47 protein-coding genes (2 of these 47 cut by a window edge) are annotated in these 57,671 nt (G+C 66.8%); 9 read left to right on the forward strand and 38 right to left on the reverse strand.

The window, feature by feature from the left end; translation table 11 throughout:
- The 8 genes from PG878_RS20230 to rsmG form a co-directional block, all read right to left on the reverse strand.
- A protein-coding gene (locus PG878_RS20230) for an REP-associated tyrosine transposase (protein ID WP_244672491.1) crosses the window boundary here: on the reverse strand, positions 1 to 113 show its beginning. It extends 214 nt beyond the left edge of the window; the window shows 113 of its 327 coding nt (coding positions 1–113); it begins with the start codon at positions 111 to 113; its stop codon lies beyond the left edge, outside the window.
- Between the two features lie 625 nt (positions 114 to 738).
- Positions 739 to 1,080: a lipid-A-disaccharide synthase N-terminal domain-containing protein gene (locus PG878_RS20235; RefSeq protein WP_152181456.1), complete on the reverse strand. Its 342-nt coding sequence runs from the start codon at positions 1,078 to 1,080 to the stop codon at positions 739 to 741.
- Between the two features lies 1 nt (position 1,081).
- Positions 1,082 to 1,804, reverse strand: a complete 723-nt coding sequence (locus tag PG878_RS20240; RefSeq protein ID WP_209030092.1) for a glycosyltransferase family 2 protein — start codon at positions 1,802 to 1,804, stop codon at positions 1,082 to 1,084.
- Between the two features lie 82 nt (positions 1,805 to 1,886).
- Positions 1,887 to 2,852, reverse strand: a complete 966-nt coding sequence (locus PG878_RS20245; RefSeq protein WP_209030091.1) for an NAD-dependent epimerase/dehydratase family protein — start codon at positions 2,850 to 2,852, stop codon at positions 1,887 to 1,889.
- A gap of 203 nt (positions 2,853 to 3,055) precedes the next feature.
- A complete protein-coding gene (locus PG878_RS20250) occupies positions 3,056 to 3,364 on the reverse strand; it encodes a helix-hairpin-helix domain-containing protein (protein ID WP_017908743.1) in 309 nt (102 codons plus the stop codon).
- A gap of 36 nt (positions 3,365 to 3,400) precedes the next feature.
- Positions 3,401 to 4,321 carry a ParB/RepB/Spo0J family partition protein gene (locus PG878_RS20255; RefSeq protein ID WP_160946928.1) on the reverse strand — a complete coding sequence of 307 codons (921 nt, stop codon included), beginning with the start codon at positions 4,319 to 4,321 and terminating at the stop codon, positions 3,401 to 3,403.
- Positions 4,321 to 5,118 carry a ParA family protein gene (locus PG878_RS20260; protein ID WP_017908741.1) on the reverse strand — a complete coding sequence of 266 codons (798 nt, stop codon included), beginning with the start codon at positions 5,116 to 5,118 and terminating at the stop codon, positions 4,321 to 4,323. Before PG878_RS20260 ends, PG878_RS20255 begins: the two co-directional genes overlap by 1 nt.
- Positions 5,119 to 5,207: 89 nt before the next feature.
- Positions 5,208 to 5,846, reverse strand: a complete 639-nt coding sequence (gene rsmG / locus PG878_RS20265) for a 16S rRNA (guanine(527)-N(7))-methyltransferase RsmG (RefSeq protein ID WP_209030090.1) — start codon at positions 5,844 to 5,846, stop codon at positions 5,208 to 5,210.
- Positions 5,847 to 5,941: 95 nt separating this feature from the next.
- Here rsmG and PG878_RS20270 point away from each other — a divergent pair, with 95 nt between their 5' ends.
- Entirely contained in the window at positions 5,942 to 7,552 is a 1,611-nt protein-coding gene (locus tag PG878_RS20270) for an alkaline phosphatase D family protein (RefSeq protein WP_209030089.1), read from the forward strand.
- A gap of 78 nt (positions 7,553 to 7,630) precedes the next feature.
- On the opposite strand, the gene PG878_RS20275 is transcribed toward PG878_RS20270, so the two are convergent.
- Positions 7,631 to 8,248, reverse strand: a complete 618-nt coding sequence (locus PG878_RS20275) for a 4'-phosphopantetheinyl transferase family protein (RefSeq protein WP_209030088.1) — start codon at positions 8,246 to 8,248, stop codon at positions 7,631 to 7,633.
- 141 nt (positions 8,249 to 8,389) lie between these two features.
- On the opposite strand from PG878_RS20275, the gene PG878_RS20280 reads away from it, so the two are divergent.
- Positions 8,390 to 8,641 carry a GlsB/YeaQ/YmgE family stress response membrane protein gene (locus tag PG878_RS20280; RefSeq protein ID WP_010342751.1) on the forward strand — a complete coding sequence of 84 codons (252 nt, stop codon included), beginning with the start codon at positions 8,390 to 8,392 and terminating at the stop codon, positions 8,639 to 8,641.
- Positions 8,642 to 8,705: 64 nt separating this feature from the next.
- Here PG878_RS20280 and PG878_RS20285 read toward each other — a convergent pair whose 3' ends face one another.
- The 10 genes from PG878_RS20285 to PG878_RS20330 form a co-directional block, all read right to left on the reverse strand.
- Entirely contained in the window at positions 8,706 to 9,137 is a 432-nt protein-coding gene (locus PG878_RS20285) for a GFA family protein (RefSeq protein WP_209030087.1), read from the reverse strand.
- Positions 9,134 to 9,910, reverse strand: a complete 777-nt coding sequence (gene xth, locus PG878_RS20290; protein ID WP_209030086.1) for an exodeoxyribonuclease III — start codon at positions 9,908 to 9,910, stop codon at positions 9,134 to 9,136. Before xth ends, PG878_RS20285 begins: the two co-directional genes overlap by 4 nt.
- A 79-nt stretch (positions 9,911 to 9,989) precedes the next feature.
- Positions 9,990 to 10,637: a hypothetical protein gene (locus tag PG878_RS20295; protein WP_209030085.1), complete on the reverse strand. Its 648-nt coding sequence runs from the start codon at positions 10,635 to 10,637 to the stop codon at positions 9,990 to 9,992.
- A gap of 203 nt (positions 10,638 to 10,840) precedes the next feature.
- Positions 10,841 to 11,713 (reverse strand): peptidylprolyl isomerase, encoded by an 873-nt coding sequence (locus PG878_RS20300; RefSeq protein WP_209030084.1) that lies wholly within the window; start codon positions 11,711 to 11,713, stop codon positions 10,841 to 10,843.
- Between the two features lie 95 nt (positions 11,714 to 11,808).
- On the reverse strand, positions 11,809 to 12,822 hold the full coding sequence (locus PG878_RS20305; RefSeq protein ID WP_209030288.1) for a glycerophosphodiester phosphodiesterase family protein: 1,014 nt from the start codon (positions 12,820 to 12,822) through the stop codon (positions 11,809 to 11,811).
- Between the two features lie 806 nt (positions 12,823 to 13,628).
- Entirely contained in the window at positions 13,629 to 15,059 is a 1,431-nt protein-coding gene (locus PG878_RS20310; protein WP_209030083.1) for a coniferyl aldehyde dehydrogenase, read from the reverse strand.
- Positions 15,060 to 15,345: 286 nt separating this feature from the next.
- Entirely contained in the window at positions 15,346 to 16,029 is a 684-nt protein-coding gene (gene yjjG / locus PG878_RS20315) for a pyrimidine 5'-nucleotidase (RefSeq protein WP_209030082.1), read from the reverse strand.
- A 118-nt stretch (positions 16,030 to 16,147) separates the two neighbouring features.
- Complete coding sequence (locus PG878_RS20320; protein ID WP_209030081.1) at positions 16,148 to 17,878, reverse strand: cation acetate symporter; 1,731 nt, start codon at positions 17,876 to 17,878, stop codon at positions 16,148 to 16,150.
- Positions 17,875 to 18,192, reverse strand: coding sequence for a DUF485 domain-containing protein (locus tag PG878_RS20325; RefSeq protein ID WP_017908353.1), 318 nt, complete (start codon positions 18,190 to 18,192; stop codon positions 17,875 to 17,877). Before PG878_RS20325 ends, PG878_RS20320 begins: the two co-directional genes overlap by 4 nt.
- Positions 18,193 to 18,224: 32 nt before the next feature.
- Positions 18,225 to 19,637 carry a DcaP family trimeric outer membrane transporter gene (locus PG878_RS20330; RefSeq protein WP_209030080.1) on the reverse strand — a complete coding sequence of 471 codons (1,413 nt, stop codon included), beginning with the start codon at positions 19,635 to 19,637 and terminating at the stop codon, positions 18,225 to 18,227.
- Positions 19,638 to 19,852: 215 nt separating this feature from the next.
- On the opposite strand from PG878_RS20330, the gene acs reads away from it, so the two are divergent.
- The 3 genes from acs (at position 19,853) to mntP (ending at position 23,806) form a co-directional block, all read left to right on the forward strand.
- Positions 19,853 to 21,796, forward strand: a complete 1,944-nt coding sequence (gene acs, locus PG878_RS20335; RefSeq protein WP_209030079.1) for an acetate--CoA ligase — start codon at positions 19,853 to 19,855, stop codon at positions 21,794 to 21,796.
- A gap of 147 nt (positions 21,797 to 21,943) precedes the next feature.
- Positions 21,944 to 22,609 (forward strand): response regulator transcription factor, encoded by a 666-nt coding sequence (locus PG878_RS20340; protein WP_010342764.1) that lies wholly within the window; start codon positions 21,944 to 21,946, stop codon positions 22,607 to 22,609.
- A 621-nt stretch (positions 22,610 to 23,230) separates the two neighbouring features.
- A complete protein-coding gene (mntP, locus tag PG878_RS20345) occupies positions 23,231 to 23,806 on the forward strand; it encodes a manganese efflux pump MntP (RefSeq protein WP_209030078.1) in 576 nt (191 codons plus the stop codon).
- An 86-nt stretch (positions 23,807 to 23,892) separates the two neighbouring features.
- Here mntP and PG878_RS20350 read toward each other — a convergent pair whose 3' ends face one another.
- From PG878_RS20350 to PG878_RS20365, 4 genes are all read right to left on the reverse strand, one after another.
- Positions 23,893 to 24,480 (reverse strand): 2OG-Fe(II) oxygenase family protein, encoded by a 588-nt coding sequence (locus PG878_RS20350; RefSeq protein ID WP_209030287.1) that lies wholly within the window; start codon positions 24,478 to 24,480, stop codon positions 23,893 to 23,895.
- Positions 24,481 to 24,579: 99 nt separating this feature from the next.
- Positions 24,580 to 27,294 carry a TonB-dependent receptor domain-containing protein gene (locus tag PG878_RS20355; RefSeq protein ID WP_209030077.1) on the reverse strand — a complete coding sequence of 905 codons (2,715 nt, stop codon included), beginning with the start codon at positions 27,292 to 27,294 and terminating at the stop codon, positions 24,580 to 24,582.
- 322 nt (positions 27,295 to 27,616) lie between these two features.
- Positions 27,617 to 29,473: a tetratricopeptide repeat-containing sulfotransferase family protein gene (locus PG878_RS20360; protein WP_209030076.1), complete on the reverse strand. Its 1,857-nt coding sequence runs from the start codon at positions 29,471 to 29,473 to the stop codon at positions 27,617 to 27,619.
- A gap of 122 nt (positions 29,474 to 29,595) precedes the next feature.
- A complete protein-coding gene (locus PG878_RS20365) occupies positions 29,596 to 33,027 on the reverse strand; it encodes a hybrid sensor histidine kinase/response regulator (RefSeq protein WP_209030075.1) in 3,432 nt (1,143 codons plus the stop codon).
- A gap of 434 nt (positions 33,028 to 33,461) precedes the next feature.
- Between PG878_RS20365 and PG878_RS20370 the strand changes: the two genes are divergently transcribed.
- Positions 33,462 to 35,888 (forward strand): AAA family ATPase, encoded by a 2,427-nt coding sequence (locus PG878_RS20370; protein ID WP_209030074.1) that lies wholly within the window; start codon positions 33,462 to 33,464, stop codon positions 35,886 to 35,888.
- A gap of 293 nt (positions 35,889 to 36,181) precedes the next feature.
- Positions 36,182 to 36,676 (forward strand): gluconokinase, encoded by a 495-nt coding sequence (locus PG878_RS20375; protein ID WP_244672520.1) that lies wholly within the window; start codon positions 36,182 to 36,184, stop codon positions 36,674 to 36,676.
- Between the two features lie 240 nt (positions 36,677 to 36,916).
- Here PG878_RS20375 and PG878_RS20380 read toward each other — a convergent pair whose 3' ends face one another.
- The 9 genes from PG878_RS20380 to PG878_RS20420 all read right to left on the reverse strand — a co-directional run bounded on the left by PG878_RS20380 (position 36,917) and on the right by PG878_RS20420 (position 52,998).
- Positions 36,917 to 37,531, reverse strand: a complete 615-nt coding sequence (locus tag PG878_RS20380; protein ID WP_209030072.1) for a DNA-3-methyladenine glycosylase — start codon at positions 37,529 to 37,531, stop codon at positions 36,917 to 36,919.
- A 342-nt stretch (positions 37,532 to 37,873) separates the two neighbouring features.
- Entirely contained in the window at positions 37,874 to 40,021 is a 2,148-nt protein-coding gene (locus PG878_RS20385) for a S46 family peptidase (protein WP_209030071.1), read from the reverse strand.
- A 261-nt stretch (positions 40,022 to 40,282) separates the two neighbouring features.
- Entirely contained in the window at positions 40,283 to 40,732 is a 450-nt protein-coding gene (locus PG878_RS20390) for a hypothetical protein (RefSeq protein WP_209030070.1), read from the reverse strand.
- A gap of 2 nt (positions 40,733 to 40,734) precedes the next feature.
- Complete coding sequence (locus PG878_RS20395; RefSeq protein ID WP_209030069.1) at positions 40,735 to 41,637, reverse strand: RHS repeat-associated core domain-containing protein; 903 nt, start codon at positions 41,635 to 41,637, stop codon at positions 40,735 to 40,737.
- Positions 41,638 to 41,780: 143 nt separating this feature from the next.
- On the reverse strand, positions 41,781 to 42,020 hold the full coding sequence (locus PG878_RS20400) for a hypothetical protein (RefSeq protein ID WP_209030068.1): 240 nt from the start codon (positions 42,018 to 42,020) through the stop codon (positions 41,781 to 41,783).
- Between the two features lie 153 nt (positions 42,021 to 42,173).
- Complete coding sequence (locus tag PG878_RS20405; RefSeq protein ID WP_209030067.1) at positions 42,174 to 42,578, reverse strand: hypothetical protein; 405 nt, start codon at positions 42,576 to 42,578, stop codon at positions 42,174 to 42,176.
- 3 nt (positions 42,579 to 42,581) lie between these two features.
- Positions 42,582 to 46,751: an RHS repeat domain-containing protein gene (locus PG878_RS20410; RefSeq protein WP_311185996.1), complete on the reverse strand. Its 4,170-nt coding sequence runs from the start codon at positions 46,749 to 46,751 to the stop codon at positions 42,582 to 42,584.
- Positions 46,752 to 47,377: 626 nt separating this feature from the next.
- The gene (locus tag PG878_RS20415; RefSeq protein WP_209030066.1) at positions 47,378 to 51,220 is read right to left on the reverse strand and encodes a translocation/assembly module TamB domain-containing protein; all 3,843 of its coding nucleotides are present in this window, start codon (positions 51,218 to 51,220) and stop codon (positions 47,378 to 47,380) included.
- Entirely contained in the window at positions 51,217 to 52,998 is a 1,782-nt protein-coding gene (locus PG878_RS20420; RefSeq protein ID WP_209030065.1) for an autotransporter assembly complex protein TamA, read from the reverse strand. Before PG878_RS20420 ends, PG878_RS20415 begins: the two co-directional genes overlap by 4 nt.
- Before the next feature lie 215 nt (positions 52,999 to 53,213).
- Here PG878_RS20420 and PG878_RS20425 point away from each other — a divergent pair, with 215 nt between their 5' ends.
- Entirely contained in the window at positions 53,214 to 53,750 is a 537-nt protein-coding gene (locus tag PG878_RS20425) for a GNAT family N-acetyltransferase (protein ID WP_209030064.1), read from the forward strand.
- Between the two features lie 2 nt (positions 53,751 to 53,752).
- Positions 53,753 to 54,295: a DinB family protein gene (locus PG878_RS20430; RefSeq protein WP_209030063.1), complete on the forward strand. Its 543-nt coding sequence runs from the start codon at positions 53,753 to 53,755 to the stop codon at positions 54,293 to 54,295.
- Between the two features lie 223 nt (positions 54,296 to 54,518).
- Here the strand turns inward: PG878_RS20430 and PG878_RS20435 are convergent, their stop codons facing one another.
- The 6 genes from PG878_RS20435 to PG878_RS20450 form a co-directional block, all read right to left on the reverse strand.
- Entirely contained in the window at positions 54,519 to 55,169 is a 651-nt protein-coding gene (locus PG878_RS20435; RefSeq protein WP_209030062.1) for a YceH family protein, read from the reverse strand.
- Between the two features lie 20 nt (positions 55,170 to 55,189).
- Entirely contained in the window at positions 55,190 to 55,528 is a 339-nt protein-coding gene (locus tag PG878_RS20870; protein WP_209030285.1) for a hemagglutinin repeat-containing protein, read from the reverse strand.
- The gene (locus PG878_RS20875; protein ID WP_425611792.1) at positions 55,504 to 55,590 is read right to left on the reverse strand and encodes a hypothetical protein; all 87 of its coding nucleotides are present in this window, start codon (positions 55,588 to 55,590) and stop codon (positions 55,504 to 55,506) included. Before PG878_RS20875 ends, PG878_RS20870 begins: the two co-directional genes overlap by 25 nt.
- Positions 55,591 to 55,632: 42 nt before the next feature.
- A complete protein-coding gene (locus PG878_RS20440; RefSeq protein ID WP_209030061.1) occupies positions 55,633 to 56,109 on the reverse strand; it encodes a hypothetical protein in 477 nt (158 codons plus the stop codon).
- Entirely contained in the window at positions 56,106 to 56,858 is a 753-nt protein-coding gene (locus tag PG878_RS20445; protein WP_311185997.1) for a cysteine peptidase family C39 domain-containing protein, read from the reverse strand. Before PG878_RS20445 ends, PG878_RS20440 begins: the two co-directional genes overlap by 4 nt.
- A 147-nt stretch (positions 56,859 to 57,005) precedes the next feature.
- Positions 57,006 to 57,671 carry the 3' portion of a hemagglutinin repeat-containing protein gene (locus PG878_RS20450; RefSeq protein ID WP_311185998.1) on the reverse strand. The gene runs 837 nt beyond the window's last position, so only the last 666 of its 1,503 coding nucleotides appear in the window; the start codon falls outside the window, past its right edge; the stop codon is at positions 57,006 to 57,008.

Genomic DNA, 57,671 nt, shown 5'->3' on the forward strand with positions numbered 1-57,671 from the left:
CGGCCCCGCGCGTGATTGGCCGCCCTCGCGGCGCGGCCCTTGGCTTCGCGCATCACGGTCGACAGCGTGGCATCGTGCTCGAGCACGACCAGTCCATGCCAGTGGTCGGGCATCAGCACCCAGCACAGCAACTGCGCGCCGCCCCAGGTGTCGGCATGCCCCAGGTGTCGGCATGCCCCAGGCAGGAGGCGGCCGCCCAGGCACATCGCCAGTCATCGAACAGGCGTTGGCGCTGCCAGGTCACCGTGGTGACCAAGTAGATGCGTCCGGTCTCGCTCCAGCGCCCTACACGCAGCGCACGGTAGCCTCTGGGAAGTCTGGTGTGCATGACGCCAGGGTTGCAAGGCCGATTACGCGACGCCATCGGCGATGGACCGGTGCGGCCGTAGGGAAACCAGCGCGCGTAGCGTCAGAAATCCGGTACTCGCTGCTGTGTGCAGCGTATGGCTGCACCACCGGGACCTGGAAGATTCACGCGTCGGGACTGAAGTCCCTCCCACATGTGGGGCCTTGGCGTCGTCGGCGGCAATGACGATAGAGGCTGATGCGTCGGCACCGAAGTCCCTCCATCTGTGCGGGTCTGGTGCCATCGGCGGCAATGACGGCAGACCCATTGGCGTGTGGAGGATGCGCGCGTCGGGACTGAAGTCCCTCCCACTGTGGCGGGCCGAGATCGAAGGGTGTTACGCGCCGCCTGCGATCATGCGCCACCTGCAATCGCGCGCAGCGGCACCGCGCTCAATGCGAGGCGCGGTCGCGGTGCCAGCCGCGGTGCTTGATGTCCAGGTACAGGCTGTAGAAGGCGGTGAAGGCGGGGAACAGGTTCTGCAGCACGCCCACCGAGTCCTGCTTGGCCGAGAACATGAAGTAGCTCAGCGTCATCAGGCTGCCGACCACGCTCATGTACCAGAACAGGCGCGGGATCACCGGCTTGCCGGCGCGCTTGGAGGCGACGAACTGCACCAGCCAGCGGCCGCCGAACATCAGTGCGCCGACGTAGCCGATCAGCTTCCAGCCGGTGACGTGCAGCCCGGTCCAGTACAGCGCCTGGATCGGTTCGTTGAGGAAATGCGCATCCATCTCAGCGCTCCTGCACCGCGGTGCGGCGGCTGCGCGCGATCAGCCAGGCCACGCCGCGCAGATCGCGGATGCCGACCAGGGCGCGGTTGAGGTTGTTGTACTTGGAGACGCCGGCGGTGCGGTGGCGATGGTTCACCGGCACGCTCAGGGTCTGCCAGCCGGCGCGCTGCATCAGCGCCGGCAGGTAGCGGTGCATGTGGTCGAAGTACGGCAGGTCCAGGAACGCCTCGCGCTCGAACAGCTTGATGCCGCAGCCGGTGTCCGGGGTGTCGTCGCGCAGCATGCGCGCGCGAATCGCGTTGGCCCACTTCGAGGCCCAGCGCTTGCTGCCCGAATCCTGCCGCGACACTCGCCAGCCGGCGAACAATTTGACCAGCGGCGCCGCTGCGGCGCGCGCGGCCAGCAGCTTGGGAATGTCGGCCGGGTCGTTCTGGCCGTCGCCGTCGAGCGTGGCGATCCACAGCCCGCGCGCGGCCTTGACGCCGTTGCGCACCGCGGTGCTCTGCCCGCTCTGGCTGACATGGTGCAGCACGCGCAACTCCGGCGTGGACGCCTTCAGCCCTTCGAGCACCGCCAGGGTGTCGTCGCGCGAATGGTCGTCGACGTAGACGATCTCGAAATCGATCGTGCCGCGCAGCGCGGCGACGATCTCGGCGACCAGCGGCGGCACGTTGTCGCGCTCGTTGAACACCGGGACGACGACGGAAAGGGAAAGCTGGCTCATGGATTCGGCAGGGCTGGGCGCGGGGGCGCGTGGGGGAAAAGCGGGGCATTGTGCCGCGGACCGAGGATCCGCGCATGAAGCGTCAGGCGGCGGCGCCGAAGTATGCCCGGCACCAGGCCACCACCTGCGGCAGGCCGACCTCGATCGGGGTGCTCGGATCGAAGCCGAACGCGGCGTGGGCCCGTGCAGTATCGGCCATCGTCTCGATCATGTCGCCCGGCTGCATCGGCCGGTACAGCTTTTCGGCACTGCGTCCGGCGGCGGCCTCGATCACCGCGATGAAATGCTCCAACTCCACCGGGGTGTGGTTGCCGAGGTTGAACACGCGGTGCGGCACCGGCTCGCTGGAGGGGTGATCGAGCGCACCGAGCACGCCGGCGACGATGTCGGCGACGAAGGTGAAATCGCGGCGCATGCGGCCGTGGTTGAACACCTCGATCGGGCGCCCGGCCAGCACCGCGCGGCTGAACAGCAGCGGCGCCATGTCCGGGCGGCCCCAGGGACCGTACACGGTGAAGAAACGCAGGCCGGTGGCGCGCAGCCCATACAACTGCGCATAGGTGTGGGCCATCAGCTCGTTGGCAGCTTTGGTCGCCGCGTACAGCGAGCGCGGTTGGTCGATGCGCTGGTCTTCGGAGAACGGCGGGGTCGCCGAATCGCCGTACACCGAGCTGCTGGAGGCGTAGACCAGGTGCTCGACGCCGCGGTGCCGGCACAGCTCCAGCATGTTGACGAAGCCGACCAGGTTGCTGTCGACGTAGGCGTAGGGATTCTGCAGTGAATAGCGCACCCCGGCCTGCGCGGCCAGGTGCACCACGCGGGTCGGCTGCACCTCGTCGAACAGCGCGGCCAGGCCCTCGCGGTCGGTGAGGTCGAGCGTGCGGATGTCCGCGTCCGCGCACAGCGCGGCGACGCGGTCGCGCTTGAGCTGCGGGTCGTAGTAGTCGTTGTAGTTGTCCAGGCCCACCACCAGTTGCCCGGCGGCGCGCAGCGCGCGGACGGTGTGGGCACCGATGAAGCCGGCGGCGCCGGTGACGAGAGTGGGCATGGCGGAATCCTGGAAAGCGAAAGACGAAGAAATGGCGGGCGTCGCGGCACGGCAACGCTCAGGGCAAGCCGGCGTTGACGCCGCCCGGATCGACGGCGCCCGCTGCGCGATGCGGCAGGATCTGGCTGCCGCCCGGGCTGATCTGCGTGTCCTGGTTGCTCATGCGATGCTCCGGTGGCTGCCCCGCGCCGTGGCGCGCGGCCTCAGCGCAGGGTCAGCGGCGCGTCCTTGGCCAGCGCCGCCTTGCGCTCCTTGCTGAATTCCCACCACGGGCGCGGCGTCTCGCCCTGCATGAAGCGCACGATCGACAGGAACACGTCGATCACGCAGTGGTCGTGCACCACGCCGGTGCGCAGGCACAGCTGCGCGTACATGTCGTACGGATCGCGGCCCTGCAGGTGGGCGGGTACGCGGATGCCGATCAGGCGCAGGTCCTTCTCGCAGGCCGGCCCGACGTTGGGCAGGTCGGTCAGGCGCAACAGGTGGTGACGGTCGACCTTGCTGGGATGCATGGCGGAAGCGGTCCTGGCGGACGCGGGCGGCGGCGCTCAGGCCTGCCGCGGACGCAGTTTCTCGAGCACGCCGTCCAGCGTGTCCAGGTCGGTGTAGTGGATCACCAGCTTGCCCTTGCCGCCGCGGCCGTGGGCGATGGACACCTTGGTGCCCAGCGACTCGGACAGTTCGGTCTCCAGCGAGGCGATGTCGGCCTGCGGCGCGGTGCGCGCCGGCTTGGCCTTGCGGTTGCTCGGCACCTTGCCGGCGGCGAACTGCTGCGCGCGGTGCTCGACCTCGCGCACCGACCAGCCCTGGTCGGCGGCATCGGAGGCCAGGCGGCTGGCCAGCTCCGGCGACAGCGTCAGCAGCGCGCGCGCATGGCCCATCTCCAGGCGCCGCGCTTCCAGCAGCGCGCGGATCGCCGGCGGCAGTTCCAGCAGGCGCAGCAGGTTGGACACCGACGCGCGCGAGCGACCCACTGCCTCGGCGGCCTCGGCGTGGGTCAGCGAGAATTCGTCGATCAGCCGCTGCAGCGCCTGCGCCTCTTCCAGCGGATTGAGGTCCTCGCGCTGGATGTTCTCGATCAGCGCCATGGCGATGACGGTGCGGTCGTCCAGCTCGCGCACCACCACCGGCACCTCGCTGAGGCCGGCCAACTGCGAGGCGCGCCAGCGGCGTTCGCCGGCGACGATCTCGAAGCTGCCCGGCGCCAGTTCGCGGGCGACGATCGGCTGGATCACGCCCTGCGCCTTGATCGACTCGGCCAGCTCCTGCAGCTTGGCCTCGTCCATCTCCTGGCGCGGCTGGTATTTGCCCGGCTGCAGCTGCCCCACCGGCAGGCGGCGCAGGCTTTCGCCCGGCTGCAGCTCGGCGGTGGGCACCGGCGCGGCCGCGCCCTTCGGCCCCAGCAGCGCTTCCAGGCCACGGCCGAGGCCGCGCTTCTTCGCTCCGAGGGCGGGGGGCTTGGCACTCATCAGACGGTCTCCATGGCCGGCATCGGCCGATTGCGTTCGTTGCGGCGGCGCACGATCTCGCCGGCCAGGCCCAGGTAGGCGACGCCGCCGCGCGAGGTGCGGTCGTAGCCGACGATGCTCTGGCCATGGCTGGGCGCTTCGGCCAGGCGCACGTTGCGCGGCACGATGGTGCGGAACACCTTGTCGCCGAAGTGGTTGGTCAACTCCGCCGACACCGCGTTGGCCAGGTTGTTGCGCACGTCGAACATGGTGCGCAGCACGCCTTCGATCTCCAGCGCCGGGTTCAGCTCGGCGCGCAGCGCCTCGATGGTCTCCAGCAGCGCGGTCAGCCCTTCCAGCGCGTAGTACTCGCACTGCATCGGCACGATCACCGAATCGGCGGCGGTCAGCGCGTTCAGGGTCAGCAGCGACAGCGCCGGCGGGCAGTCGATCAGGATGAAATCGTAGGCCTCGCGCAGCGGCGCCAGCGCGGTCTTCAGCCGCTGCTCGCGCGCCGGCTGGTCCATCAGCTGGATCTCGGCGGCGGTGAGATCGATGTTGCCCGGCAGCAGGTCGAAGCCTTCCGGTGCGGTCACCCGGATCTGTTCGGCGCTGCTCTCGCCGAGCAGCACGTCGCAGGTGGAGGCGGCCAGCTCGCGCTTGTCGATGCCGCTGCCCATCGTCGCATTGCCCTGCGAGTCCAGGTCCACCAGCAGCACGCGCTGCGACTGCCGCGCCAGCGACGCGGCCAGGTTGACCGCGGTGGTGGTCTTGCCGACGCCGCCCTTCTGGTTGGCGATGGCGATGATGCGGGCCATGCGGGAGCCTCGTCGGCGATGGGGTGGGACCGGGCATTATGCGGTCACTGCCCCCCGTGGCGGAAATCGGGGCCGGCCGCGGCGGCCGCTCAACCGCGCTCGACCACCACCAGGTGGCGGTCGGCGCCCAGGCCGGGGACCTGCAGCGGGTGCACCGTCGGCGCCACCCAGCCCGGCGGCAGCGCGGCAATCTCCTCGTCCGGGCGCACGCCCTTCATCGCCAGCAGGCGCCCGCCCGGGCGCAGCAGGTGGCCGCCGACGGCGACGATGCCGGCCAGGGTGTCCAGCGCGCGTGCGGTCAGCAGGTCGTAGGCGCCGGCCTCGTCCAGCGCCTCGGCGCGCGACTCGGCCACCCGCGCGTTGTCCAGGCGCAGCTGGCGCACCGCCTCGCGCAGGAACCGCGCCTTCTTGCCGTTGCTCTCCACCAGGGTCACCCGCAGCTGCGGCCGCGCGATCGCCAGCGGGATCCCGGGCAGTCCGGGACCGGTACCCAGGTCGGCCAGCGCGCCCTCCTGGGCGAACGGCTGCATCGCCAGCGAATCCAGCAGATGGCGGGTCACCATCTCGTGCGGGTCGCGGATCGCGGTCAGGTTGTAGGTGCGGTTCCAGCGCGTCAGCAGCGCCAGGTAGGCCAACAGCGGCGGCGCCAGCGCGGCGTCCAGGCCTTGCGCGTGCAGGCCCTGTTCGAGCGCGGCGCGTACGGAATCGGGAAGGGAAGCATCGGTCATCGGTGGATTATCGCAGGTGGCGCCGCGCGTGCTGCCATGTTGCGGACATGGGCGCGCGCGAGCATTGTCGGTCGTCTTCAAGCACGCTTCTGCCCATGTCCGACCTTGCAGACACCCTGACCGCGCCCGTCGACGCCCCGCACGATCCCGGCCGCCGCCGGGTGCTGGCCGGGCTGGGCCTGCTGGCGGCGACGCCGCTGCTCAGTCCGTTCGCCCGTGCCAGCGGCAGCGCCGATCCGTTCACCCTGGGCGTGGCGGCGGGCGACCCGCTGCACGACGGACTGGTGCTGTGGACCCGGCTGGCGCCCGAGCCGCTGGCGCCGGACGGCAGCGGCGGCCTGCGCGCGCCGGTTCCGGTGCGCTGGCGCGTGGCCACCGACGAGGCCATGACCCAGGTGGTCCAGCGCGGTGTGGCAACCGCGCATCCGCGCTGGGGCCATGCCGTGCACGTGGAGGTCAGCGGCCTGCAACCGGGACGGCCGTACTGGTACCGCTTCGAGGCGCTGGGCGCGCAGAGTCCGCTCGGGTGCGCGCGCACTGCGCCGGCGCCGGGCTCCCTGGACAGCGCGCGCTTCGGCTTCGTCTCCTGCGCGCACTGGGAAGAAGGCTATTTCAGCGCCTACCGGCACCTGGCCGCGGAGCGCCCGGACCTGGTGTTCTTCCTGGGCGACTACATCTACGAGTACAGCCACCGCGGCGAGGAAGCGGCCGGCCTGGTGCGCACCCACGGCAGCGGCGACTGCGTCGATCTGGCGGGTTACCGCAACCGCTATGCGCTGTACCGCACCGATCCCGACCTGCAGGCGCTGCATGCGGGCTCCGCCTGCGTGGCGACCTGGGACGACCACGAAGTGCAGAACGACTACGCCAACCGCTGGTCGCAGGACCCGGCCGTGCCCACCGCCGCCTTCCTGCGCCGCCGCGCCGCCGCCTACCAGGCGATGTACGAGCACTTCCCGCTGCGCGCCCGGCATCGTCCGCACGGCCCGGACATGCGTCTCTACCGGGCCCTGGACTACGGCGCGCTGGCGCGCTTCTTCGTCCTCGACGGGCGCCAGTACCGCAGCGAGCAGCCCTGTCCCCTGCCGAACGGCTGGCGCGGCGGCCATGTGGCGCCGCTCGACTGCAAGGACCTGAACGACCCGGCGCGCAGCATGCTCGGCGCGGCGCAGGAGCGCTGGCTGTACCGCGGCTTCGGCCGCTCGCAGGCGCGCTGGAACATCATCGCGCAGGACCTGCTGGTCGCGCCGATCGTGCAGCACGACCGCAACGACGGCCATGTCGGTGCCTGGACCGACGGCTGGGACGGCTATCCGGCCACGCGCACGCGCATGCTGGACGCGATCGTGCGCAGCGGCCTGCGCAATCCGGTGTTCTGGGGCGGCGACATCCATTCCTACTGGGTCACCGACCTCAAGGCCGATGCGGCCGATCCGCAGGCGCGCACCGTGGCGACCGAATTCGTCGGCACCTCGATCACCTCCGACGGCCCGCCGCATGCGGAGATCGTGAAGCGGCTGCCGGACAATCCGCACGTGCGTTACGCGGAGAGCCGCCAGCGCGGCTATGTGTCGGTCGCGCTGAGCCCGGCGCGGATGGAGACCCGGCTGCAGGCGATCTCCGAACGCCGCGATCCGCACGCCACGGTGTCCACGCTCAAGCGCTTCGTGGTGGAGGATGGCCGCGCCGGTGCGGTCGAAGCCTGAGGCACGGCGCCCGCGGCGCCTGCCGCGGGTCGGCCGCCGCGTGCGCACCGGTGCGCACGCGACGACGCACGGCGATCGCTACGGCAGCGCCGCAGGGGTCCAGGCCAGCGCCGCGCGGTAGCCCGCGACCGGCGCCCATTCGTGCAGATGCCAGGCCTCGGCCACACCCAGGCCCGGGTCGCACCAGACCAGGCGCAGCGCGCCGCCGGCGTCCTCGGCGAAGCGCAGCCGGTGCAGGCCGAAGGCGATGCCGTGGCCATGCGCCTTGAGCAGCGCTTCCTTGGCGCACCACAGGCGGAAGAACAGCGCCTCGCGCGCCGGCATCGCCAGCGCCGCCAGCAGCGCGACCTCGTCGGGGTGGAAGAAGCGCTGCGCCAGTTCCAGCAGGCGCGGCCGCGGCCGCGGCCGCTCGATGTCCACGCCCAGCCGTGCGTGCGCAGCCACCGCCACCAGCAGGTAGTCGCCGCTGTGGCTCCAGCCGGTGTCCAGGTGCGCCAGCGGTGCATGCAGCCCCGGCCGGCCGCGCGCATCGCGACGTAGCGGCAACTGCGCCGCCGGCAGCGCCAGTTCGCCGGCCAGCAGGCGCCGCGCCTGCGCTTCGCCGGAGGTCCGCGGCGGATGCGGGCGCAGCCACAGCGCCACCGGGCCGAGGCGCCAGTCGGGTGCCTCGGCGCCGTTGGCGGCAAGCGGGAACATCGGCGCACTCACGCCACACCCACAAAGCGCAATGGCCGCTGCGCCAAGGTGACGCCGCTATACGATCGCTTCACGGCAGCGCTCCTTAAATGGCGCGCACCCCACCGCTCCTGGTGCGGGCCGAACCGAGGAGTCTGACGCATGGGCATCATCATCTGGTTGATCGTCGGCGGCATCGTGGGCTGGCTGGCCAGCATCATCATGCGCCGTGACGCACAGCAGGGCATCATCCTGAACATCGTGGTCGGCATCGTCGGTGCGCTGATCGCCGGCTGGCTGTTCGGCGGCGGCATCAACCAGGCGATCACCCTGTGGACGTTCCTGTATTCGCTGATCGGCGCGATCATCCTGCTGGCGATCGTCAACCTGGTCACCCGCGGCCGCGCGCGCTGACGCGTCGCCTTCACCGTTTGCGCAAACGCCCGGTTCGCCGGGCGTTTTGCGTTTGCGGCCGCGCTCACGGCGCGGCGCGGTCGGCGGCATGATGCACGCCGTCCTCGACCGGCACCGCGATGGCCAGCGCATACGGGTCCACGCCCTCCAGGCAGCCGACGTTGTAGCCGTAGAGGCTGGGATCGGAGCGGCGCCGATGATGCGTGTAGATCCCGCAGGTGCCGCAGAAATAGTGCTGCGCGGTGTGGGTGTGGAACTGGTACAGGCGCAGCGCCTGCTCGCCCTGGCGGACATGCAGGGCGGCCAGCGGGACCGAGGCCACGATGGCGCCGCGGCGCCGGCACAGCGAGCAGTTGCAGCGGCGCGGGTCGACGATGCCGTGCGGCAGTTCCAGGTCGATCTGCACCGCACCGCAGTGGCAACTGAGCCGGTGCAGCGGCGCGATCGCGGTCTCGCCGACCTTGTCGATGCAGCGACGCACATGGCGCTCGCTCATGCGCCCGGCTCCAGTTCGATCCAGGCCGGCGCGTGGTCGCTGGGGCGCTCCCAGGTGCGCGGTTCGCGATCGATGCCGGCGCCGCGGGTGCGCGCCTTCAGCGCATCGGACACCAGGGTCAGGTCGATGCGCAGTCCCAGGTCGCGGCGGAAGCCGGCCTGGCGGTAGTCCCACCAACTGAACAGGCCGCCATCGGCGTGGTGCAGGCGGAAGCCGTCGTGCAGGCCGAGGGCGAGCAGCTTGTGCAGGGCGCCGCGCTCGGCGGTGGAGGTGAGGATGTGGTTGTCGCTCCACACCAGCGGATCGTGCACGTCGCGCGCGTCCGGGGCGATGTTGAAGTCGCCCAGCACCACCAGCCGCGGATGCCGCTGCAGCTCGTCGGCCAGCCAGGCGTGCACCGCCTCCAGCCAGCGCAGCTTGTAGGCGTACTTGTCGGTGCCCACGTCCTGGCCGTTGACCACGTACAGATTGACGATGCGCAGGTCGCCGACGGTGGCGGCGATGGCGCGCTTCTGCTCGTCCTCCAGGCCCGGCACGCCGATCTGCACGTCGCCGATCGGCAGGCGCGAGAGGATCGCCACGCCGTTGTAGGTCTTCTGCCCGGCGAACACGCTGCGGTAGCCGGCCTCGGCCAGTGCCGTGTCGGGAAACTTGTGGTCCTCCAGCTTGGTCTCCTGGATCCCGACCACGTCCGGCGCGAACGCGGCCAGCCACTGTTGCAGGTGCGGCAGGCGCACGTTGAGCGAGTTGACGTTCCAGCTGGCGATCTTCAAGGGAAATCCGGGACGGGGAAGCCGGCCGCTATTCTGACCGCAGCCGCGGCAGCGGCCAAACCCGCTGGCGCCGGGCCATTCAGCGCCGCGCGCAGCACTGCGCGAACAGCGCCGGCGCCAGACCCAGCGCCTGTTGCCGCTGCGCCTCGTTCAGGCCATCGAGCAGTTCGTCGGCGCCGATCGCCTGCTCCGGCGGCGGGAACGGCCGCTCCGGCGCCTGCCGCGCGGCCAGCTGCCAGGCCGCGGCATACGGCGGATCGGCCACCGCCAGCCACGGCGCGCGCAGCAGTTGCGCCAACGCGTCGATCGATCCGCGATCGCCGTGCAGGGCGCGGTCTTCCAATTGCGTCACCACGTCCTCGGCGTCGCGTTCGTCGGCGGCCGACAGCGGCACGGGTTGCCCGTCCGCATCGACGCCGCCGGCGCGCGCGAGCAGGTGCGCCACGCGCTGCGCCAGCAGTTGGCGCTGCGCATCGGCATCGCCGCCAGCGGCCGCACTGCGCAGCATCGCCTCGACCTGCGCGGCATCGAGCCGGGCGACGCCGCGGCACGCCGCGAGACGGCGCTGTTCGGCCACGCGGCGGGCCGTCGCCTGCTCCGTGCTGTCCTCGTCCACGCCCGGCGGCAGCACCGCGCTGGGCGCTGGCGCCTGCGCGCGTTGCCGGCAGTCCAGCGCCAGCAACGCGGTGGCGGACAGCCGTTGCGCCTCGGTGGCGCCTGCTGGCACCGTGGCGAGGGAATCCGCGGCGGCAGCGACGACAGGCGCGGCGGTCGCAGCGGGTCGCGACCGTGCTGGCGACGGCCGCGTTGCATGCACGAGCGCGGTCGTCGGCGCTGCAGCCGGCCAGCACAGGAGCGCCAGCGATGCCGCCGCCACGGCGGCGGCGCCCCAGCACACCGTCAGCGCAGCACGCCGTCGCATCGCCGGCCTCAGCGCGGGGCGGCCGCGTAGGCGGCGCGGTCGAATGCCATCGGTTGCGCCTGGCGCAGCCGTTGCATGGCGTCGGCCGCGGCCTGTTCGCGCAGTTGCAGGTCGATCTGCCCGCGCACCGCCTCGAAGCGCGCGTCGGTCTTCGTATCGAGGCGGATCAGGTGGTAGCCGTCGGGGCCGCGCACCGGCGCGGACACGTGGTCCACCGCGAGCTGGCGGATCGGCGCGACGAAGGCATCGGCCAGGTAGCGGCCGAAGGTCGGCGACAACTGCCCGCCCTCGCCGGCGGTGGCGGTGTCGTCGGATTCGCGCATGGCCAGGGTGGCGAAATCGGCGCCGCCGTCGAGCTGGCGCTTGAGCGCTTCGGCGCGCTGCAGGGCCTGCGCCTCGGTCAGGCGATGCCCGGCGCGTGGGCCACCCTGCGGCTGCAGGGCCACGAACAGATGGCGCAGGTGGTATTCGGTGTAGTCGTCCGGATGCGCGGCGAACTGTTGGCGCAGCATGCGCTCGTCGATCTGCGCGCTACTCAGCAGGCGCGCCTGCGCGGCGTCGGCCAGGATCGCGTCGGCGGCACGGCGCAGGCGGGCGGCCACCACCGGATCGTCCTGCAGATGCTGTTGCCGCGCCTGGTCGAGCAGGATGGCGCGGTCGGCGAAGCGGCGCACCACGGAGTCGTCGTCGATGCCGGCATCGCCGCGCGTGCCGTCGCTGGCCAGCGCGCGGTACTCGCTGGCGGTGAACTGCTGCGCGCCGACCCGCAACACCACCGGATCGGCGGTGGCGGGCGCGGCAGACGCGACGACGGTGCCCAGCGTGCAGGCGGCCAGCGCGATCGACAGGGCGACGGTGGACTTGGCAAGGGAAAGGGACATGCGCTTCTCCAGGAGAGGGCGGCGCGCGGCGCCGGAGCGCCGCGGCCGCGACACGGCGGCCGACCGCGGGGTCGGCCGCCAGGACGTGCAAGGACTCAGTCGTGCTTGCCGCGCGCCTTCAGGTACGCGATCGCCGCCTTCGGGTCGTCGGTGGTGATCAGGCTGAACGCCTCCTGGTTGACGATGAAGTTGAGATCGCCACGGTTGTCGGCGGTGTCGCGGCCGCCGGAGTAGGAGAAGTACAGGTCCGACAGCCGATAGCAGCAGGCGCCGCTGTTCTGGTAGAACTGCCCGGCCAGCGGGCTGTCCGGAATCGCCTGGAACACGCCCACGCGCGCGCCGCGCTCGCGCACCCGGTCGGCCTCGTCCTGCAGCAGGCCGCCGACCTGCTTGACGTTGATCTCCATCGCCTGCTTGGTATCGAGCCAAGCCGACACGGCGTTGTTGACGTTGATCTTGGTCAGCATGTTGGTGGTGAACACCGGGATGCCGACCATGCTGCTGCCGTCGGCACGGAACGCCGAACGGGTCGGGTACAGGGTCGCATTGACCTTGGCCGCGACGAAGTTGGCCGAGGCCACCGAGAACGCGGCATCGGCCGCACGCGACACCGCGCGGACCGCGTCGGCGGTCTTGATGTCGAACACCATCGGGGTCTTCAGGCCGTGCTGCTTGAAATAGGCGAACAGGTCGTCCACGCGCGGCACATGGTAGCCGGTGGTGGTGCGGCGGTCCGGGGTCAGCAGGAACAGGCCGCTCACCGCCGACCACGGCGTCACCGTGATCGAGGGGTTGTAGCCCTGGTTGTTCATCGGGTCGTACTTGGTTTCGCCGGCACGGCTGGTCCACACGTTGGTGGTGCGGCCGAGGTTCCAGTCGTGCAGCACCACCGGCACGCCGTCGCTGGTCATCTTGATGTCCAGCTCCACGCCGTCCATGCACTGGTCGTTGGCGGTCTGCAGCGCGCCGCGCGAGTTTTCCGGCATGTCGGCGATGCCCGAGTACTTGCCCCACAGGCCGCGATGGGCCAGCACCATGGTGTCGCCGCTGCTGTCGGCGAACAGGATGTTGCTCATCTTGGTGCCGACGGTGTCGTTGCAGTTGGCCATGGCCAGCTGCGGCACGACGGCCAGCACCGTCAGGGCGGCGAGCACGCGACAGGCGCGCGCCAGGGGCGAGGGAACGAATGCGATCTTCATTGGGCTGCGTCCGGTTCTGAAGGAAAGGGGGAGACACGGGGGACGAGCGCCGGTCAGGTCGACGCATGGCGGCATCTCGTTTGCTGCGCTCCACGCGGACGTCTCGCGCAGGAGCCTGAGCCGTCGTGATCGGCGGCGGCATCGGGGCGAGAAGCTAATAACTTACTGTGAATTATTTATTTCCGGGTTGCGACCCGGCGATGGACTGTGGACTAGGCCCCAATTTGGTGCCGTTTGGTCGCGGTGGCGGGGTCGGTCGGACCACATCTGTGAGCGCCACCGACGCGTGCGCCCGGGATCGGGCCTGGGCTTCGCCGGTCGCGGCTGAAGCACGCCTCTACTGACACGCATTCCCCTTGTAGGAGCGGCTTCAGCCGCGAGGCTTTACCGGTAACGCCTCGCGGCTGAAGCCGCTCCTACACGCGCGCGCCTCCTATCGCCACGCCATGCACGCGCCCCCTCGAGGCCCGCTACGCCCCGCTCACCGCACAGCGCCACCGACGCGTGCACCCGGGATCGGGCCTGGGATTCGCCGGTCGCGGCTGAAGCACGCCTCTAGTGATCGCTTCCTTGGCGAGACACGCATTCCCCTTGTAGGAGCGGCTTCAGCCGCGACGCTTTACCGGTAACGCCTCGCGGCTGAAGCCGCTCCTACACGCGCGCGCCTCCTATCGTCACGCCATGCAAGCGCGCCCTCGACGCACGCTACACCCCGCTCACCGCACCAGGAACGAAAGCATGCGCGCGATCCGCGCGTACGGCGGCTTCAGCAGGTCGCTGCCGGCGCGGCGCGCCTGCCACAGGATCGGCAGCGCCTTGCTGAAGGCGTCGAAGCCGGCGCGGCCGTGGTAGGCGCCCATGCCGCTGGGGCCGATGCCGCCGAACGGCAGCGCGTTGGCGGCAAAATGCAGCAGGCTGTCGTTGACGGTGACGCCGCCGGCGATGGTGGCGTGCAGGATCGCCTCGATCCGGGCGCGGTCGTGGCTGAAGGGATACAGCGCCAGCGGCCGGTCGCGGCCGTTGATCTCGGCGATGGCCGCATCCAGCGAGCGGTAGCTGCGCAGCGGCAGGATCGGGCCGAAGATCTCCTCCTGCATCAGCAGCGCATCGTCGCCCGGCTGCAGCACCACCGTGGGCACGATCAGCCGCTCGCGCTCGGCGCGGTCGCGCTCCACCGTGGCCAGTTCGATCACCTCCAGGCCGCGCGCACGGGCATCGTCCAGGTAGCCGCGCAGGCGCCGGTATTGGCCCTCGTTGACGATGCGGGTGTAGTCCTCGGCGCTGGCGAAATCGCCGTAGCGCGCCAGCACCTGCGCGCGCAGCGCCTGCACCAGCGCCGCCTCGCGGCCGGCGTCGATCAGCACATAGTCCGGAGCGATGCAGGTCTGCCCGGCGTTGAACCACTTGCCGGTGGCCAGGCGCGCGGCGGCCTGCTCCAGCGGGTAGTCGGCGCAGACGATGGCCGGCGACTTGCCGCCCAGCTCCAGGGTCAGCGGGGTCAGGTTGGGCGCGGCCGCCGCCATCACCTTGCGCCCGACCGCAGTGGAGCCGGTGAACACCAGGTGGTCCAGCGGCAACGCGGCGAACGCGGACGCCACCTCGGCACCGCCCAGCGCCACCGCCACCCGCTGCGGCGGAAACACCTCGGCCAGCAGCGACTGCAGGAACTGTGCGGTGCGCGGCGTGTGCTCGGAGGGTTTCAGGTAGACATGGTTGCCGGCGGCGATGGCGGTGGCCAGCGGGATCAGCGCCAGGTTGACCGGGTAGTTCCAGGGTGCGATCACCCCGACCACGCCGACCGGCACCGGCCGCACTTCCGCGCGCGCCGGCCACAGCCGCCAGCCGGCGCCGACCCGCTGCGGGCGCATCCAGCGCTTGAGATGGCGCAGCAGGTGATCGATCTCGCCGAGCACGGTCATGCCGTCGGCGAGCAGCGACTCGTGGCGCGATCGGTGGCCGAAATCGGCGGCGATGGCATCGGCCATCTCCGGCAGCCGCCGCTTCAGCGCCGCGCGCAGGCGCAGCAGGTCCTCGCGGCGCTGCGCCCGCTCCGGCTTGGCCGCCTGCCAGGCCGCGCGCAGGCGCTGCAGGGTGGCTGGCAGGGCGGCCAGCGGCGTGTCGGCGGGGGCGGCGGCGGAGATCGGCATGGGCGCACTATACGATGGCGGTCGCGTGGCCTGCCTGCAGCCCGGCGACCGGGCGTGAGCACTGAAAGAAGCCCCTGCTCAGCGGCGTTGGCCGCGCGTTATCCGAATGCACGCTTCTCCGTAGGAGCGGCTTCAGCCGCGACAGGCGTTCCCAGTGAAGCCCCTCGCGGCTAAAGCCGCTCCTACCGCGCGCTTCCCTTCGCCCGCGATGCTGGCGCGATTCTCGTTGTGGGAAGGACTTCAGTCCCGACCCGATGACCTCAGGCGCTCCCGCCCATCGGCATGGCTACGCCGGTTCTTCCAGCAACCACGCCTGCAACTGCGCCAGCGAGGCGACCTGATGGTGCGGCACGATGCCCTCCGGCGCGGTGGCGCCGTGCGCATTGAACCAGCAGGTGTGCAGGCCCGCAGCCAGGCCACCGGCGATGTCGGCCTGCGGGTTGTCGCCGACCATCAGCACCTGCGCCGGCGGCGGATCGCCCAACTGCGCCAGCGCGTGCGCGAAGATCCCCGGGTGCGGCTTGGCCACGCCCACCACCTCGGAAATGGCGATGACCTCGAAGCGGTCGTGCAGGCCGGTGCGCTGCAGGCGCGCGCTCTGCAGCGCGCCGAAGCCGTTGGTGACCAGACCCAGGCGCGCGCGCCCACGCAAGGCGTCGAGCAAGTCCACCGCTCCGTCCAGCGGCGTACACAACTCGGCCATCGCCGCCAGGAACGCCGTGTTCAACGTCTCCGGCGCGGTCTGCAGGCGCTGCGCCCAGTCGGCGAACCGGCGCTGCTGCAATTGCAGCGCGGTGATCGCGCCGTTCTGGTACTGCACCCACAGCGGCCGATTGCACGCGGTGTAGTCGGCGTACTCGGCTTCGCCGAACTGCACGCCGTAGCCGGCGAACATGCGTTGCAGGCCGGCGAAGGCGTCGAAGTGGAACAGGGTGTCGTCGGCGTCGAACAGGATCCAGCGATAGCGCATGCGGGCGAGTGGTGCGGTGAGGGCCCGCCATGGTATCCCCTGCCCGCAGACACGACGACGCCGGCACAGGGGCCGGCGTCGCGTGCGGCGATGGCCGCGTCCTGCTAGGCGCGCGCGCTCAGTGGCCCGACCCGCGCGAGGCGCCCAACCCGGTCTCGGCGCGGATCTGCTGCGCCTTGAACGCGGCGCGTTCCTTGCCGGCCTGCGCGCTGCGGTCCAGCACCGAGAACAGCCAGATGCCGACGAAACCGATGGTCACCGAGAACAGCGCCGGCGAGGTGTACGGGAACGGCGCCGAGCCGGTCGGGTTGCCCAGCGTGTCCACCCACACCGACGGCGACAGCACCGTCAGCACCAGCGAGGAGATCAGGCCGAGGAAGCCACCGATCACCGCGCCGCGGGTGGTGCAGTCCTTCCACAGCAAGGACAGGATCAGCACCGGGAAGTTGGCCGAGGCGGCGATGGCGAAGGCCAGCGATACCATGAAGGCCACGTTCTGCTTCTCGAACACGATGCCCAGCAGCACCGCGATGATGCCCAGCGCAATGGTGGTGACGCGCGACACCTTCAGTTCCGAGCCCGGGGCCGGATTGCCCTTCTTGATCACCGTGGCGTACAGGTCGTGGGACACCGCCGAGGCGCCGGACAGGGTCAGGCCGGCGACCACCGCCAGAATGGTGGCGAACGCCACCGCGGAGATGAAGCCCATGAACACGTTGCCGCCCACCGCGTTGCCGACCAGCACCGCCGCCATGTTGGCCGCGCCCTTGCCGCCGTGGATGGTGCCGGTGGCGACGTCGGCGAACTGCGGGTTGGTCAGCACCAGGGCGATGGCGCCGAAGCCGATGATGAAGATCAGGATGTAGAAGTAGCCGATCCAGGTAGTGGCCCACAGCACCGACTTGCGCGCCTGCTTGGCGTCGGGGACGGTGAAGAAGCGCATCAGGATGTGCGGCAGGCCGGCGGTACCGAACATCAGCGCCATGCCGAAGGAGATCGCCGAGATCGGATCCTTGACGAAGCCGCCCGGGCCCATGATCGACAGGCCGGCACTGGCCGCCTCTTCCGGCGAGGCGCCGCCATTGGCCGCCACCGCGGTCTTCACCCGCACGCCCTCGGCGAACAGCGCCTCGAAGCTGAAGTTGAAGTGCCACATGATCGCCACGGCCATGAAGGTCACGCCGGTCAGCAGCAGCACCGCCTTGATGATCTGCACCCAGGTGGTGGCGGTCATGCCGCCGAACAGCACGTAGACCATCATCAGCACGCCGACCAGGCTCACCGCCACCCAGTAGTCCAGGCCGAACAGCAGCTTGATCAGTGCGCCGGCGCCGACCATCTGTGCGATCAGGTAGAACAGCACCACCACCAGCGTGCCGGAGGCGGCGAAGGTGCGGATCGCGGTCGGCGCGAAGCGGTAGCCGGCCACGTCGGCGAAGGTGTACTTGCCGAGGTTGCGCAGGCGCTCGGCCATCAGGAAGGTCAGGATCGGCCAGCCGACCAGGAAGCCGATGGCGTAGATCAGGCCGTCGTAGCCGTTGGTCATCACCGCCGCGGTGATGCCCAGGAACGAGGCCGCCGACATGTAGTCGCCGGCGATCGCCAGGCCGTTCTGGAAGCCGGTGATGCCGCCGCCGGCGGTGTAGAAGTCCGACGCCGAGCGGGTCTTCTTCGCCGCCCACTTGGTGATCCACAGGGTGCCGGCGACGAAGAAGGCGAACATCCCGATCGCCACCCAGTTGGTCGGCTGCTTGTCGGTCTGGCCGACGTCGCCGCCGGCGGCCAGGGCCGCGCCGGCCGGCAGCAGCGCGGCGAGCAGCAGCAGAAGGAAGCGCAGGTGCTTGCTCATTGGCGGGCGTCCTCGAGGATGTCGGCGGTCAGCTGGTCGTACACGGTGTTGGCGCGACGCACGTAGATCGCGGTGATGGCGATGGTGAAGACCATCACCCCGATGGCGATCGGGATGCCGATGGTGGTGACGCCGCTGCCCATCGGCTGGGCCAGGAAGGCCTTGTCGAAGGCGATCAGGCCGATGAAGCCGAAGTAGGCCAGCAGCATCAGGATGGTCAGCGTCCAGCCCAGCGCGTTGCGCTGGCGCTTGAGCGCGTGGTACTTCGGATTGGCGTCGATCTTGGCGATCAGCGCGTCGTTGGAGAGGCTCATGGGATGGCTCCGGTCAGTGGTCGCGGCGCGGATCAGAAGCTGTACTTGGTGGTGAACTGCAGGCGGGTGATGTCGCCGGTGGCGCCGCTTTCGATCTCGCGCTTGCCGTACATCAGCTCGGCGCCGATATCGACCTTGGGCAACGGCGAGTAGAAGACGTTGCCGCGGATGCTCTGCACGGACTTGGTCACGGCCAGGCCGGTGCGCGCGGTGTCGTTGTCGTAGTCGCTGCGCGCGTAGATCAGGTTGGTGCGCAGCTTGGGCGAGAACGCGTGGCGCCAACCGACGTAGCCGGCGACCACCCCGACCGTGTCCAGGTCGCGGTCGGCGGCGTCGTACACCGCGTTCTGGGCGATGCCCAGGCCGATGTAGCGGCCGATGCCTTCGCCGCCGGTGAGCTGGTAGAACAGGCTGTCGCTGTCGCTGGCCACCCACTTGCCGCCCAGGGTCAGGCCGCCGGAGGCCTTGCTGGCGTCGGCGCCGGTGGCGCGGTTGTCGACCTTCTGCTGGCCGACCACGCCGGCGACGCCGAAGCTGCCCCAGTCGCCCTTCCAGCCGTAGCGCACGGTCAGGTCCGGCAGCGCGCCGCGGTCGGAGCTGGCGGTGCTGACCACGCCGGCCACGCTGCGCGTGTACAGGGTGGTTTCCGGGTTCTCCAGGGCGATGCTGAAGCCGCCGTTGGTGTAGCGCAGCTGCGCCTGGCGCACGAACACCACGCCGTCGGTGGGGCCGATGAAGTCGGCCGCTTCCGGCAGCGCCGCCGGGTCCATGAAGTTGGACCAGGTCTGGCCGGCCAGCCAGTGGTTCCAGTACATGTAGGCGTGGCGCAGCGTGGCGCCATAGGTGTTGGTGGCGGTCTGGGTGCCCAGCGCATTGCCGAAGAAATCCAGTTCCACCAGCGCGCCGGCCTTGTTGCCGCCTTCGGTGACGCTGTCCACGCCGAAGTTGATCCGCGAGAACTTGGCGTGGGCGTTGTAGTCGGTGCCGGACTTGGCGCCGCCCACCGGAGTCTGCCCGGGCAGGTACAGCGCGCGGCCGGTGGCGTCGTCGGCGAGCTGGCCGTCGCCGGTGCGGGTGGCCAGGAAGTCGGCCTTGATGAAGCCACCGACCTTGAAGGTGGTGCCGGGCGTGGCCCCCGGGGTGATCGTGGTGACCTGGATCGGCGCCTTGCCGGCCGGCGGCGCCGGAGCTGCCGGCGGCGGTGCGGCCTGGGTCGAGCGAACCGCGGCGACCTCGGTCTGGGTCTGCGCGATCTGCCCCTGCTGCTGTTGCTGCGCCGACAGCAGTTGCTGCACCTGCCGCTCCAGCTCGGCCACGCGGGTCTCCAGCGCCTGTTCGCGCGCCGAGGGTTTGCCTTGGGCGAAGGCCGCGCCAGGCGCGACCAGGGCCACCAACAGCGCGGCCGCCAACGGGCGACGCGCCAAGGATGCGATGCGGTTGCTCATTACTCCCTCCCGAATAATGGATGCCGCACGCACAGGCGCGGCCGAACCGCAGCGTGCGCGAGCGCGCCGGTCGCGCCTATTGGCCATTAGTCGAACGTCGGCTGAGTTACGACCATCGTCTAAGGCCCGGCGCGTGTGCGCTTAACGCCGGATGCGGCACACTTCGCATTGACGCGCCGCCGCATGCGGCGCCCCCGTTCATTGCAGAGGGAACCATGGCCGATCTCTATCCCGTCGATCCGCAGTTCGCCGCCCGGGCGCGGGTCGACAAGACCCAGTACCAGACCCAGTACAAGGCATCGGTGCAACAGCCGGAGGCGTTCTGGGGCAAGGTGGCCGAGCGCCTGGACTGGTTCAAGAAGCCGACCCGGATCAAGGACGTCAGCTTCGCCCTGGACGACTTCCATATCCGCTGGTTCGACGACGGCGAACTCAACGCCAGCGTCAACTGCCTGGACCGGCAACTGGCAACACGCGGCGACAAGACCGCGCTGCTGTTCGAGCCGGACAGCCCGGACGCGCCGTCCTACCGCGTCACCTATCGCGAGCTGTACGAGCGCGTGTGCCGGCTCGGCAACGCGCTGCGCGCGCTGGGCGTGCAGAAGGGCGACCGCGTCACCATCTACCTGCCGATGATTCCGGACGCGGCGGTGGCGATGCTGGCCTGCGCGCGCATCGGCGCGATCCACTCGGTGGTGTTCGGCGGCTTCGCCCCCAACTCGATCGCCGACCGGGTGATCGACTGCGGCAGCAAGCTGATCATCACCGCCGACGAGGGCCTGCGCGGCGGCAAGAAGATCCCGCTCAAGGCCAACGTCGACGCGGCGCTGAAGCTGCCCGGCACCACCAGCGTGGAAACCGTGCTGGTGGTGCGCCACACCGGCGGCGCGGTGGACATGCAGGCCCCGCGCGACCGCTGGTTCCATGACGTGGTCGACAGCCAGCCGGCCGAATGCGAACCCGAGCGCATGAATGCCGAGGACCCGCTGTTCATCCTCTACACCTCCGGTTCCACCGGCAAGCCCAAGGGCGTGCTGCACACCACCGCCGGCTACCTGCTGTACGCGGCCTACACCCACGAGACCGTGTTCGACCTGCGCGAGGACGACATCTACTGGTGCACCGCCGACGTCGGCTGGGTCACCGGCCACAGCTACATCGTCTACGGACCGCTGGCCAACGGCGCCACCGCACTGATGTTCGAGGGCGTGCCGAACTACCCGAGCGTGTCGCGCTTCTGGGAAGTCATCGACAAGCACCAGGTGACGATCTTCTACACCGCCCCGACCGCGATCCGCGCGCTGATGCGCGAGGGCGAGGCGCCGGTGAAGAAGACGGCGCGCACGAGCCTGCGCCTGCTCGGCAGCGTCGGCGAGCCGATCAATCCCGAAGCCTGGCGCTGGTACTACGACGTGGTCGGCGACGGCCGCTGCCCGATCGTGGACACCTGGTGGCAGACCGAGACCGGCGGCATCCTGATCACCCCGCTGGCCGGCGCCATCGACCTCAAGCCCGGCTCGGCGACGCTGCCGTTCTTCGGCGTGCAGCCGGCGCTGGTCAGCGCCGACGGCGAGATCCTGGAAGGCGCGACCGAGGGTAACCTGGTGCTGCGCGACTCCTGGCCGGGGCAGATGCGCACCGTGTACGGCGACCACCAGCGCTTCATCGACACCTATTTCCGCACCTACCCGGGCAGCTACTTCACCGGCGACGGCTGCCGCCGCGACGCCGACGGCTACTACTGGATCACCGGCCGCGTCGACGACGTCATCAACGTCTCCGGCCACCGCATCGGCACCGCCGAAGTGGAGAGCGCGCTGGTCTCCCACCCCAAGGTGGCCGAGGCCGCGGTGGTCGGCTTCCCGCACGACATCAAGGGCCAGGGCATCTACGCCTACGTGACCCTGGTCGCCGAGGAGCAGCCGAGCGAGGCCCTGCACAAGGAACTGGTGGCCTGGGTGCGCAAGGAGATCGGCCCGATCGCCGCCCCCGACCACCTGCAGTGGGCGCCCGGCCTGCCCAAGACCCGCTCGGGCAAGATCATGCGCCGCATCCTGCGCAAGATCGCCGAGAACGCCCCCGACCAACTCGGCGACACCTCGACGCTGGCCGATCCATCGGTGGTGGATTCGTTGGTGAACGAACGACTGGCGCGCTGACGCGCTTGTCGTTCGTTCGGGAATGGGGAATTGAGAATGGGGAATGGGTAAAGCCGCTCCCCGGTCGCTTCATTCTCGCAGGCGCACGACGCGCTGCTTTTGCCGTTGCCATTCCCCATTCCCGTTTCCCCACTCCCGGCCTCACCCATGCCCACCCTGCTGATCGCCGACGACCATCCCCTGTTCCGCGAGGCGCTGCGTGGGGCGGTGCAGCGGGTGATGCCGGGGGTGCAGTTGTACGAGGCCGACAGCGTCGAGGCGCTGTACGCGCTGGCCGATCGTCACGCCGATGCCGATTTGCTGCTGATGGATCTCAACATGCCCGGCGCGCAGGGGTTCAGTGCGCTGGTGCACATGCGCGCGCTGCACCCGCAGTTGCCGGTGGTGGTGGTGTCCGCGCGCGAGGAGCCGACCGTGATGCGGCGCGCGCTGGACCACGGTGCGTTCGGCTTCATTCCCAAGTCGGCCGATTCGGACACCATCGGCCTGGCCCTGGGCACGGTGCTGGACGGCGAGCACTGGGCGCCGCCGGAAGCGCACAACGTGCCGCCCACCGACCGCGCCGAGCGCGAGGTCGGGCAGCGCCTGCGCGAACTGACCCCGCAGCAGTTCCGGGTGCTGCAGATGCTCGGCGCCGGCAGCCTCAACAAGCAGATCGCCTACGACCTGGGCGTGTCCGAGGCCACGATCAAGGCACACGTCACCGCGATCCTGCGCAAGCTCGGCGTCACCAACCGCACCCAGGCGGTGCTGCTGGCCGGCAAGCTGGCCATCGACAGCGACGCCATCGTGCTGCCGCCGGAAGAGGACTGAGCCGAGGCGACGCCTGCGAAGGCGCGAGCGGTGCGGATGCAGCGCGTGCGCGTCCGTTGTCCGTGTACGCGGCGCGCTGTGCGCCTCCTTGTGGGAGGGACTTCAGTCCCGACGCGCTGCACGCTGAGCACCGGTCGCTCCCTTCGGCACGGCGCAGGCTGCCCCACACAGCGGCGATGCGTCGATTGCTGCATGCGGGAACTGGCGACACGTCCCTGCCGCTGTCCTGAAGTGGCGCGCACATTCGCACCCTCGCACGCTACGGCTGCGTGCCACCGCGGGAGCCACATGCGCAGAGAGGTAAGCATCCTCGACATATCCCGCACACACATGTGCCGTGCCGCTGCAGCGCCGTCTTCGATATAGCAGCAGCTATCAAGATAAGCTGCAGGTTCGCGTGCGTTCCAGGGATGTTCGCCGCAGTTGGCCGCTGTTAGACTGCGCGTCCCCTTGGGGAGTAGCCTGCTGTCCGCCCTGCGCGGACAGCGCCCGTATCAACAGACTCGGCCGATGCGCCGTGGTACGGGCAGCCAGTTCGGTTGGCGAGACCAGCGGCGAGTGCGCAAGGCGAAGGCCGGGCGCGCGCGCTCGTCGTTGTCGCCTGTCCCGGTACGGTTCCCCATGTCGTTTCTTTCGATCCTCCTGCTCGGCATCGCCATGTCGACCGACGCCTTCGCCGCCGCGGTCGGCAAGGGTGCGGCGATGCAACGCCCGCGCTGGGCCGACGCGCTGCGTGCCGGCCTGATCTTCGGCTGCATCGAGGCACTGACCCCGGCGCTGGGCTGGGTGCTCGGCCAGGCCGCGTCCAAGTACGTGGTCGCCTTCGACCACTGGATCGCCTTCGGCCTGCTCGGCGCGCTGGGCGTGCACATGATCGTCGCAGGCCTCAAGCCGGAGTCCGACGCGCCCGAGGAGGCCACGCCCAAGCGCCACGGCTTCTGGAACCTGGCCGCCACCGGCTTCGCCACCAGCATCGATGCGATGGCGGTCGGCGTCGGCCTGGCCTTCCTCGACGTGAACATCGTCGAGGTCGCGGCGATCATCGGCCTGTGCACGCTGACCATGGTCACCCTGGGCATCATGCTCGGCCGCGCGCTCGGCGCGCTGGCCGGCAAGCGCGCGGAGATCGTCGGCGGCGCGCTGCTGATCGCGATCGGCTGCACCATCCTGTTCGAGCATCTGCATGGCGCAGGTTGATCGACGGGGCGCTGGTGCGGCCGGGATTCGGGATCGGGGACGTGCGGCGATGAGGCGCGCCCATCCCACCGGCACGGCGCCTTGGGTCAGGCCGGCTTGGCGGTGAATTCGAGGTAGGTGGACAGGATGTACTTGTCGCCGCTGCGCGGCGGCAGGCCCGCATGCAGGAACATCCAGTACGGCGGGAACACCAGCAGGCGGCCGGCGCGCGGCGCGATCTCCAGGTCCAGGTCGAGGAAGCGGGTGTGCCCGCCCTCGGCCACGTCGTTGAGATACCACAGGAACACCAGGTAGCGGCCGGTCTCCGCGTCGCAGGCGTCGAAGTGCGGCTGGAAGCGTTCGCCGGCATCGGCGCGGTAGCGCTTGATCCGCAGGTCGGCCAGGCGCGGGCGCCACGGCACCTCGGCGGTCAGGCCGAGATCGGCGTTGTAGCGGGCCAGCGCCGCACGCACTTGTTCGATGAAAAAGCCCTGGAATGCCGGATCGGCGAGCCGGGTGACGTTGAGTTCGGTCCAGGCGCTGTCGTCCAGCCCCGCACGCGCGCCAGCGCCATTGCGGCTGTGCTGGGCGGCGGTCTGCTCGAATTGCGCGATGAGTTGCGCGCAGAAGCCAGGATCCAGCGCCGCGTCGTAGACGCGGACGTAGTGACGCAGGTCGGTCTGGTTCATGCGCATCGGCATGCTGCCCCCTACAGCAGAACGGCGCGCCCGGAATGGACGCGCCGTGTCATACGCTCCGGCGCCGCCCGCACAGGCAGGCGGCGCCGGCTTCACTCAGAAGCGGTAGGTGGCCCGCATCCAGTAGTAGCGGCCGAGCGTGTCGTAGGTGCTCACGTCGGTGTTCGCGTTCAACACATTGTTCTGGTACATGACCGGCGGCTGCTTGTTGGTCAGGTTGTCCACGCCCAGGTCCAGGCGCAGGTTGGCGCCGGTCATGTCGTAGCCCACCTGCAGCGAGTGATACATGTAGCTGCCGTAGTCCAGCACCGCTTCCTTGAACACGCCGTCTGCGGACATGTATTGCGTGGGGTCGCCACTGCCGACCTGCACCTTGCCGATCCAGCGGGTGGTCCAACTCGCGTCCCAGTTGCCCAGCTTCCAGCCGACCAGGGCATGCGCACGCCAGTGCGTGTAGTTGCCGTAGGACGAGTTGTAGCGGCCGGCCATGTGCACCACCGTGTCCCCGGTGTCGATGTCGTAGCGGTGCAGGTAGGTGCTGTCCACGGCCACGGTGAACTTGCCGAACGCGGTCTCCGGCAGCGCGTAGTTGGCGCCGAGGTCGATGCCCTGGGTATTGAGCTTGCCGATGTTCACCACCGGCGTCTGGATGTAGTTGATGTTGCCGGCGCTGACGGTACCCGCGGCGTAGCGGTGGATGTAGCTGCAGTACGGGCTGTTGTCGTCGTTGTAGCAGAGGTCGGCCACGGTCTGCGCGGAGATCGACTGGATCAGGTCGTTGAGCTTGACCTTCCACCAGTCGAGGTTGACCGACAGGCCCGGCACGTACTCGGGGCTGTAGACCAGGCCGTAGTCGAAGGAGGTGCCCTTCTCCGGCTTGAGCTGATAACCGACGTAGCTGGACCCGGACACGATGCCGTTGGTCTGCGACAGGCCCGAGCCGTTCCAGCCGGCCGGCACGCCGGCGCAGGCATTGGCGTGGCCGCTGCCGCTGTAGCCGATGCACGGGTCGACGAAGTTCGGCGCGTCGGCGGTCGGGCCCTGGTAGATGTCGCTGATCGTCGGCGCACGGAACACCTGCGCCGCGGTGCCGCGCACCATCAGGTCGTGGATCGGACGCCACTCCACCTGGAACGAGGCGCTGTTGTTGCCCGAGCGCACGCTGCTGTAGTCGGAGTAGCGGTCGCTCAGGGTCAGGTTGAGCGCGCCGACCGGCGAGGACTGTTCCAGCACCGGCACGAACAGCTGGGCGTACGCCTCCTTGACGTTGAAGCTGCCGCTCAGCGGCGAGGAGCACGCTTCGGAGGAGACCGCGCAGGTGTTGTCGCTGTTGATCAGCGCATTGGCCGACACGGTGGAGTTCAGGCTCTCCTTGCGGTACAGCGCGCCCACCGCCAGCTGTGCGGCACCGGCCGGCATCTCCCACAGGCTGCCGTTGGCGCTGGCTTCCCACTGCCGCATGATCGTGGTGGTTTCCTGGCGCGGAATCGATTCGTTGCTCTTCAGCCAGGCGACCGTGTTGGCGTCGCTCTGGTCGAAGATGTTGACCTGCCCGCTGTCGATCGCGCTTTGCAGCGCGGCATAGTCGACGTAGCCGTGGCTCCAGTTGCGCTGGCGGTAGTGGCCGTAGTTGAAGTTGGTGTCCCACACCCAGCTGCTGTCGCCGATGCTGCCCTTCAGACCGATCACGTCCTGGTCGGTGGCGGTGTCGTAGAAGCCCTCGCGCTGGCCCAGGGTGGTGAAGCGGGTGCGCAGCTCATAGCCATTGGGGCCGAACTCCACGCCGAACGGGTTGTAGGGGTTGTTGGCGGCGATGGTGATGCCGTCGTTCTGCGCGTCGAACGGCAGCGGCGCGATCGCGAAGTTCGACATGGTGTGGTTGTGGTAGGCGTTGACGTACGCCTGCATCGAGTCGGTGATGTTGAAGCTGCCGAGCACGAAGCCGCCGACGCGCTGCTGCGGGGTCAGCAACAGGTTCTCGGCCTGGTAGTTGTAGGCATCGGCCGAGGAGCTGTAGCACTTGTAGCCGCCGCTGCCGTTGCTGGTCAGGGCGCCTGCGTCGGGGTCGCAGCCGTTGGCCGCCAGGGTCGCCGCCGGCAGCTTGTAGTAGCCGCTGGGCGTGCGGCTGGAACCGCCCTTGTAGACGCTGCCGCTGGACAGGTACATCGCGTACTTGGAGAACGCGCGGTTGGCGCTGGAGACGCCCTTCTGCTTGTTGTAGTCCAGGCCGACCACGACGTTGCCGCGGTCCCAGGTCTTGCCGAAGGTGAAGCTGCCGCCCTGGCGCGCACCGTCGCCGCGGCTGGTCTGGCCGTAGTTGGCCGAGACTTCGCCGCCTTCGAAATTCTTGCGCAGGATGAAGTTGACCACGCCGCCGATCGCGTCGGAGCCGTACATCGCCGAGGCGCCGACCTTCAGCACTTCGACGTGGTCGATCATGTTGGCCGGGATCGAATTGACGTCGTTGTTCTGGATGCGGTGGCCGTCGATCAGGATCAGCGTGCGCTGGTCGCCGAGGCCGCGCAGGGAGATGGTCGAGGCGCCGTCGCCGCCGCCGTTGTTGACCTGCGGGTTGGTCGCGGCGCCGGCGATGCCGGGCAGCGCCTGCAGCAGGTCGCCCAGGGTCTGCTTGCCACTCTGCTGGATCTGCTGGCGATCGACCACGGCGACCGGGCTGGCGGTCTCCACATCCACGCGGCGCACCAGCGAACCGGTGACGGTGAGCTTGTCCAGCGTCACCGGCGCGTCGCCGGACGCGGACGCCGCCGGCGTGGCGCTCTGCGCATAGAGCGTGGCGGGAAGCGTCGCCATGGCCAGGCAAACGGCGTGAGCGAGTCTGTTCTTTGCTACGGACATCGGGAAGACCTCATGTGATGTGCGACAAGCGCCGGCTGCACGCAGGCGCGAACCATCCCGGGCGCCTCGACGGCGCCGCGGGCGAAATGCATGCCTCGGGCCAGCGGTTCATTACAGGACCGTCAGGCACTTGTTAGTTTTTTATAAGAAGGGTGTTGTTTCGGTGTGCCGATGTGCGGCAGTCCCTGACAAAAACACCGCTTCAAGCGCGGTACAGCGCGCGCGGCGTTTTGCCGTTCAACCCGCAGACGGGAACGGTTCAGACAAGCCGCAGCGCTCAGACGGCGCGGTAGTCCCAGCGTTGCAGGAACGGCTGCAGTACCGGCAGCACCGGTGCGAAGGCGTCGCGGTAGGCGTGCCAGCGGTCCAGGGCCTTGCGGTTGATGCCTTCCACCACCTGGGCATAGCTCGGCGTGCTGATGAAACCCTTGCCCTGCGCGTGCCGCTGGAACTCCAGCAGCCGCTCCGGCTGCTCCAGTTGCAGGAACTGCCCCAGCCGCGTCACCTGCGCCTGCGGATCGGCCACCAGATCCTCGTAGCGCAACTCCAGCGTGCGCGGCTGCAGCAAGGTGGCGTGGTAAACCCAGAAGTCCATCGCATCGGCATAGCCGCGCGCCAGCCGCGGCAGGCTGGCACACAGCAGGGCGAAGGCCGGCGAGCGGAACGCCTGCATGTAGCAGCTCAGCAGCACGTCGCAGGGATGGCGCAGCGCCAGGATCACCGGTGCCTCCGGGAACAGACGCCGGATCAGAGGCAGACGCAGCAGGTTCAGCGGGTTCTTGTCGACCAGGCGCTGGCCCGGCTGCACCTGCACCACCCCGCGCACCGCCTGCCAGTACTCGGCGCGCAGCGCGTCACAGGCGGCATCGTCGAGTTCGCCCAACCCGTCCGGCCAGGCCACGCCGCGTGCCTCCAGGCGGTCGGCCAGCCCCTGCAGGAACGGCCGCTCGTCCATCGCCACCAACTGCGGGTGGGCGTCGAGCATCTGTTCCAGCAAGGTCGTGCCCGAGCGCGGGAAGCCGACCACGAAGATCGGCGAGTCCGTCATGGCCGGCGCGGTGACCGGCCGCGCCGCGGCAAGGCGCGCCGGATCCCAGCGGGCCTGCGCGACCGGCAACGGCGGTGCGTCCGCCGCCGCCAGTTCCGGCACCAGGGCGGCCAGGCCCTCGACCTGGCCGGCATGGCCCTGCGCGCAGGCATCCAGGGCCTCGTCGTAACGGCCCAGGCGATCGCAGACCCGCGCCAGGGCGAAGAACAGGTTGCTCTGCTTGCGCCGGTCGACGGCGCTGCCGTCGGCCAGCAGTCCACGCAGCAGCGCGTGCGCCTGCTCCCAGTGGCTCTCGCGCATGGCCAGCACCGCCAGCGCATTGGCGGCGTCCTGGCGCACGTCGGGGTCGTCGATCCGTTCCGGCGGCGGCAACTGCGCAGCGGCCTCGCGCGCCTGCGGCAGGCGATTGGCGCGTTCGAGCACCAGCACCAACCGCGACCAGGCCCGCGCCGGCTGCGCCATCGGCCCCTCGGCGCAGGCGCGCAGCAGCTCGCAGGCGGTGTCGGTCTCGCCGCCCTGCGACAGCAGCCAGGCCAGTTCCACGGTGGTGTCCGGATCCAGCGGCGGCCACTGCCGCCAGTCGGCGATCAACGCCTGCACGCGCTGGAAGTCGCCGCATTCGTGGCAGGCCATCGCCGCGTGCACGCACAGCGGCGGGGCCTGCGGCGCCAGCGCATGCGCGTCGAGCAGGTGTTCGCGGGCCGCGGCGTAGTCGCCGGCATCCATGGCCAGCAGGCCGAGGTTGTGGTGCGGCAACGGATCGTCCGGCGCCAGCGCGCGGGCACGCAGATAGGCCTCGGCGGCCGGGCCGGGGTCGCCGGCTTCGCGCAGCGCCGTGCCCAGGTTGTTCCAGTGCGCCACCTCGTGCGGCTCACGCTCGGCCAGCCTGCGGTACACGGCAGCGGCCGGGGCCGGCTGGCCCTGCATCTGCAGGCTCATCGCCAGCAGGCTGCTGGCCAGCACATCGTCGGGGTGCTGCCGCAGGTAGGCGCGGGCACCGTGTTCGAGGGTCTGCGCCTGGCCGGCCTCCAGCGCCGCCAGCAAGTCCGGGAGCGAGGGCATCGCGGGGGTGTCCAGGGAGGTCATGCGCAGGCGGATCGTGAGTGGTCCACCACCTTAGCCGCCCGCCCGCGCCGCGCGCCACGCCGGCCGCGTCGCGGCTTGCCACACGACGCATACATTTTCGTTACAAAGTCGCGCGACGGTCCCTAGATCGGGTCGTGGTAGGCGGTGAGGAAGGCACGCAGCGAGGCCGGTTTGACCGGCTTGGTCAGCAGCCGGTAGCCGCGCTCGCGCGCCTGCAGCTTCAGTTCGTCGCGGCCATCGGCGGTGAGCAGCGCGCCGGCCACCGGCCCGGGCATCGCCGCGCGCAGCGCGTCCAGGGTCTCCAGGCCGTCGAGCCGGTCGTGCAGGTGGTAATCGACCAGCATCACGTGCGGCGCGCACGCGGCCTGCGCCAGCGCCGCATCGACGGTGCTGGCGCAGATCACCTCCACCTGCCAGCGGCCGAGCAGCGCGCGCATGCCGTCGAGGATTTCCTGGTCGTTGTCCACGCACAGCACGCGCAGCCCGGCCAGCGAGTCGGCCGCCGCCGCCGCACGCGGCGCGCGTTGCTGCGCCTGTGCCGGCGGCGCCGCCCGCGGCAGGGTGATGGAGAACATGCTGCCGTGGCCGACGCGGCTGCGCGCATCCAGGTCGTGGCCGAGCAGGCGCGAGATGCGCTGGCAGATCGACAGGCCCAGGCCCAGCCCCTGCTCGCCCCAGTCGAACGGTTGTTGGTAGCGCTGGAACTCGTCGAAGATCTGCTGCATGTGGTGCGGCGGGATGCCGGGGCCGGTGTCCCAGACCTGCAGTTCCAGTGCCGCGCCGCGGCGGCGCATGCCCAGCACGATGCGGCCCTGGCGGGTGTAGCGCAGCGCGTTGGCGAGGAAGTTCTGCAGCACGCGGCGCAGCAGGCGGCGATCGCTGCGCACCCACAGCGGCCGCGCGTACACGTGCAGGCGCAGGCCGCGGCCGGCGGCGATCGGGCTGTACTGCGCGGCCAGTTCGCGCAGCAGCAGGCCGGCATCGATGTCCTCGATGGTCGGGCGCAGGCCACCGGCGTCCAGCCGCGACACGTCGAGCAGGCCGTCGAGCAGTTCCTCGGCCGCGCGCAGCGAGGCGTCCACGCGCTCGGCCAGATGCCGCTGCTCCTCGTTCTGGTGCGCATCCCGCAAGGCCGAGGCGAACAGCCGCGCGGCGTTGAGCGGCTGCAGCACGTCGTGGCTGATCGCGGCCAGGAAGCGGGTCTTGGACTGCTGCGCCAGCTCCGCCTCGCGCGAGCGCTCGGCCACGCGCTGCTCCAGGGTCTCGTTGGCTTCGAGCAGCGCCTGTTCGGCGCGCTTGTAGTCGGTGATGTCGTTGTAGCTGGTGACGTAGCCGCCGCCGGGCAGCGGCTGGCCGCGCATCTCGATCACCTTGCCGTCGCTGCGGGTGCGCTCGAACACGTGCGGGGTGCCGGCACGCATGTGCGCGATGCGGCGGGCGATCTGGTCTTCCACCTGGCCGCCACCCAGTTCGCCGCGCTCGGCGTTGTAGCGGATCAGGTCGGCGACCGGGCGGCCGACGTAGAGCATGCCGTCGGGATAGCCGAACATCTGCTGGTAGCGGCGGTTCCACGCGGTCAGGCGCATCGCCGGATCGACCACGCTGACCCCGGCGCTGATGTTCTCCAGCGTGGTCGACAGGATCTCGCGGTTGAAGCGCAACTCCTGCCCGGCCTCGTCGAGCACCGCCACCACCTCGCCCAGGTCCATGCCCGAGCCGCGCAGCAGGCTGGTCAGCACCAGGCGCGCGGAGGCCGCGCCGATCGAGGCGGCGAGCAGGCGCTCGGTGAACTGCACCCAGACGCGGTCGGCCACCGCGGTGGGCTGCGGCTCGCGACCAAGTAATTGCGCCTGTTCGGCGAAGGCGCGGCGGGCGTGACGCTCGCCGACCATGCGTTCGGCCAGCGCCTGCAGATCCACCACGCGCACCTGCCCGAGCCAGTCGCCGGCCACCGCCGGGCGCTGCGAGTACGGCTCCAGGAACGGCGCAGCGCGCAGGCGCTCGTCCAGGCCCGGGCGCCAGCGCGCCGACACCAGCATCATCGTGCCGACGTTGACCAGCAGCGACCAGAACGTGCCGTGTGCCAGCGGGTCCCAGCCGCTCATGCCGAACAACTGCTGCGGGCGTAGCCAGGAGATGCCGAACGGCCCGTCCAGCAGCCAGGCCGGCGCCAGCCAGCCGGCCTGGGTCAACGCCGGCAGCAGCAGCGTGTAGATCCAGGTGGCGAAGCCCAGCACCATGCCGGTCTCCACGCCCTTGCGGCTGGCGCCGCGCCAGTACAGCCCGCCGATCACGCCCGGCGCGAACTGCGCCACCGCGGCGAAGGCCATCAGCCCGTACGAGGCCAGCGTCGTATCGTTGCTGCTGCTGCGGTAGTAGCCGTAGGCGATCAGCGCCAGCAGCAGGATCGCCAGGCGGCGGATCCACAGCACCTTCGAGGCCACGTCCGCGCCGGCCGCCTGGTGCCCGCGGCGGCGCAGCAGCACCGGCATCACCAGGTCGTTGCTGATCATCGTCGCCAGCGCGATGCTGGAGACGATGACCATGCCGGTGGCGGCGGAGAACCCGCCCACGTAGGCGACCAGCGCCAGCGCGGTGCGGCTTTCGGCCAGCGGCAGCGCCAGCACGATGCTGTCGTCGGCCACGTCGCCGCCGCCGAACAGCGCGATGCCCGCCGCGGCGATCGGCACCACCATCGCCGAGATCAGCACCAGGTACAGGCCGAACAGCCAGCGCGCCTTGCGGATGTCGCCGATGTCGCTGCATTCCACCACTGCCACGTGGAACTGCCGCGGCAGGCACACCAGCGCCAGGAAGCTGAGCAGGGTCTGCGAGATGAAGCCCACCGGCGGGGTGTTCTGGAACAGCGTGCGCGTGGACTGCAGCACCTGGCCGCCGTCGCGCGCAGACAGCCACACGTAGGCGAACACGCCCACCGCCACCATCGCCAGCAGCTTCACCACCGACTCCAGCGCGATCGCCAGCATCATGCCGTGATGATGCTCGGTGGCGTCGACCTGGCGGGTACCGAACAGGGTGGCGAACAGCGCCATCCCCAAGGCCACGTACAGCGCCGGATCGGCATAGAACGGCGCGCCGGCGCTGGACTGGCCGCTGAGCACCTGCAGGCTCATCGCCACCGCCTTGTACTGCAGCGCCAGGTACGGCACCACGCCGACCAGCGCGATCACCGCCACCAGCGCGGCCAGGCGCCGCGAGCGGCCGTAGCGCGAGGAGATGAAGTCGGCGATGGACACGGTGTTCTCGCTGCGCGCGATCAGCGCCAGGCGCTCGACGATGCGCCAGCCGAACAGCAGCATCAGCAGCGGACCCAGGTAGATCGGCAGGTAACCGGCGCCGTTGCGCACCGCGCTGCCGACCGCGCCGTAGAACGTCCACGACGAGCAGTACACGGCCAGCGCCAGGCTGTACACCGCCGGCCGCAGCCACGGCCGCTCCGGGTACAGCGGACGGCGGTCGCCCCACCACGCCACCGCGAACAGCAGCGCCGCGTAGCCGACCGACACCAGCAGCAGGATCCAACTGGAAACCAAAGGCGAGCCCCCATGAGACTGAGTGCAGTCTAGAGCGTGCGTGGTGCTTCGGCGTAGTCGCGCGGCCGTGCGAAAGCCGCTGCAAAACGCGCCGAGCGAAGCCCCCCTGTCCTATAGGAACCTCGCGTCGGGGCTGAAGCCCCTCCCACAAGGGCTGGGCGGTCGTTGTGGGAGGGGCTTCAGCCCCGACGCGCGACACCATCATGGCTCCATATCCGTCTGCCACATCGCAATTTGCGCGACGCCAGTCTTTCACCCACGCAACGCTTGCTGCGTTAAACAGTCCTGTCGCATGCGGCCGTCCGTTTCACCATCCACCATCGTGCTCGCCACGCCGCCCAAGCAAGTCTCCCTGCCCCGCTCTCCGGCCACCGCAGTCCCGCCGGCGCTCGGGCTAAGATGCGCGCGGTGACCACCTGCGCCCGCCCTCGCTGATGTCCGGCATCCCGGCCGCCGTGCCGACGCCCCCACCGTCGCTGCAACAGCAGACGCAGCGCCTGCTCGCGCAGGTACAGCAGGCACAGTCGCGCCAGGCGCAGGCCGATGCGGATATCGAGCGGCATCTGCCGGACGTGGAGCAGGCGGCGGCGGCAATCCGCCACCGCTTCGCTGCGCACGCCAGAGGTGCGGCGCGGGCGGCAGTGCGGCGCGAGCGTCGCCGCGCCTGGGGGCCGGCGCTGCTGCTGCGACCCCTGTTGCCGGACTGGCGCTGGCGTGCGGCCTTGATCGGCATGCTGGTGCTGGTCCTGCCGTGGACGAGCGCGCACTGGCTGGGCGAAACGCGCAGCTTCCTCGTCTGGTGGCGCCAGGTCGGCCTGCACGGCGACGGCGGCCTGCTGTTGCAAAGCCTGCTGCCCTCGTTGCTGGCATACGCTCTGCTGGTCGTCGCCGGCGCGCAGTTGCTGGCCTGGCACCACAGCCATGCCGAACGGCGTGCGCTGCAGACGTTCGCACGCCTGCCGCTGGCGCTGGTGCAGGTGGCCGATGCCGCGCAGCACGATCCAGGGTCGACGTATCCGGTGACCCGCGCGCCATGGCCGCAGCGCGCCCTGCACGGGCGCTGGTCCGTTCCCGCCACGCATGGCGATCTGTCCGGTGCGCGGCTGCTGGCCTTGCACGACGGCACCGAGGACCCGAGCCTGCAGGCGCTGATCGTGCTGCCCGACGCCAGCCGTGCAGCGGCCCTGATCCTCCTCGACACCGACCTGGCTGCCAACGCTCTGCCGTCGCTGCAATCGCTGGCGCTGGCACTGGCCGAAGACGCCGCCGTCGATGGCGCGCCGATCGCCGCGCTGCACGACCACGTGCAGGCCTGGGAGGCCGCGCGCAGCCAGCAACGCGCGCTGCAGCAGCGGCTGCAGAGCCTGGATGCGGTGCAACGGCACTGGGCCGACGTCGCCCTGCCCGACACCACGCTCGACCAGATCCTGAAACTGGTGGACCTGTTCGTGTCCGCACGCCAGCCGGCGCCGAAGGGCATGCTCCTGCACGGGCCGCCGGGCACCGGCAAGACCCTGATCGCGCGCAAGCTGGCGCGCCATGCCGGCTGCCATTTCGAGGCGCTGGGCGTGGCCGACCTGAAGGCCGCGCATGTCGGCCATACCGGCCCCAAGGTGCAGGCGATCTGGCAGCGCTTCCGCGCGCATGCGCCGGCGATCCTGTTCATCGACGAATGCGAAAGCGTGTTCGCGCGGCGCGGCGGCGCCGACAGCGACAGCTTCGGCGCCGAGCTGGTGCAGACCTTCCTCGCCGAATGGGACGGCTTCCATGCCGCGCACGGCCAGGTGCTGGTGATCGGCGCGACCAACCGCCCGGCGCTGCTGGACGACGCGATCCTGTCGCGCTTCACCGCCAGCATCGCCATCGGCCTGCCCGACGCCGCGGCACGCACGCGCATCCTCGACGCCGAACTGCGGCGAGCCGGTTTCACGCTGGCGCCGGATACGCAGGTGATCGCCGACAGCAGCGGCCTCTCCGGCCGCGACCTGCACACGCTGGTCGCACGGGTGGCCGCCGAGTGCGTCGACGGCACCCTGGACAACGCCACCCTGCACGCACACCTGCGCGCACTGCGCGGCAAAGGTTCCACCGCCGTCGCCACGCTCGGCTGGGACGACATCGTGCTGCCGGCCGCCACGGTCGAGGAGTTCGTCGGCCTGGGCAAGGAACTGCGCAACGCCGAGACCCTGGCCACGCTCGGCGTGCCGGTGCCGCGCGGCATCCTGATGGTCGGCCCGCCGGGCACCGGCAAGACCCAGGTGGCACGCATCCTCGCCAGCCAGTCGGGCCTGGCCTTCATCGCCCTGAGCAGCGCCGACCTCAAGGCCGGCTACCTCGGCCAGTCCGGCCAGCGCGTGCAGGCCGCGTTCGAGCGCGCGCGTGCGCAAGCGCCATGCATCGTGTTCGTCGACGAACTGGACATCGTCGCGCCGGCGCGCGGTGCCGACGGCGACGACGCCTACACCCGCGAGATCGTCGGCCAACTGCTGCAGGAACTGGACGGCGTTGCCAGCCACGCGGGCCAGGTGTTCCTGCTGGCCGCCAGCAACCATGCCGCCGCGATCGACCCGGCGCTGCTGTCGCGGCTGGACCGGCAGATCGTCATCGCCCTGCCCGACCACGCGGCGCGGACCGCCATTGTCGCGGGCCTGCTGCGCGGCAAACCGCTGGATCTCGACGCCGACGCCGCGGCGGCCTGGATCGCCGACCGCAGCGAAGGCCAGTCCGGTCGCGACCTGCATACCTGGATCAGCCGCGCCATGCGTCGCGCCGTTCGCCGCACCTTGCAGCACAGCGACGATGCGTCCGGCACGCGACTGCAGTGGGACGATCTGGTCGAGACGGCGAACGCTTCGATGTAGACGCCAAGCCGGAAGAGCCAAGCGCGCGCTGTGTAATCGGGAGAGCTGGCCGAAGTCCCTGTGCGAGGGGCTTCAGCCCCGACGCCACGATCCGGACCCAGTCGGTTTGCGCGGCGCGCCCACCAACAAAAGATGCCTGGGCGAGTTCGCGAAAGCGGCACGACCCCCAGTTGTAGCTGCGCTGCACGTCCACACAACGCCCACGCTGGCATCATGCGCGTGACCCTACAGGACCGCACCACGTGACCCAATCCGCCTCGTCCCCGCCGCCACGCGCCGAAGCCATCGTCGTGATGGGCGTGTCCGGCAGCGGCAAGACCAGCGTCGCCCAGGCACTGGCGGCGCACTACGGACTCACCTTCCTCGACGCCGACGACTTCCACAGCGCCGCCGCCAAGGCGCAAATGGCGCACGGCATCCCGCTCAGCGACGCGCAGCGCGCGCCCTGGGTCGCGGCCCTGGCGCAGCGCCTGCGCGCGTCGGTCGATGCCGGGCAGAGCGTCGTGCTGGCCTTCTCCGGGCTGCGCAAAGCACACCGCCAGCAACTGCGCGACACCGGCGTGCCGATGCGTTTCGTGTTCCTGCACGCGGCCGCGCACGTGATCGCCGAACGCCTGGCCGCGCGCCACGGTCACTTCATGCCACCGGCCCTGCTGCAAAGCCAGCTCGACACGCTGGAACTGCCACTGGACGAAGCAGACGTGATCTCGGTGGACGTGGACGCACCGTTCGCCACGGTCGTGGCCGATGCCATCGCGCAACTGGATGCGAGCACCGCGATCGCCTAGCGCGTGCCGTGTCGGCATACCCTCAGCCATGCGCCCGTTTGTGGCGGTGGTGACGCAGCTTTCCCGTCGTAGGAGCGGCTTCAGCCGCGACGAACGAAGCGAGAGTCCCTGAGGAAATGCATTCGTCTCCGAACCAAAGCGCCTTTCGTCACAACCGCGATGCGGCCTTTCACTCGTGACGGCGGGCAATGCACTGACCTTCTTGCAGCGTGTAGTGCGACGATGCCTACAAACGCCACGCTACCCGCGGCGCTTCGCCCGGCTCACCACAAAACGCGACACATTCGGCTCGTCGGGCACATGCCAGCGCCATGGCGCGTCCATCGCCTTGCTGATGCCGATCCGTTTGGTGACGACCGGTGTGGTCGGCGGCGGCGTCCCGTCCTGGCCCAGCCACAGGCGCGACTGCCGTGAGGTCAGGTCCAGCCCATTGTCGGCGCCCGACACGCCCAGCGCCTTGGCCAAGCGCCCCGGACCACGGGTGAGATCGGCCGCGCGCACCGCACCGCGTGCCAACTGCATCGCCTCGACCCCTGCCACCGGCGCCAGGGCGCGGATCAACACTGCATGTCCTGGTGCGCCACCGCATACCGCGTTGAGCGCCCAGTGCATGCCGTAGATAAAGTACACGTACAGATGTCCCGGCGGCCCGAACATCACCCGCGTGCGCGAGGTCATGCCGCGGAACGAATGCGCCGCCGGATCCTCCGCACCGCAGTAGGCTTCCACTTCGACGATGCGCCCGCAACGTCCATCGGCGGCGACGAGCAAGGTATTCAGCAGTTGCGGCGCGACCTCGCGCGCGTCTCGAGCGTAGAACGCGCGCGGCAAGGGCGTAGCGGCAAGAGAGTCCATCGGATCAGTCTAAGCGCTGCATCGCAGTGGCGGAGTGAGCCGCGGCCGGCGCATTCGAGATCAACAGCACACACCCAGTACGTCAGTCCCCCAACCGCAGCGCTTGATGCCTATTGTGGGAGGGACTTCAGTCCCGACGCATGAAGGTGTCCGGTATCGGGATCCTCCTTCTAATCTCCTAATCTCCGACGGCACGATGCATCGAGAGTGAGCGCTCAGAGTTCACTCTTCCGAAGCAGCGACGACGATGCCGCCGCCGCACGGGGCACGGGGCACGGGGCATACTCTGCGCTATTTCGCTAGAGGCAACGCCAAGCGACATACGTGTCCCAACCCGGCCACTCACTCCTGCGGAACGTTCAACTCCTTCAGCAGTTGCGGCGCCGGATACACCTTGGCCATCAGCCAGCGCAGATAGCGCATGTCCACATGGATCGCACGCTTGTAGCGCGGGTCGTACCACCAGCTCGCGCTGACCGCTTCCCAGTTGCTGTCGAAGTTCAGCCCGATCAGCTCGCCGCGCGCATTGAGCACCGGCGAACCGGAGTTGCCGCCGGTGGTATCCAGGTTGGTCAGGAAGTTCACCGGCTGCGTCTTCGACTGCGGATCGACCGTGCTGCCAAAGTCGCCCTTGGCGATCGCCGCCAGCAGCGGCTTGGGCGCATCGAACGGTTCCTTGCCGGTGTTCTTCTCGACGATGCCGGCCACCGTGGTCAGCGGCGCGAAGCTGACCGCATCGCGCGGCGCCAGCGGTTCGACGCGACCGTAGCTGATCCGCAGCGTGCTGTTGGCGTCCGGATACACCGCACGATCCTGCTGCTTGCGCCAAGCGAACAGCGCACGCATGTAGGCCGGGCGCAACCGCAACTGCTCGCCCTCGCGCGCCTTGCGCTCATCGTCCAGCCGCAGCTGCGCCGGCACCAGCGTGGCGGCCAGCGCCAGCAACGGATCGGCCGCAGGCGCCTTGCCCTCGCGCGCCGCAGCGAAGCGCGACAGGCGCTCGGCCTCGGTGCCCAGCGCGGTGCCGGCATAGGCCTTGTCGAGCGCCGCCTGCAACTGCGCCGGGGTCCGCCCGAACGCCGCATCGAACTCCGGCACCCGCTGCGCCTCCGGCAACTGTTGGTAGCGCGTCAGCAGCGTCGTCAGCAGCGCCTTCTCCACGGCTGGCGAATAACGACGCTGCACCTGCTTGAGCATGCCCTCGATCAGCGCCAGGTCGCGCTGCTGGTAGCCGGTCTCGCGCCGATCGTCCGGCTTGGCCGCCTCCAGCCGCAGCCGCTCCAGGGTCAGTGCCGAGCGCAGCGCCTGGGTCTGCGTGGCGATCAAGCCCAACAGCAGATCGCGCTCGCGCAGCGCCGACGCTTGGCCGAGCACCTTCTGCAGCGTCGCGATATCTTGCGCAACGCCGCCATGGGTCATCGCAAGCATGCCGCGCTCGTCCTCCGCGCGCAGCCGGACCGCATCGCTACGCTGCAGCCCTCCCAGTTCGCCAGCGGCCCGCTTGCGGTTGTTCTTCAGCGACTGCAGCTGCGACGCATAGCGCGTGCGCGCCTCCGAATCGGCTTTGCCCGACGCCTCGATCACCTCGATCAACTGGTCCAGCACCGCCACCCGCTGCGGCAGCGTCGCTTCCACCTGCTCGGCGAACTCGGCCGCGGTGCGATGGCGGTAGGTGATGCCGGGATAACCGGCCAGCATCGCGAAGTCACCGGCCTGCGGCCCATCGGTGGCGATCTGCAGATGCGCCGGCGGCTGGTACGGCACGTTATCGGCGCTGTAGTCCGCCGGCTTGCCGTCCTTGCCCACGTAGGCGCGCAGCAAGGTGAAATCGCCGCTGTGCCGCGGCCACATGAAGTTGTCGATCTCGTCGCCGTAGTTGCCGATCGCCCGCGGCGGCGCGTACACCAGGCGCACGTCGCGCAATTCCAACTGGCGGATCCGATAGAAGTCCGTGCCGTAATACATGTTGGCTACGCTGCAGCGCACCCCGGCCTCGCGCTCGCAGTCAGCGACGATCCGCTTGCTCGCCGCATCCACCGCATCGTAGTAAGCGCGCCCGGTCTTGCCCTTGGCCGACCCCAGCACCTGATCGGTGACCTTGTCGAAACCCACCGTCACCAGCACCCGAAAATCCGGATTGGCGGCACGCTCGTCGGCGCGATCCCGCGCGATGAACCCGTTCTCGATCAGGTTCTCCTTCGCCGAGGTGTTGTACTGGATCACCCCGTAGGCGACATGGTGATTGGTCAACAGCAACCCGTCCGTGGACACGAACGCCCCGGTGCCACCCCCGACCTTTACCACCACACTCAGCGGCGGACGTGTTACCTCGGCCAGCATTTGCGGATCGCCCTGCAGCCCTTCATCGCGCAAGGGATTGGGCCGCTCGGGCATTTGAGATGGCATCCACATGCCTTCGTCGGCGTGGGCGGTGCTGATGAGGCCGAGGCTTAGGGTGAGAGAGGCGGCAAGGGAATTGGGCAAGGGCATGCGGAAAATCGAGGCAAAGAACGTAACCGCGACCTTAGCCGGCTCATGCGAGCGCAGCAACCAAGGCACCGATCTATTCATCGGCGGAGAGATCTTTACCAATAACGATCCAGAATGCTTCCGACAAAAACGAGCGCATGGTCAGCCCGCCTCCTAAGAACCTATACACAGATGTCTACTATTAAATAGGTGAACCTGATTCCCGTCACCCATGCATCGGTAAATGATCGCAAATCACAAAATTAAAATTTCTGAATAAAATCACGATAATTCAAAATATCGCCTATATCTATATATTCGGCAAAGCTTTTTGTCGCAAAACTTGAGACGCAGAAAGTTATTATGGGATGGCCCAATGTAAAAAACCCATTGGTCATCTTCATAAAAGGAAACTGAACTAGGTGAATTAATCGCACCAAAATTTAAACCGACCATCCTATGTCTAGCCCCACGTCCACTGTCGCCCTGAGACCTAGCTTCGCTTACAAGCACCTCTACAAATACGCCACCTTCGCTTGCACCTATTTCTTTAAAAGCAGTAGGCAGCTTATGGAAGACTTCCTTCTTTGTTTCACCAATGGTTAACCCATAAGCTTCACCCGCACTAACAGCCCGATTTATGTACATCACCCAGTTATAAGCTAGACACCCAGCCAGGGAAGAAATCAAAAGGACAGGAATTGCAAATAAAAGTAATAGTGGCTTTCTCATGATTACTTCACATTGACGACCGGCTTTATTATAACGTTTTTTCGAGCCGAGTTAACCTTTTCTTGACTTGAACCCGGCTGTAACTTTCCATTATCCACACGTGGTGAACCGCCATCTGATTCCTGGGCTATAGCACCCGCAGCACTATTACTGTTAAATCCTCCAGAAACCTCCGGAACATACGAATAATCAAAAGATGAAGATATAGAATCCGAGACTGACTTAACGACGTCATCAGTCGCCTCAATTTTGCGAAATGTCACATCCGAGCCTTTGGTGCCTATGCTTTCCCAGGCAGCCCTGTCCATTGCAGATGTATTTGCATTTGGCCCCTCTGTGCTCGACGTTACCTCGCCCATGGGGCCGGCCGTAGTAATTCCGAAAGATCTGACAGTAGCGTTTGGGTCCCCTGGGGCGCTTGCATTATGGACGATAAAGTTGTGGTTAACTATCTTGCTTAGGCCGTAAAAATTCAAAGGCCTACTAACCAAGAACGACTCCCGCCCATCCAAGTCAACAAATTTATATGGGTTATTGTTAGCATACCAATATCTATTGAAGCCGTCTTCACCTCTCACTGCTATTGGATCAACACTAAGAAATCTCCCTAGCTCTTGATCATAATAGCGCTGCTCCATGTAGGTCAGTCCAGTAGCCATATCCATGACATGACCTGTGTAACCTGGCATGTTTGTTATAGGACGATTTAACAAACCACCGTATGGCTCATACTCGCTTCGCTCCACAACGTTACGGTCTTTGTCCGTTATTAAAACCACAGACCCCAAGCCATCCGTGTGGACGTAGCGAACCGTCTGCGCCGAGGCACCAAAAGCAACGAACAATGAAAGGGCGGTTGCAGCCAACAGGCGCAGGGCCACATGAATCCCATGGAAGTTTGACATCACTCGTCCTTGCGAGTTGGAACCATCGACACGCGATGTAGAGTCGACTTTTCTAATTAAAGTCGGATCGACAACGCTTCCCGTAGTAACATTTCGATAACGTACCCGACGAAATCCACGATACAGATTCCGCCAGAGCAGGCTTAGTTCAGGTAGACCTCAAGCATATAGCAACCATTGGTCTGCACATCGATCTTGTGTTTGTTCATCAATGCCGTCATCAATAACGCAAGTAAAGCATTGCGACCCGGTTGGTCGTCCTGAAAATGCAGGACGTGGTTTCCGGGCGCAGCCTTGCATTCTGCTGTCGTATCTGAAAACCATACAAAATGATCGGCATCAGCCTGATATTTGCCCAACTGCGCGACGTCGACGTTCTGCATCGATTCGTTTGCTGATGCCTGACAACTCATGGAAGTAATGAGCAGTAAGGCCCTGCACTTGAATTTCACACTCACCTCGAACTGAACAAACCTACACTAGCGTACAGTGGCTTCATCGAAAAATGCTTTCAAAGCCAACCGGTGATGAAAAATTTATTTCTTCAACCTTATAGAGACAACTTTCGTGCGGTTGCCAAAAACACAATTTCCGGAATCGACTATCAATTCAACGTCCGCATTTGTCGTAAAAGCTGCCAAAGCCATTGCGGCAAGCTCCTTATACGAAGGATCATTTGAAGTTATTCCAAAATCATTGAGGTCTGAGGTACAACCATATGGGCCATCACTAGAGCTGTGGATCGCAATTCCCTCGCCGTTCCAAGCATTTTCGATATAGGTGATTTTCCCTACCCAAACGACTTGGGGAGACGCCTGTGCCTGCCAGCACGCGATGGATCCAACAATCACCATCAGAAAGCCAATTAATTTTGAAGTCATACGATTACCCCATTGAAGATAGTGATAGGCGTCCGCATAGGTAAGCGAGTCAACCTGCATGACCTAGCTGTTCAACAATAGCTGGTACAGCAACGGCACGATATCTACCGCGGGCCGCTGGTCATGCTTCACGTTCGAAGCCGTGGTGCAGTTGCCGTCCGCGGTGCACGCCGTGACTCGGTACGAGTAGGTCCCTGCCGGCCTGGCCAACGAAGTCCAGTTACCCTGGCTGCCGTCGTACACCGAGGTCCAGGTGACGCCGTCCACGCTCTCTTCCACCACATAGCGGGTCGCACCGGAGACCGGGTTCCAGTTGACGTAGTCCTTGACCGAAGCGAGCTGCCCCAGCGGCCAGTCGGCTTCGGCGACCAGGCTGCCACCCAGGAGGATGTAGTCGGTGGACTTGGACTGGCGCTGGTTCTTCTGGAAACGCAGTGCACCGGACTGGTCGTACAGCGAGCCGATGTTGCCGGCGCTCTGCAGCGCCAGCGTGCGGCGGCCGTTGCCGTCGTAGCGATAGGTCTCCTTGCCGGTCGCCTGGCGCAGGCGGTTGCCGTAGTCGAACACGAAGGCCTGGCCGTTCTTGTTGCTGAGGTTGCCCTGCGGGTCGTAGCTCATGCCGATGACCGTGCTGCCGCCGCAACCGCCGGTCTTGACGTTGGTGAGCTGCCAGTTGGCGTCGTAGCAGTAGTAGTGATCGCGACCCGGCGCAATGACGTGGGTCAGGTTGTCGAGGACGTCGTAGCTATAGGTGGCCGTACCAAACATCGGCGACTCGGCCTTGATCAGCCGGTCCATGCCGTCGTAGGTCATGGTGCGGTTGCCGCGCTGGTTGCGCCCGGTGGCGCCGTCGCTGATACCTGCGACATTGCCATTGGCGTCGTAGTCGTAGCCATCGCTGAGGAACGCGGTGCCGCCGTAGGCATCCTGGCTGGTATCCGGCAACTGACGCGCGTTCTGCGTCATGGTGTGGACGATGCCGTTGCCGTAGGTGAACTGCTTGATCGCGCCGTTCGGGTAGTAGCTCACGCCGGTGGCATAGCTGCCCGCCTGGGTCGGTTGCCCCAGGGCATTGGGCGCGTAATCCACCGTCTGTCCCGATGGATAACGATGCGCAGCAAGGTTGCCGTTGGCATCGTAGGCATAGCCCAGTGCCCAGGTCTCGCCATCGGCCTGGCCCTGGCTCTCGGCGATCAGCAGACGGCGCTTGTTGTAGGCGTAGCTGTTGTAGGTGGCGACGCCGTTGTTGGTGGTGGTGATCTGCTTGACCGCCCCATCCGGCCAATAGCTCCAGGCCTGGTTGCCGTTGCCGTCCGGGAAGCTCAGCGCCTTGATCCGGTTACGCACATCGTAACTGCGATCGACTCGGCGGGCGGAGGCAAAGGCCGAGTCCGCATCGCATGAGGTGGTACTGGGCAACGCCAAGCCCGCCGCACTCCACACCAGATTACCGGCAGCGTCGTAGCCGTTGGCGGTGGCGCCGGTCTCAGGCTCCACCGTCTTGCAGAGCTGCTGGTAGGTGTCGTAGACGTAACTGCGGGTGACCGACACGGTGCCGCTGGCGTCGCGGCGCCGAATGGAGAGCGGCTTGCCGAAGACGTCGCGGTTGATTTCGGTGGTGGCCCCTTCTGGATGCTGGATCCAGGTCGGGGTCGTGTAATCGGGCTTGTCGAAGACCTGATAACCGGTCATGGTGCTGTTGCCACGCGGATCGGTGACGCGGGTCTGGTTGCCCGGCAGGTATTCTGTCAGCGTAGTCAGTCTCGTCGACGCCGACAACTCACTATCTCGGGAAACCGAAGTCGTGCGCCCCAGCGCGTCATAAGTAATCCACGTTCCTACGCTGAGCGCGTCGCTGCTCCCAGGATATGAAGTAAAGGTAGTGCGTCCCTCATGATCGTAGGCGAAGCGCTGAAAGCGCTGCGTCCCCGCTTCGTTGTCCGCATCGTACTCGCGGGTAAGCAGCGGCCGCCACATCGCATCGAAATAGGTCAATTTGCGCGCCTTGCCAGTGGTCACAGTTTGCCGCCAGTGGCCCTCCGGCAGACCATATTCGCTTGCGTTGACCTGTTCGAACACCTGCGTCGTAGCATTCCAGGCAATGCTATCGCCGGCCGGGTAGGCAATGCTGGTTAGCCGTCCCATTGGATCGTACTCATACTGAGTGGTGCCGCCGTTTGTATCGGTGACCGCAGTAATCCAGCCCGCATCGTTGACGTCGGCCAACATCACAGTAGTGTCGGCGAAATGAATCGCTTGGGGAATGCCAAGCTTCCAGTCGGCGAAGCGCGTAACGCGCTGGTTGCCGTCGGTTGCCGTCGCCAGCGTACCATCCGAATTGTAGGTGAAGGTTTGCTGGAGTTTCCCGAAAGACCAGCGCTGCACCGGCATCGCTCTGGCATCGTAGCTGATTTGCGCTTCAACTATCCCGGTATCCGCGTTGGTGCTCTTGGCGCTCTGGCCCAATATCCATTTAGTCAAATCATCATAATATTCTTTCAACTCCGTACGACTATACCACGCACTATAAAGTTGCTCTTTTGTTGGGCGAGCAAAATTATCGAAGGCCATGACATCTCGAACAAAATAGGTATCGCCCTCGACTATTGTAACCCTTTTTAATGGGCGATTAATGTTGGCCAGAGGGTTTGGCAATTCCAGCAAGGTCGCACCGATTTGATCTGGAAAAGGTTGATTGGGAGTCTGATCATCAGAAACATATTCATTTATAGTGGATCTAGCAAGAGATCCATTCGAATTAAAGTTCTTTACACCGAGCAAACGCCCCGCATTAAGGCCATACATATATCCGAACTCATACTCAGTCGAAGAGCCATCTGGCTCTTTAACTATGGTCGTCTTTGATGGAACGCAAGTTGGGCAAGGATCGGTTGCAGACCCTGTCGTATAGTAGTCAATGCCTGGCTCAATATTAGAATAGACCCATTTTTGCTCCGCCAGACCAGGCCCGGACACTTTTTTTCTATATAGCTGAAATCGGTCAAAGTACGCGGGCACCCAGGGATGAGGTACATCGACAATCTTTCCATTTTGACATGGCGGCAATGGCGCATGCGTCAAATGCGATCGTTCATAAGAAAAATGAAAATCTCCAGTTAATCCCGCTGGATTGACAACCTGGAAATCAAAATCACCATAGCGCTGCGCCGGCTCTTTCGTACAAGTCCTGATCTTAGGCAAATCCACTTCAAAAAGGGGGGTCAGACTCCCTGCAGTTATATTGTATCTCCAGGAAGTTCCATCAGGCAAAATGACAGATTTGAGTCGATAACGATCTGGATTAGGTGGGTACTTATGTGTTTCATAGATATACGTCCATGTTCTTTCGCCCGCCCTCACGAACTGGACATTTCCATTTTCATCATAATTGAAAATTATCTTACGACCGTCACTGGAATTTATTGATACAAGTCGATCGCCAGAATAGCTATAATTAACCCATCCACCAAACCTATCTTCTATTCTGCTAACCAAAAAATTCACTCTGACACGAAGCACTGCCTGTCCCATTGGACTTTGAGATTGATAAACAACAGGTGCAATTGAATGAACCATTGCATGGTTAAAATAAAATTTCTGGCCTTGTGGCGATAAGGCAAAAAAACTCTCCCCCTTATAGCCATTATCGGTGCCTGCAAGACAGCCTATTTCCCATTTCTCTGCAGTTACCCAAGGATATGAATTTCCATCCGATACTTGCGCAGACTTTGGCTGATTATTCACCAAGAGTTCACTTTCATTTTCTGAACTTACGTGCAAATAGTAACCATGCCATATGTCTTTTAGCGTGCCAGATAGGTTTTCTAGCGCTGCATCTGGCTTACTTGGAATGGAACAACGAGCATACGGTGAGGAGCTTTTTGTGATCCAGCCCTTTTCCTGAAGAAAATCTCCATATATCCTAGGTATATCTATATTCCAATCAGCAAAACCAGGGAGACCCCTATAAGTGTCTGCCCCAAAAGAAATAGGGAATTCCCGCCCAATCTGAACTGGAATACTATTGTTTCCAGGCAAACTCACATCAAGAGCATGAAATGATGCCGTTAGATCAAATAGCCGCAAATTTTGTCCGAACGCATCATCATTCAATGGATTGACGACAGATGATGATTTGATAATTTTCTGATATTCTTCATTTGGAATGACTCCTTCGTCCGCAAATACAACATCTACAAAACCCAATAGTGTTGCCAGCAGAACAAATGGCACTAGGCTCGTGCCCAATCTAGTAATCATGCCTCACCCCTATGTTATTCAGGAAACCCCTAAACCAACCGCGAGTAAATTGTTCCGCCCCAGGAACAACCGTGCGCGATCTTCGCATTGAATATTCAACTGATATAAATAAAATAATGCACGTGCTGCACCAAGAGTTGAGCAGCCTCGCTGCTTAACTCATTGCCTGCATTTCATGATGTTCATTTTCTGAAGGAACAATATGAATTGCTCGATCATTCATGCGAGCCGCCCCTTAAGCACACGCATCAACTGTATAGGCAAACCGGTCTCGGACTGATCAACATCAACATGCCGGAATGAAAACCGCCCGGTATACAGATCGACGTTCTCACCAAATGGGTTATCCCCAACTGGCTTTACCTATTGTAAAGTGTGCATTCGAATAGCAACTTCATTTTCTGGAGTTACCGCCGAAAGTGCTCCCCTGGTGACAAGTAAGACAAACAAAGATGGACGAGGTTACGCTCTGCCCCTGTCGATGAACGTACATTGATCGCCCCTTCGCCACCGGCGCGGCGCCGACAGTTACATAACCTGCATGGTATCTGAGCAATTTGTCAAGGAAATTTCACACTCTACACCGCCAAAGACCGATCCTACTTCTCCTTCCGCCAATTCACCGACCCACGGTTCTCCACCGTGCTCGATTCCACCTCGGCGTCGAAGCCGCGGCCCAGCAGATATTTCAGCGTCAAGACCGAGCCGCTGCCGATCAGCGACACGCCGTAGCTGACGTAGAGTTTCGGCGAGAGATATTTGCCGAAGCCCACCACCGAGCCGCCGAGGGTGCGCGACTGGCTGACGCCGGCGTCGTCGAAGCCGAGCCTGGCGCCGAGTTGCGAGGCGAGCAGGCCGCTGCCGGCCGACAGCGCGCTGGCCGCGGCGGTGACCTGGTCGGCTTCGGCGCTGCTGGTGTTGCTGAGGCTGCGGCCCAGCACCAGGTAGGACATCGCCTCCGATTGCGACATCGACGGGTCCGACCACACGTCCGCATGCGGGGCGGTGGCGCGGCCGGTGACGTCGATGCCGGCGGTGACGTCGCCGACCTGGCGCTGCGCGCGGATGTTGATGCGCGGGTCGGACACGATGTTGTTGCTCCAGGTGAGCTGGCCACGGGTGATGGTCAGGTCCTGCCCGTACGCCTTGTACTTGCCGCTGACGTCCAGCCCGCCGGTGGCGGTGGTTTCGCGGCCCGGCCGCGAGCGCACCTGCATGGCGCCGGTCAGTGCGCCCTTGAGGCCGAAACCGGCCATCTTGACCTGGTCGCCCAGGGTCACGCGCAGGTCCATCTCCAGCGGCGAGGTCGGCGTGGCCTCGGGGTCGGCCGGATCCAGCACCACCACGTCCTCGGACAGCGAGGTGCCGCGATCCAGCCGCTCCAGGTCGATGTCGGCCGAGGGCACGGTGACCTGGCCGCTCAGCATCATGGTCTTGTTGGCGATGCCGAACTGCAGGTCGGGATTGGCCACCGCGCGCAGTTCGGCGGTATTGGACACCAGCACGTTGGTGCCGCGGATGTTCAACTGCAGCGGCGTGCGGTCGCCGTACCAGGACAGGCCGCCATCGACGTTGAGCGTGCCTTCGCCGGACTTGACCGAGGCGACGATGCGCGCCGAGCCGTCCGGCTGCGCGTCGAAGCGGCCCTTGCCTTCGCTCAGGGTGAGGCCCAGCGCCGGCAGTTCGCCGGTGAAGTTGCTGAGCGTGGCGTCGCCCCCCATCGCCGGTTGCGAGCGGGTGCCGCGCAGGCTGACGTGGCCCTCGACCAGGCCCTTGGGCCGGACCAGATCCGGCGAGAACAGCTCCAGCCAGTACAGCCGCGCCATGTTCATGTAGATCTCGCCGGTGAGCGGCGCGTACGCATCCCAGCCGGTGTCGACGGTGGCGTCGACGAAGCCGTCGCCCTGGAAGCCGATGCCGAGCTTGGAGTGGATGTGCTGGGCGCTGAAGTCGGTGACGAAACTGAACTGGTCGTAGCGCAGCAGTTCGCCGCGGGCGTTGTCGCCCAGGCGCAGGCCGCCTTCGCGCGAGGCCAGGCGCAGCGAACCCTGCCAGGCGTTGCCGGCCGGCTTGAAGCTGCCGTCGATGGACAGGTCGCCGCGCAGGTACATCTTGCGGCCGTTGCTGGGCGGCAGCCATGGCTGCACCAGGGCCAGCGGCAAGGCGTCGCCGCGCAGGGTCAGGCCCTGCTTCGGCCAGTCGGCAGACACGCACAAGGCGCCGCCACTGCCCGGGGCCAGGCAGCTCTCGGACAGGCTGAAAGCACTGCCGGCCACGCTGAAATTGGCCGCCTGCCGCAGCTGCCATGGTTCGCCCTTGGCCGGTGCGATGCGCAGCGTGTTCAAGGCGCCCTGCCAGCGTGTGCCGTCGCGGCGCACCTGCCCGGCCAGGGCCAGCGCGCCCATGTCGTTCTCGGTCTTGGCATCGAGCTGCAGGTTCTCGACCGCGCCGCGCGCGTCCACGCTCAGCGTCTGCAGCAGCACGCCGGCGTTGATCGCGCTGCCGCGCAGGGCGAGTTCGCCGCCGTTGCCGCGCCAGGGCAGGCGCCCGCGCAGGCTGAGGCTGTCGGCGCTGTAGCTGTCCCACTTCAGGCCGCTGCCGGTGAGGTCGGCGGTGAGGTCGGGGGCGTCGCGGCGGCCCTTGACCTGCACGCTGCCGCGCAGGCTGCCGGCGCCGCCGGGCAGCAGGTCGGCCAGTTGCAGCGGCTGCAGTTGCGCGTCCACGTCGAGCTGGTCGCCGACCTTGCCCTGCGCCTGCAGGCGGCTGTCGCCCAGGCTCAGTTGCAGCTTGCCCTCACCCTGGCTGCCTTGCAGGGCGAGCTTGGCGTTGGCGTCGAGCGGGCGGCTGCGCAGGCGACCATTCAAGCGTGGGATGTCGAGCGTGGCCTGGTAGCCGGCGGCGCTACCATCCGGGCGCGCCGGCAACTGCTTGCCCTGCGAAGCGAAGGTGCCGGACAGCTTGCCGTCCCAGCCCGGCGCGAAGTAGCCGGGGTCGAAGCCGGCCAGCGTGCCTTGCACGTCCCAGTTCAACTCGGGCACCCAGGCCACGTTGCCGCCCAGGTCGAGCGTGCCGCTGGGCATGGTCGCGCGCACCTGCTTCAGCTGCGCCTGGCGATCGTCGCCGCGCACGTCCAATTGCAACTTGGCGCTGTCCTTGCCGCGGGCGACGGTGGCCTCGCCGTAGGTGGCCCATTGCTTCAGCGTGCCGGCCACGCCCAGATTGGTCTCGACCAGCTTGATCGGCACCGCAGGCGCGTCCGGGGTGGACGGGTCCGGCGCCGTGGTGAACGTCATGCCGCTGGCATTGACCGCGAAGCGCAGCTGCGCATTGTTCGGGTCGCGCAGATCGGCGGTGCCGCGCAAACGCAATTGCCCGTCGAACGCGCGCAGCTGCAGCGGCGCGACCGTGAGCACCTGGTTGTCCAGGCTCAGGTGCGAGGGATCGAGCACGAGCTTTTGCCCGTCGCGCGACAGCTCGCCCTGCAGATCGGCATTGCCGCCCTTGCCTTTGGCATGCAGGTCGAAGGCCAGCGGCACGGACGCCGGGGCATCGTCGGCCGGCGGCACCAGCAGCGACGGATCCAGCGCCTTGCTGCTGGCGGCGAATTCCCACACCGGATCGGTGCGGCCGGTGAACACCAGCGTGGCGCGCAGCGGCGCCGGCGCGTTGCCGGCGATGGCCACTTCCATCTTGTCCAGGTCGCCGCGTGCGACCAGGCCCAGACGCGCCGGGGTGCGCCCGCGCGCGGCCGGCAACACGGCGCTGGCGGTGAGGTCGGCGGTGTAGTCCTGGCCCGGCAGGTAATCGCCATTGACGCGGAAATCGCCGCGGTCGCTGTTCACCACCACCTGGGTGGCGCGGAACTCGCCGTTGGCCACTTCCACGCCGCCGCGCAGCGTACGGATGTCGATCATCGGCTGCTGCGCCTGGGTGATGCGCAGCCCGTCGATGGCGATCCGATCGGCCTGCAGCGCCAGCGGCACTTCGATCTGCGGCAACGACTGCGGCCAGCGCGGCAGTTCGAACGGTTCGTTGCTCTTGGCCAGGTTGAGCGTGGCGTTGGTCAGCTCCAGCGCGTCCAGTTGCAGCTTGCGCCCGAGCAGCGGGCGGATGTCTGGATCCAGGTAGGCGCGCTCGGCGGTGAAGTGGATTTCGTTGTAGCGGAAATCCAGGTTGTGCAGGATCAGCGGCCCGGCAAGCGGCCCTTCGGCGCGCTCCCAGGTCAGGGTGGAGCCGGCCGGCAGCCGCGCCACCACCTGCGCCAGCAGCACGTCGCGCCCGGCCACGGTCTGCAGCAGCCAGTACAGCGCAATCACCGTCAGCAGCACCAGGCCCGCAATGGTCAACGCCGAGCCCCACCAGAAGCGCTTGCGCCGGTAGAAGCGCGGGCGCCGCGGCGGCGGCGGCGTGGCGGGCGACGTCGGCTCCAGCGGCGCGCTCACAGATTGGCTCCGATGTTGAGATAGAGCTGGAACTGCGAATCCGGATCGTTCAAGCCATGCGCGATGTCCACCCGCACCGGACCCACCGGCGAGCGCCAGCGCAGGCCGAAGCCGACGCCGGTGTGCCAGTCCGGCGTATCGTCGAAGGCGCTGCCGCTGTCGACGAACACCGCGCCGCCCCACGGCCCGCCTTTGAAGTAATGCTCGTACTCGGCGCTGCCGGTGAGCACGTGCTTCGCGCCGAGCGCGAAGCGGTCCGGCCGCGCCGTACGCGGGCCGACCTCGCGGAACGCGTAGCCGCGGATGCTGTTGTCGCCGCCGGCGAAGAAGCGCAGGCTCGGCGGCATCGCCACCAAGGCGTCGGTCCAGGTGCTGCCGGCTTCGCCGCGCAGGATCAGCCGGTCGTTGTCGCCGATCCCGTGGAACCAGTTCACCCGCATGTGCGCCTGCACGAAGCTGGCGTCGGACCCCACACCCTCGGCGCCGCCGCGCAGGCTGATGTTGCCGCTGAAGCCCTTGCGCGGGAACACCTTGTCGTCCACGCCGACATAGTCGGCTTCGATCTGCGGATAGAACAGCGTCGAGGTCTGGTACAGCGCGCCGTCGAAGACCTCGTCGGTGGCGTAACGCCAGCGCTCGCGCAGCGCGTTGATCGAGGCGATGGCGGTCCAGTGCTCGTTGATCTGCCCGCTGCGGCTGCCGGTAAGCTTGACGTTGCGCAGGTCGATGTAGTCGGTCTGTTCGTCGTAGACGCGCAGCGAGGTGGTGTACCAACCGTCGAGCCAGCGGAACGCCGGGATCCGGTAACTGGTGATGAAGCTCTTGCGCTTCTGCGCGTAGTCCAGCTGCGTGCTGAGCTTGTGTCCGCGGGCGTTGACGTAACGGCGGTCCACGCCCAGGCGCACACCGGCACCGCTCTCGCTGCCGTAGCTGAGGCCGGCGGTATAGATGCTGCGCTTGGCGCGGGTGAGGTTGACGTCCACCGGCACGTCGCCGTTGGCATCGGCCTCTTCCGGCTTGGGCTGGATGTCGATCACGCTGAAGTAGTCGAGCTTGACCAGCGACTCGCGCAGGCGGTCGAGCTTGCCCTCGTGGTAGTAGCTGCCCTCCTTCCAGTAGACCAGCGGATCGAACAGCTTCTGGTTGAAGTAGTCCTGGTGGAAACGGATCGGGCCCATGTTGTAGCGGCGGCCGCTGTCCCAGCTCAGGTCGATGTCGGCGGCGTGGTCGGCGCGGGTCACCCCCACCTTGCGCTGGGTGAAGTCCGCGTCGAAGTAGCCACGCTCGGCCAGGCGCCGGGTAATGGTGACCTTGCTGGTCTCGTAGACGCTGCTGACGAAGACGTCGCCCTGGCGCGGACGGAAGTTCTTCAGGTCTTCGCCCAGGTAGCGGTCGTCCTCGGCCGGGCCGGTGATGCCCACATGGAAATTGCGCACCCGGATCGGCTCGCCCTTGTCCACGTGCACCACCACGGTCAACTTGTCGTCCTGGCGCGGCGCTTCAACGGTGATCTTGGGCGTGAAGTAGCCGAATGGCTCCAGCGCCTGCCGGGTCTGGCGTTCGGCCTGGCTCAGCAGATACTCCAGGCGCGACTCGCCCTGGTCCTTGCCAATGGCGTCGTACAGCGACAGCGAGACCTGGATGTTCTCGATCATCGCCGCGTCCTCGTCCTTGTTCAGGCCCTGGATCTGCACCTTTTCGATGACGCCACGGGCCTCGGCGAGGCCGGCCAGGGAGAGCAGGGACAGGACGGTGGCGAGACGGGGGATGGGTCGCATGGGCGTCAGAATACCGGCACCCCATGTGAAGCTGTTAACTAGACGTTTGTTATGCGTGACCGGGATGTCGGGTGCGGCGGCCTTTGCGCAGGGATGTTTCGCGGTTCCAGACCCACCGCAGCGGTGCGTCTGCGTCGCGAGTCGCTGCCGAAGGCACCGCTTGCCAAGCCGCTGCCGCGGCGCCACGCTGGCCGCTCCACCCGCAGGAGCGCCGCATGTCCACCGTGATCGAGACCGCGCGCCTGCTGCTGCGCCGACTGGACCCCGAGCGCGACGCCGCGCCGATGCTGGCCCTGCTCAACGACCCCGGCTTCCTGGCGCACATCGGCGACCGCGGCGTGCGCGACGAAGCGCAGGCCAGCCGCTATCTCGCCGACGGCTCGGTGCGCAGCTACGCCGAGCACGGCTTCGGCCTGTATGCCGTTGAGCGTCGCGACGACGGCGCCTGGATTGGTGTGGCCGGACTGGTCCTGCGGCCGACCCTGCCCGCGCCCGACCTGGGCTATGCCCTGCTGCAACCCTATGCAGGCCACGGCTACGCCAGCGAGGCCGCGCGCGCGGTGCTGGCGTACGCGCGCACCGTAGTGGCGCTGCCGCGCGTCTACGCGATCGTATCCCCGGGCAATGCGCGCTCGCTGCGGCTGCTCACCGCGCTGGGCTTCGTCGCCCATGGGCGCGTGCGGCTGAGCCCGGAAGCGGCCGAGGTCGAGCTCTATCTGTGCGAACTGCATGCGCCCCAGGAGCACGCCTGAGCATGGACAGCTTGCACACACTGCGGCTGTTCGCCGATTACAGCCAATGGATGAACCAGCGCCTCTACGCCGCGGCCGCGACCCTGCCGGACGCCGCCATCGCCGAGCCGCGCGGCGCCTTCTTCGGATCGTTGTTGGGCACGCTCAACCACCTGGTGGTCGCCGACACGATCTGGCTGCAGCGCTTTGCCCAGCATCCGGCACGCCACCCGGCGCTGCAGGCCATTGCCGCCAAACCAGTCCCGACCGCCCTGGATGCGCCGCAGGCCGACTGCCTGGCGGACCTGCGGACGCAGCGCGAGTCCCTGGATGCGACGATCGCTGCATGGATGACGGAACTGCAGCCGGACGACCTCGATGTGGCGCTGCGCTATCGCAACACCCGCGGCGAATCGCACGGCCGGTGCTTCGGCGACCTGCTGCTGCACTTCTTCAATCACCAGACTCACCATCGAGGCCAGGCGACCACCCTGCTCAGCCAGGCGGGTGCCGATGTCGGCGTGACCGATATGCTGGCGGTAATTCCGCAGGTGGAGGTGGGGTGATCCTGCAATCGCAGGCCGCTGCGTTCGATGAGCGACTTGGCGTGTTACCAAGTGCTTTTAGCAATGCGCTTTTGTCGTGACGTAGCGGGATCTGTCTTAGCGATTGTAGGAGCGGCTTCAGCCGCGACAGGCATACCCGGTAGGGCACATCGCGGCTGAAGCCGCTCCTACACATGAACCTCCGTGTTTACAGGAGGCTCCTCTAGAGGACACCCGCACCGCGTCACTCGGCACCGTGCTGCGCCTGCAACTGCGCCACGATCTCGCGCAACTCCGCCACCTCGGCTTCCAGCGCCTGCACCCGGCTTTCCAACTCGTCATTCCCCGACGCCGCCGGCCGCGCCTTGAACGTGGCCGCCAACGCCTCCGCATCCACCGGACCGGTGAGCAGATGCATGTAGCGGTCCTCGCGCTGCCCGCTGGCACGCGGCAACTGCACCGCCAACTGGCGCTGCGCCAGCCGTTCCAACTGATGCCTGACATCGTCCGCATCGGCGAAGCGCGCCATGCGCTCGGCGCGCGTCAGCAACTCATTGGCGGTCTGCGGACCACGCAACAGCAGCAGGCCGAGCAAGGCCACCTGTTGCTGGGTCAGATCCAATGCCGCAGCCAGCCGATGCTCGTAGCGTTCGGCGCGCGAAGAGAACTGCTGCCGCACCAGGCCACGCCCCTCCAGTTGCCGCAGTGCGTGCTGCACATCCCCCGGGCTCAACGACATCACCGGCTCGCGCGAGGTCTTCTGATTGGCCGCCACCACCGTCGCATTGACCGTGAGCGGATAGGCATCCGGCGTGGTCGCCTCCTTCTCGATCAGGCAGCCGAGTGCGCGGGCTTCGGTGGTGGAAAGGATGGGGATGGTGGGGGTGTCGGTCATCGCGTGGGGCTTCCTGCTGGTCAGGGGCGAAGCATACTGCTTGAGAGTTTCGGCTCTGCGGGCTGCTGCCGTGCCGCTCGTGATGCCCTCCTTGACAGGTTGTTGCCGACGGTCAGGCTGGTTGCATCGCCACCACGCGTCAGGCCCGACTCATTGCGCAACGCAGTCGGCTGTAGCGTGAGGTTGTTGCCCGCCAGCAGCGCAGCGCTGTTGCCCGCCTGCACGGTGGTGCCGGTGAGGCTGAGGTCGCGGCCGGACTGCAGCAGCAGGTTGTTGCCGGCCGTGATGCCCGAACGCAGGTCGCCGCCGGCGAGGGCGTCACGGGTCGTGCTGGTCAGGTCGCGGCCGGCACTGAGCAGCTCGTCCCGGCGGCGATCCGGCCGCCGGAGTTCAGCAGATACTGACTGACCTGCAACGCCACGGTACCGCCGGAGACGATGCGGCCGTGGTTGAGCTGATAAAGTCAGACAAGCAACCCATTGAAATCGTACATGTACTCTTCAAATTCCAGCAATGTCCAAATGTGCCCATCCAATCTATCTACGCGAACAACCCCTCCAGCCTTCTCTAGACAACTATCGACAATATTAAATGTTTGATAAAGAGGGAGGTCAGGAGACAATAAAACCCCTTCTTCTGCAACGTTTGCACCGATAGAAGAAGCGTGTTTTTTTGCGAAGTGCAAACATTCCGATTTACCAAGCAATCTCTTCTCTTTATAACAGTGGGGAACACTGAAACAGTTGATGCCAAGAGATCGTAAATCGATCAAAATTCTGACCAAATTAATTCTTTCAATTTTAACTCCAAAGTATCCCTGACAACCACCATCCTTGTACCGAAAATTTTTATCGCATACCCCTATCAGCTTGAGCCTTTCCGATGCCACCACCTCAAAACTAAATAAGTCACACTTAAATCTATTTCTTGTAACAGTCATTTTTTTACCTCCGGCGTTATTATTACGATACCTCCTAACTTCTCGCCAGTTTTAGAAGCTTTACCCAGAACTTCCCTCAGATCGTTTACAGGAACAGAGTAGGAAGAACCAGTGCCTAGAGGCCATGGATCTCGAATGTACGCACGTCCGCTATCGATGGAATCAACAACGATAGCATGGAGGCCGCCACCAGAAGTTCTAACATTTACGATAACTGAAGAACTCCCATTTGCCGCCTCGGCTATTCTATCAATACTTGCACCTGACAAATATTCCGCAGAGCCTTTAAAGCCAAGATCGCGCAACCCATTTGGCATATCTGAAAGCCAGGCGCCACTATGATCGGTGTTAATAGCGCCCCGCACATAGAACTCTGGAATGTCATCGAGATTTGCAGCCATTCGACAACTTGCTGCGACACAGGAAATTTCAGTTGACTGCCCCATAACTTTACTTGGCGGCTCGTAAGGGCCAATGTTTTCTTTGAGAAACAAGCCCTCTCCGTTACCGGCTTTAGCTATTTCCGCATCTTTCTCCAATAACTTTGCCGATCGTGCAGCATCACTTGTTAGTGCCAATTCTAGCGGAGCGCCTCCCAACTTAGCCCCTTCTCTGAGGGCCACCTTTTCCGCAGCACCTGCAACAACTTGTGCAGCCTTTCGCTCTGCGAAGCTCGCGGCACTGCCGATGCTATGCCCCCCCCATAGCATCGCCAAGGAGAACATCTGCTGCCCCCACTGCCAGTGCATTGCAGGCAATTGGATTTGCAAAGCATGCCGTTATAGCGGCCGGGGTCGCCACGACGCCGACGGCAGCTCCACCGCCAACTACGAGCCCTGTGGCAGGGAGCGCCAGCACGCCCCGGCCAGAGGATCCTATCTGCGTCTGTGCAAACGTCAGCAACTCGGGGTTGTAGTTCGCCTGCAGGGTTGCGTGTAGGTGCCGCCCGCGCTCAGGTTGACGTTGCCGCCCAGGCTGCCGACGCTGCTGGCCACCTGCGTCACCGTGGCGTTGTCGTCGCGGCGCTTCTCGGTGTGATAGCCGGAGAAACGCTCGGTGTCGGAAATGACCACCGTGCCGATGGCCTTGTTGTCCGAGACGTTGGCGTTGCCGGCGGTGTCCTGCCCGCTCTGGATGGTCAGGTCGCCCGCGGCATGCATGGTCACATCGCCCGTTGCCGCGACATTGCTGGCGGTCAGGGTGATGTCGCCCTTGGTCGTGCTCAGGTTGGCGTTGCCGCCCACCGACAGTTGCGTGCCGGTGATGGTGTCGCTCTGGCCGTTGCCGTTGCCCTTCAGGTTGTAGTTGCCGAACGGCAGGCCCGCCGCATTGTTGAAGCTCCAGCCCTTGCCGCGACTATCGTTGCCGCTGGACTCGGTGGTATGCGCCACGCCCAGGTCGATGTTCTGGCTCGCCAGCAACAGCGCGTTGCCCTCGGCCGACAGTTGCGTGCCCTGGCTGGTGATCGAGCCGTCGCTGGCGAGCAGGGTCAGGTTGCCCCCGGCGCTGACCTGGCTCACCCGCGCGGTGCTGGTGCTGTCGTTCTGACCGGCAGTGGAGCT

The sequence above is a fragment of the Xanthomonas hawaiiensis genome (assembly GCF_031834635.1).
Taxonomy (GTDB): domain Bacteria; phylum Pseudomonadota; class Gammaproteobacteria; order Xanthomonadales; family Xanthomonadaceae; genus Xanthomonas_A; species Xanthomonas_A sacchari.

What these genes read in the sequence shown, in the direction of transcription:
- PG878_RS20385 (WP_209030071.1), bottom strand. Translation starts at nt 40,021, where the DNA reads ATGCCCTTGCCCAATTCCCTTGCCGCCTCTCTCACCCTAAGCCTCGGC.
- PG878_RS20325 (WP_017908353.1), bottom strand. Translation starts at nt 18,192, where the DNA reads ATGAGCCTCTCCAACGACGCGCTGATCGCCAAGATCGACGCCAATCCG.
- PG878_RS20270 (WP_209030089.1), top strand. Translation starts at nt 5,942, where the DNA reads ATGTCCGACCTTGCAGACACCCTGACCGCGCCCGTCGACGCCCCGCAC.
- PG878_RS20275 (WP_209030088.1), bottom strand. Translation starts at nt 8,248, where the DNA reads ATGTTCCCGCTTGCCGCCAACGGCGCCGAGGCACCCGACTGGCGCCTC.
- PG878_RS20395 (WP_209030069.1), bottom strand. Translation starts at nt 41,637, where the DNA reads ATGTCAAACTTCCATGGGATTCATGTGGCCCTGCGCCTGTTGGCTGCA.
- PG878_RS20340 (WP_010342764.1), top strand. Translation starts at nt 21,944, where the DNA reads ATGCCCACCCTGCTGATCGCCGACGACCATCCCCTGTTCCGCGAGGCG.
- PG878_RS20445 (WP_311185997.1), bottom strand. Translation starts at nt 56,858, where the DNA reads ATGCACTGGCAGTGGGGGCAGCAGATGTTCTCCTTGGCGATGCTATGG.
- PG878_RS20300 (WP_209030084.1), bottom strand. Translation starts at nt 11,713, where the DNA reads ATGTCCCTTTCCCTTGCCAAGTCCACCGTCGCCCTGTCGATCGCGCTG.
- PG878_RS20245 (WP_209030091.1), bottom strand. Translation starts at nt 2,852, where the DNA reads ATGCCCACTCTCGTCACCGGCGCCGCCGGCTTCATCGGTGCCCACACC.
- PG878_RS20260 (WP_017908741.1), bottom strand. Translation starts at nt 5,118, where the DNA reads ATGGCCCGCATCATCGCCATCGCCAACCAGAAGGGCGGCGTCGGCAAG.
- PG878_RS20440 (WP_209030061.1), bottom strand. Translation starts at nt 56,109, where the DNA reads ATGACTGTTACAAGAAATAGATTTAAGTGTGACTTATTTAGTTTTGAG.
- PG878_RS20285 (WP_209030087.1), bottom strand. Translation starts at nt 9,137, where the DNA reads ATGAGCGAGCGCCATGTGCGTCGCTGCATCGACAAGGTCGGCGAGACC.
- PG878_RS20320 (WP_209030081.1), bottom strand. Translation starts at nt 17,878, where the DNA reads ATGAGCAAGCACCTGCGCTTCCTTCTGCTGCTGCTCGCCGCGCTGCTG.
- rsmG (WP_209030090.1), bottom strand. Translation starts at nt 5,846, where the DNA reads ATGACCGATGCTTCCCTTCCCGATTCCGTACGCGCCGCGCTCGAACAG.
- PG878_RS20430 (WP_209030063.1), top strand. Translation starts at nt 53,753, where the DNA reads ATGGACAGCTTGCACACACTGCGGCTGTTCGCCGATTACAGCCAATGG.
- yjjG (WP_209030082.1), bottom strand. Translation starts at nt 16,029, where the DNA reads ATGCGCTATCGCTGGATCCTGTTCGACGCCGACGACACCCTGTTCCAC.
- PG878_RS20380 (WP_209030072.1), bottom strand. Translation starts at nt 37,531, where the DNA reads ATGGACTCTCTTGCCGCTACGCCCTTGCCGCGCGCGTTCTACGCTCGA.
- PG878_RS20370 (WP_209030074.1), top strand. Translation starts at nt 33,462, where the DNA reads ATGTCCGGCATCCCGGCCGCCGTGCCGACGCCCCCACCGTCGCTGCAA.
- PG878_RS20355 (WP_209030077.1), bottom strand. Translation starts at nt 27,294, where the DNA reads ATGGCGACGCTTCCCGCCACGCTCTATGCGCAGAGCGCCACGCCGGCG.
- PG878_RS20405 (WP_209030067.1), bottom strand. Translation starts at nt 42,578, where the DNA reads ATGCAGGTTGACTCGCTTACCTATGCGGACGCCTATCACTATCTTCAA.
- PG878_RS20305 (WP_209030288.1), bottom strand. Translation starts at nt 12,822, where the DNA reads ATGGCCAACTGCAACGACACCGTCGGCACCAAGATGAGCAACATCCTG.
- PG878_RS20330 (WP_209030080.1), bottom strand. Translation starts at nt 19,637, where the DNA reads ATGAGCAACCGCATCGCATCCTTGGCGCGTCGCCCGTTGGCGGCCGCG.
- PG878_RS20350 (WP_209030287.1), bottom strand. Translation starts at nt 24,480, where the DNA reads ATGCGCATGAACCAGACCGACCTGCGTCACTACGTCCGCGTCTACGAC.
- PG878_RS20400 (WP_209030068.1), bottom strand. Translation starts at nt 42,020, where the DNA reads ATGCAGAACGTCGACGTCGCGCAGTTGGGCAAATATCAGGCTGATGCC.
- PG878_RS20435 (WP_209030062.1), bottom strand. Translation starts at nt 55,169, where the DNA reads ATGACCGACACCCCCACCATCCCCATCCTTTCCACCACCGAAGCCCGC.
- PG878_RS20235 (WP_152181456.1), bottom strand. Translation starts at nt 1,080, where the DNA reads ATGGATGCGCATTTCCTCAACGAACCGATCCAGGCGCTGTACTGGACC.
- PG878_RS20390 (WP_209030070.1), bottom strand. Translation starts at nt 40,732, where the DNA reads ATGAGAAAGCCACTATTACTTTTATTTGCAATTCCTGTCCTTTTGATT.
- PG878_RS20425 (WP_209030064.1), top strand. Translation starts at nt 53,214, where the DNA reads ATGTCCACCGTGATCGAGACCGCGCGCCTGCTGCTGCGCCGACTGGAC.
- PG878_RS20375 (WP_244672520.1), top strand. Translation starts at nt 36,182, where the DNA reads ATGGGCGTGTCCGGCAGCGGCAAGACCAGCGTCGCCCAGGCACTGGCG.
- mntP (WP_209030078.1), top strand. Translation starts at nt 23,231, where the DNA reads ATGTCGTTTCTTTCGATCCTCCTGCTCGGCATCGCCATGTCGACCGAC.
- PG878_RS20255 (WP_160946928.1), bottom strand. Translation starts at nt 4,321, where the DNA reads ATGAGTGCCAAGCCCCCCGCCCTCGGAGCGAAGAAGCGCGGCCTCGGC.
- PG878_RS20250 (WP_017908743.1), bottom strand. Translation starts at nt 3,364, where the DNA reads ATGCATCCCAGCAAGGTCGACCGTCACCACCTGTTGCGCCTGACCGAC.
- PG878_RS20420 (WP_209030065.1), bottom strand. Translation starts at nt 52,998, where the DNA reads ATGCGACCCATCCCCCGTCTCGCCACCGTCCTGTCCCTGCTCTCCCTG.
- PG878_RS20360 (WP_209030076.1), bottom strand. Translation starts at nt 29,473, where the DNA reads ATGACCTCCCTGGACACCCCCGCGATGCCCTCGCTCCCGGACTTGCTG.
- PG878_RS20280 (WP_010342751.1), top strand. Translation starts at nt 8,390, where the DNA reads ATGGGCATCATCATCTGGTTGATCGTCGGCGGCATCGTGGGCTGGCTG.
- PG878_RS20310 (WP_209030083.1), bottom strand. Translation starts at nt 15,059, where the DNA reads ATGCCGATCTCCGCCGCCGCCCCCGCCGACACGCCGCTGGCCGCCCTG.
- acs (WP_209030079.1), top strand. Translation starts at nt 19,853, where the DNA reads ATGGCCGATCTCTATCCCGTCGATCCGCAGTTCGCCGCCCGGGCGCGG.
- PG878_RS20240 (WP_209030092.1), bottom strand. Translation starts at nt 1,804, where the DNA reads ATGAGCCAGCTTTCCCTTTCCGTCGTCGTCCCGGTGTTCAACGAGCGC.